57 protein-coding genes and 1 riboswitch (2 of these 58 running past the window's edge) are annotated in these 57,671 nt (G+C 48.7%); of the genes, 37 read left to right on the forward strand and 20 right to left on the reverse strand.

The features are described 5' to 3' along the window. The 15 genes from miaB to B9Y59_RS05745 all read left to right on the forward strand — a co-directional run. On the forward strand, positions 1–450 hold the final stretch of the coding sequence (miaB, locus tag B9Y59_RS05675) for a tRNA (N6-isopentenyl adenosine(37)-C2)-methylthiotransferase MiaB (RefSeq protein WP_242967263.1). The gene continues 942 nt to the left of window position 1, outside the view; the window shows 450 of its 1,392 coding nt (coding positions 943–1,392); its start codon lies off the left edge, out of view; its stop codon occupies positions 448–450. A 73-nt stretch (positions 451–523) separates the two neighbouring features. Next, complete coding sequence (locus tag B9Y59_RS05680; protein WP_054323077.1) at positions 524–928, forward strand: YlbF/YmcA family competence regulator; 405 nt, start codon at positions 524–526, stop codon at positions 926–928. Positions 929–1,032: 104 nt separating this feature from the next. Continuing rightward, positions 1,033–3,642: a DNA mismatch repair protein MutS gene (gene mutS / locus B9Y59_RS05685; RefSeq protein WP_085532298.1), complete on the forward strand. Its 2,610-nt coding sequence runs from the start codon at positions 1,033–1,035 to the stop codon at positions 3,640–3,642. An 18-nt stretch (positions 3,643–3,660) separates the two neighbouring features. After that, complete coding sequence (gene mutL, locus B9Y59_RS05690) at positions 3,661–5,637, forward strand: DNA mismatch repair endonuclease MutL (RefSeq protein ID WP_085532301.1); 1,977 nt, start codon at positions 3,661–3,663, stop codon at positions 5,635–5,637. A 32-nt stretch (positions 5,638–5,669) separates the two neighbouring features. Next, positions 5,670–6,635 carry a tRNA (adenosine(37)-N6)-dimethylallyltransferase MiaA gene (miaA, locus tag B9Y59_RS05695; protein WP_085532303.1) on the forward strand — a complete coding sequence of 322 codons (966 nt, stop codon included), beginning with the start codon at positions 5,670–5,672 and terminating at the stop codon, positions 6,633–6,635. Positions 6,636–6,662: 27 nt separating this feature from the next. Then, positions 6,663–8,051 carry a biotin/lipoyl attachment domain-containing protein gene (locus B9Y59_RS05700; RefSeq protein ID WP_054323073.1) on the forward strand — a complete coding sequence of 463 codons (1,389 nt, stop codon included), beginning with the start codon at positions 6,663–6,665 and terminating at the stop codon, positions 8,049–8,051. Beyond that, positions 8,032–8,772, forward strand: a complete 741-nt coding sequence (locus B9Y59_RS05705) for a YggS family pyridoxal phosphate-dependent enzyme (protein ID WP_054323072.1) — start codon at positions 8,032–8,034, stop codon at positions 8,770–8,772. Before B9Y59_RS05700 ends, B9Y59_RS05705 begins: the two co-directional genes overlap by 20 nt. A gap of 97 nt (positions 8,773–8,869) precedes the next feature. Then, on the forward strand, positions 8,870–9,349 hold the full coding sequence (locus B9Y59_RS05710) for a cell division protein SepF (RefSeq protein WP_054323071.1): 480 nt from the start codon (positions 8,870–8,872) through the stop codon (positions 9,347–9,349). Continuing rightward, on the forward strand, positions 9,349–10,107 hold the full coding sequence (locus B9Y59_RS05715; protein ID WP_085532305.1) for a YlmH/Sll1252 family protein: 759 nt from the start codon (positions 9,349–9,351) through the stop codon (positions 10,105–10,107). The genes B9Y59_RS05710 and B9Y59_RS05715 overlap by 1 nt, the downstream gene beginning before the upstream one ends. Positions 10,108–10,123: 16 nt before the next feature. Further along, on the forward strand, positions 10,124–10,825 hold the full coding sequence (locus B9Y59_RS05720; protein ID WP_082402065.1) for a DivIVA domain-containing protein: 702 nt from the start codon (positions 10,124–10,126) through the stop codon (positions 10,823–10,825). A 21-nt stretch (positions 10,826–10,846) separates the two neighbouring features. Beyond that, on the forward strand, positions 10,847–13,636 hold the full coding sequence (gene ileS / locus B9Y59_RS05725) for an isoleucine--tRNA ligase (protein ID WP_085532307.1): 2,790 nt from the start codon (positions 10,847–10,849) through the stop codon (positions 13,634–13,636). Positions 13,637–13,764: 128 nt separating this feature from the next. Beyond that, the gene (gene lspA, locus B9Y59_RS05730) at positions 13,765–14,241 is read left to right on the forward strand and encodes a signal peptidase II (RefSeq protein WP_054323174.1); all 477 of its coding nucleotides are present in this window, start codon (positions 13,765–13,767) and stop codon (positions 14,239–14,241) included. After that, positions 14,234–15,196: an RluA family pseudouridine synthase gene (locus B9Y59_RS05735; RefSeq protein ID WP_411655705.1), complete on the forward strand. Its 963-nt coding sequence runs from the start codon at positions 14,234–14,236 to the stop codon at positions 15,194–15,196. Before lspA ends, B9Y59_RS05735 begins: the two co-directional genes overlap by 8 nt. Continuing rightward, positions 15,193–16,002 (forward strand): Cof-type HAD-IIB family hydrolase, encoded by an 810-nt coding sequence (locus B9Y59_RS05740; RefSeq protein ID WP_085532309.1) that lies wholly within the window; start codon positions 15,193–15,195, stop codon positions 16,000–16,002. Before B9Y59_RS05735 ends, B9Y59_RS05740 begins: the two co-directional genes overlap by 4 nt. Before the next feature lie 22 nt (positions 16,003–16,024). After that, on the forward strand, positions 16,025–16,402 hold the full coding sequence (locus tag B9Y59_RS05745) for a ComEA family DNA-binding protein (protein WP_085532311.1): 378 nt from the start codon (positions 16,025–16,027) through the stop codon (positions 16,400–16,402). Between the two features lie 217 nt (positions 16,403–16,619). On the opposite strand, the gene B9Y59_RS05750 is transcribed toward B9Y59_RS05745, so the two are convergent. Together B9Y59_RS05750 and B9Y59_RS05755 are read right to left on the reverse strand one after the other, a co-directional pair. Beyond that, positions 16,620–18,290 (reverse strand): recombinase family protein, encoded by a 1,671-nt coding sequence (locus B9Y59_RS05750; protein WP_002569219.1) that lies wholly within the window; start codon positions 18,288–18,290, stop codon positions 16,620–16,622. Then, positions 18,291–18,488, reverse strand: coding sequence for a hypothetical protein (locus B9Y59_RS05755; protein ID WP_085532313.1), 198 nt, complete (start codon positions 18,486–18,488; stop codon positions 18,291–18,293). It lies immediately after the preceding gene. Between B9Y59_RS05755 and B9Y59_RS16580 the strand changes: the two genes are divergently transcribed. Then, entirely contained in the window at positions 18,462–18,701 is a 240-nt protein-coding gene (locus B9Y59_RS16580; protein WP_081645077.1) for a tweety protein, read from the forward strand. The two genes, B9Y59_RS05755 and B9Y59_RS16580, sit on opposite strands and share 27 nt — an antisense overlap. A 28-nt stretch (positions 18,702–18,729) precedes the next feature. On the opposite strand, the gene B9Y59_RS05765 is transcribed toward B9Y59_RS16580, so the two are convergent. The 7 genes from B9Y59_RS05765 to B9Y59_RS05800 form a co-directional block, all read right to left on the reverse strand. Further along, positions 18,730–20,067 (reverse strand): virulence-associated E family protein, encoded by a 1,338-nt coding sequence (locus B9Y59_RS05765; protein WP_085532315.1) that lies wholly within the window; start codon positions 20,065–20,067, stop codon positions 18,730–18,732. Continuing rightward, complete coding sequence (locus B9Y59_RS05770) at positions 20,036–20,680, reverse strand: CHC2 zinc finger domain-containing protein (RefSeq protein WP_085532317.1); 645 nt, start codon at positions 20,678–20,680, stop codon at positions 20,036–20,038. Before B9Y59_RS05770 ends, B9Y59_RS05765 begins: the two co-directional genes overlap by 32 nt. 65 nt (positions 20,681–20,745) lie before the next feature. Then, a complete protein-coding gene (gene mobQ / locus B9Y59_RS05775; RefSeq protein ID WP_085532319.1) occupies positions 20,746–22,326 on the reverse strand; it encodes a MobQ family relaxase in 1,581 nt (526 codons plus the stop codon). A 182-nt stretch (positions 22,327–22,508) separates the two neighbouring features. Continuing rightward, positions 22,509–23,009, reverse strand: a complete 501-nt coding sequence (locus B9Y59_RS05780; protein ID WP_085532321.1) for a hypothetical protein — start codon at positions 23,007–23,009, stop codon at positions 22,509–22,511. A gap of 377 nt (positions 23,010–23,386) precedes the next feature. Next, positions 23,387–23,683, reverse strand: coding sequence for a DUF3847 domain-containing protein (locus B9Y59_RS05790; protein ID WP_085532325.1), 297 nt, complete (start codon positions 23,681–23,683; stop codon positions 23,387–23,389). Continuing rightward, complete coding sequence (locus tag B9Y59_RS05795) at positions 23,676–24,017, reverse strand: DeoR family transcriptional regulator (protein ID WP_085532326.1); 342 nt, start codon at positions 24,015–24,017, stop codon at positions 23,676–23,678. Before B9Y59_RS05795 ends, B9Y59_RS05790 begins: the two co-directional genes overlap by 8 nt. Further along, the gene (locus B9Y59_RS05800) at positions 24,014–24,202 is read right to left on the reverse strand and encodes a hypothetical protein (RefSeq protein WP_002304353.1); all 189 of its coding nucleotides are present in this window, start codon (positions 24,200–24,202) and stop codon (positions 24,014–24,016) included. The genes B9Y59_RS05795 and B9Y59_RS05800 overlap by 4 nt, the downstream gene beginning before the upstream one ends. Before the next feature lie 483 nt (positions 24,203–24,685). Between B9Y59_RS05800 and B9Y59_RS05810 the strand changes: the two genes are divergently transcribed. Next, complete coding sequence (locus B9Y59_RS05810) at positions 24,686–25,492, forward strand: helix-turn-helix domain-containing protein (RefSeq protein ID WP_085532328.1); 807 nt, start codon at positions 24,686–24,688, stop codon at positions 25,490–25,492. 360 nt (positions 25,493–25,852) lie between these two features. Here B9Y59_RS05810 and B9Y59_RS05815 read toward each other — a convergent pair whose 3' ends face one another. From B9Y59_RS05815 to B9Y59_RS05830, 4 genes are all read right to left on the reverse strand, one after another. Beyond that, entirely contained in the window at positions 25,853–27,028 is a 1,176-nt protein-coding gene (locus B9Y59_RS05815; RefSeq protein WP_230322190.1) for an IS91 family transposase, read from the reverse strand. Positions 27,029–27,030: 2 nt separating this feature from the next. Then, positions 27,031–27,873 carry a tyrosine-type recombinase/integrase gene (locus tag B9Y59_RS05820; RefSeq protein WP_015514772.1) on the reverse strand — a complete coding sequence of 281 codons (843 nt, stop codon included), beginning with the start codon at positions 27,871–27,873 and terminating at the stop codon, positions 27,031–27,033. A gap of 288 nt (positions 27,874–28,161) precedes the next feature. Continuing rightward, positions 28,162–28,779: a helix-turn-helix domain-containing protein gene (locus tag B9Y59_RS05825; protein ID WP_035393372.1), complete on the reverse strand. Its 618-nt coding sequence runs from the start codon at positions 28,777–28,779 to the stop codon at positions 28,162–28,164. 22 nt (positions 28,780–28,801) lie between these two features. Further along, the gene (locus B9Y59_RS05830; protein WP_015541261.1) at positions 28,802–29,458 is read right to left on the reverse strand and encodes a phosphatase PAP2 family protein; all 657 of its coding nucleotides are present in this window, start codon (positions 29,456–29,458) and stop codon (positions 28,802–28,804) included. A gap of 425 nt (positions 29,459–29,883) precedes the next feature. Here B9Y59_RS05830 and B9Y59_RS05835 point away from each other — a divergent pair, with 425 nt between their 5' ends. Further along, positions 29,884–30,774 carry a tyrosine-type recombinase/integrase gene (locus tag B9Y59_RS05835; protein WP_085532329.1) on the forward strand — a complete coding sequence of 297 codons (891 nt, stop codon included), beginning with the start codon at positions 29,884–29,886 and terminating at the stop codon, positions 30,772–30,774. Then, positions 30,764–31,921, forward strand: a complete 1,158-nt coding sequence (locus B9Y59_RS05840; protein ID WP_085534529.1) for an IS91 family transposase — start codon at positions 30,764–30,766, stop codon at positions 31,919–31,921. The genes B9Y59_RS05835 and B9Y59_RS05840 overlap by 11 nt, the downstream gene beginning before the upstream one ends. A 324-nt stretch (positions 31,922–32,245) precedes the next feature. Here B9Y59_RS05840 and B9Y59_RS05845 read toward each other — a convergent pair whose 3' ends face one another. The 6 genes from B9Y59_RS05845 to B9Y59_RS05870 form a co-directional block, all read right to left on the reverse strand. After that, positions 32,246–32,623 carry a TnpV protein gene (locus B9Y59_RS05845; RefSeq protein WP_002595212.1) on the reverse strand — a complete coding sequence of 126 codons (378 nt, stop codon included), beginning with the start codon at positions 32,621–32,623 and terminating at the stop codon, positions 32,246–32,248. Further along, on the reverse strand, positions 32,583–32,945 hold the full coding sequence (locus B9Y59_RS05850) for a helix-turn-helix domain-containing protein (protein WP_307862865.1): 363 nt from the start codon (positions 32,943–32,945) through the stop codon (positions 32,583–32,585). Before B9Y59_RS05850 ends, B9Y59_RS05845 begins: the two co-directional genes overlap by 41 nt. A 208-nt stretch (positions 32,946–33,153) precedes the next feature. Then, positions 33,154–33,402, reverse strand: a complete 249-nt coding sequence (locus B9Y59_RS05855; RefSeq protein ID WP_054323066.1) for a hypothetical protein — start codon at positions 33,400–33,402, stop codon at positions 33,154–33,156. Positions 33,403–33,422: 20 nt separating this feature from the next. Then, positions 33,423–34,499, reverse strand: a complete 1,077-nt coding sequence (locus tag B9Y59_RS05860; protein ID WP_085534531.1) for a 6-phosphofructokinase — start codon at positions 34,497–34,499, stop codon at positions 33,423–33,425. A 169-nt stretch (positions 34,500–34,668) separates the two neighbouring features. Next, the gene (locus B9Y59_RS05865) at positions 34,669–36,795 is read right to left on the reverse strand and encodes an RNA degradosome polyphosphate kinase (protein ID WP_242967264.1); all 2,127 of its coding nucleotides are present in this window, start codon (positions 36,793–36,795) and stop codon (positions 34,669–34,671) included. A 56-nt stretch (positions 36,796–36,851) separates the two neighbouring features. Continuing rightward, the gene (locus tag B9Y59_RS05870) at positions 36,852–38,405 is read right to left on the reverse strand and encodes a Ppx/GppA phosphatase family protein (protein ID WP_085532331.1); all 1,554 of its coding nucleotides are present in this window, start codon (positions 38,403–38,405) and stop codon (positions 36,852–36,854) included. Positions 38,406–38,705: 300 nt separating this feature from the next. On the opposite strand from B9Y59_RS05870, the gene B9Y59_RS05875 reads away from it, so the two are divergent. The 5 genes from B9Y59_RS05875 to B9Y59_RS05895 all read left to right on the forward strand — a co-directional run bounded on the left by B9Y59_RS05875 (position 38,706) and on the right by B9Y59_RS05895 (position 45,319). Further along, entirely contained in the window at positions 38,706–40,103 is a 1,398-nt protein-coding gene (locus tag B9Y59_RS05875; RefSeq protein WP_054323065.1) for a Sapep family Mn(2+)-dependent dipeptidase, read from the forward strand. A gap of 20 nt (positions 40,104–40,123) precedes the next feature. Further along, entirely contained in the window at positions 40,124–40,798 is a 675-nt protein-coding gene (locus tag B9Y59_RS05880; RefSeq protein WP_054323064.1) for an HD domain-containing protein, read from the forward strand. A gap of 155 nt (positions 40,799–40,953) precedes the next feature. Beyond that, entirely contained in the window at positions 40,954–43,293 is a 2,340-nt protein-coding gene (locus B9Y59_RS05885; protein WP_085532332.1) for an ATP-dependent DNA helicase, read from the forward strand. Positions 43,294–43,394: 101 nt separating this feature from the next. Beyond that, positions 43,395–44,879: a DUF1846 domain-containing protein gene (locus B9Y59_RS05890; RefSeq protein WP_085532334.1), complete on the forward strand. Its 1,485-nt coding sequence runs from the start codon at positions 43,395–43,397 to the stop codon at positions 44,877–44,879. Positions 44,880–44,899: 20 nt separating this feature from the next. Then, entirely contained in the window at positions 44,900–45,319 is a 420-nt protein-coding gene (locus B9Y59_RS05895) for a DUF3842 family protein (RefSeq protein ID WP_085532336.1), read from the forward strand. 287 nt (positions 45,320–45,606) lie between these two features. Here B9Y59_RS05895 and B9Y59_RS05900 read toward each other — a convergent pair whose 3' ends face one another. Beyond that, complete coding sequence (locus B9Y59_RS05900; protein WP_054323061.1) at positions 45,607–46,248, reverse strand: type I phosphoribosyltransferase; 642 nt, start codon at positions 46,246–46,248, stop codon at positions 45,607–45,609. 282 nt (positions 46,249–46,530) lie between these two features. Here B9Y59_RS05900 and B9Y59_RS05905 point away from each other — a divergent pair, with 282 nt between their 5' ends. The 13 genes from B9Y59_RS05905 to cbiB all read left to right on the forward strand — a co-directional run. Next, positions 46,531–47,373, forward strand: coding sequence for a mechanosensitive ion channel family protein (locus B9Y59_RS05905; protein WP_158088955.1), 843 nt, complete (start codon positions 46,531–46,533; stop codon positions 47,371–47,373). Continuing rightward, a riboswitch (cobalamin riboswitch) is annotated at positions 47,374–47,559 on the forward strand. Between the two features lie 139 nt (positions 47,560–47,698). After that, the gene (gene cbiD, locus B9Y59_RS05910; protein ID WP_085532339.1) at positions 47,699–48,841 is read left to right on the forward strand and encodes a cobalt-precorrin-5B (C(1))-methyltransferase CbiD; all 1,143 of its coding nucleotides are present in this window, start codon (positions 47,699–47,701) and stop codon (positions 48,839–48,841) included. Beyond that, positions 48,838–49,617 carry a precorrin-4 C(11)-methyltransferase gene (gene cobM, locus B9Y59_RS05915; protein WP_085532341.1) on the forward strand — a complete coding sequence of 260 codons (780 nt, stop codon included), beginning with the start codon at positions 48,838–48,840 and terminating at the stop codon, positions 49,615–49,617. Before cbiD ends, cobM begins: the two co-directional genes overlap by 4 nt. Beyond that, complete coding sequence (locus tag B9Y59_RS05920) at positions 49,607–50,632, forward strand: cobalt-precorrin 5A hydrolase (protein WP_158088956.1); 1,026 nt, start codon at positions 49,607–49,609, stop codon at positions 50,630–50,632. Before cobM ends, B9Y59_RS05920 begins: the two co-directional genes overlap by 11 nt. A gap of 34 nt (positions 50,633–50,666) precedes the next feature. Continuing rightward, the gene (gene cobJ / locus B9Y59_RS05925; RefSeq protein WP_085532345.1) at positions 50,667–51,395 is read left to right on the forward strand and encodes a precorrin-3B C(17)-methyltransferase; all 729 of its coding nucleotides are present in this window, start codon (positions 50,667–50,669) and stop codon (positions 51,393–51,395) included. Between the two features lie 12 nt (positions 51,396–51,407). Beyond that, positions 51,408–52,172: a precorrin-6A reductase gene (cobK, locus tag B9Y59_RS05930; protein WP_085532347.1), complete on the forward strand. Its 765-nt coding sequence runs from the start codon at positions 51,408–51,410 to the stop codon at positions 52,170–52,172. A gap of 12 nt (positions 52,173–52,184) precedes the next feature. Next, positions 52,185–53,390 (forward strand): precorrin-6Y C5,15-methyltransferase (decarboxylating) subunit CbiT, encoded by a 1,206-nt coding sequence (cbiT, locus tag B9Y59_RS05935; RefSeq protein WP_085532349.1) that lies wholly within the window; start codon positions 52,185–52,187, stop codon positions 53,388–53,390. After that, positions 53,387–54,757 (forward strand): cobyrinic acid a,c-diamide synthase CobB, encoded by a 1,371-nt coding sequence (locus B9Y59_RS05940; protein ID WP_085532351.1) that lies wholly within the window; start codon positions 53,387–53,389, stop codon positions 54,755–54,757. The genes cbiT and B9Y59_RS05940 overlap by 4 nt, the downstream gene beginning before the upstream one ends. Before the next feature lie 5 nt (positions 54,758–54,762). Beyond that, the gene (cobT, locus tag B9Y59_RS05945) at positions 54,763–55,821 is read left to right on the forward strand and encodes a nicotinate-nucleotide--dimethylbenzimidazole phosphoribosyltransferase (RefSeq protein ID WP_085532353.1); all 1,059 of its coding nucleotides are present in this window, start codon (positions 54,763–54,765) and stop codon (positions 55,819–55,821) included. 13 nt (positions 55,822–55,834) lie between these two features. Then, entirely contained in the window at positions 55,835–56,368 is a 534-nt protein-coding gene (locus B9Y59_RS05950) for a bifunctional adenosylcobinamide kinase/adenosylcobinamide-phosphate guanylyltransferase (RefSeq protein ID WP_085532355.1), read from the forward strand. After that, positions 56,359–57,126, forward strand: a complete 768-nt coding sequence (locus B9Y59_RS05955; RefSeq protein WP_085532357.1) for an adenosylcobinamide-GDP ribazoletransferase — start codon at positions 56,359–56,361, stop codon at positions 57,124–57,126. Before B9Y59_RS05950 ends, B9Y59_RS05955 begins: the two co-directional genes overlap by 10 nt. Before the next feature lie 15 nt (positions 57,127–57,141). Then, positions 57,142–57,525 carry a bifunctional adenosylcobinamide kinase/adenosylcobinamide-phosphate guanylyltransferase gene (locus B9Y59_RS05960; protein ID WP_085532359.1) on the forward strand — a complete coding sequence of 128 codons (384 nt, stop codon included), beginning with the start codon at positions 57,142–57,144 and terminating at the stop codon, positions 57,523–57,525. After that, positions 57,522–57,671, forward strand: partial view of an adenosylcobinamide-phosphate synthase CbiB gene (gene cbiB, locus B9Y59_RS05965; protein ID WP_085532361.1) — the beginning only. The gene runs 834 nt beyond the window's last position; only the first 150 of its 984 coding nucleotides appear in the window; its start codon is at positions 57,522–57,524; its stop codon lies beyond the right edge, outside the window. Before B9Y59_RS05960 ends, cbiB begins: the two co-directional genes overlap by 4 nt.

Here is a 57,671-nt window from a genome sequence, read left to right on the forward strand (position 1 = left end):
GCCTATGCAAAGAAACAGATCCCAGATCTATCGCTAACCTCCGATATTATTGTCGGGTTCCCCGGGGAAACCTATGCAGAGTTCCAAGACACGGTGGATCTGATTCGGCAGGTGGAGTTTACCTCTCTTTATACGTTCATCTATTCTCCTCGCGTCGGGACACGCGCTGCAAAAATGGACGATCCTATTCCTGCTGAGGAAAAAACCAGATGGTTTCAAGAACTCTGCGCGGAACAGGAACGGATTGCGGCAAGCCGTTGCGCGGCCACGGTGGGAACTATACAGCGGGTTTTGGTAGAAGAACAAAATGAAAAGACAGGGCTGTTGACCGGCAGGACGGACGGCAATGTTGTAGTGGACTTTCCCGGGACCCCGTCGCTGATCGGGTCGTTTGCCGATGTTCGGGTAACTGCTGCACGCAATTGGATTTTGCGAGGGGAACTTGTATAGAGGGTTCGATCGGTTTTGAAACCGTTTTAGATAGAAATGAATGATTGATATTTAGAAACAGGAGAGATTTAACATGGATATGATTGAGCTAGCAAGAGAAATCGGCCGTCAGTTGCAGAAGGATGAGCGTTATTTGAATATGCGCGCGGTGAGCGCCCAGTGCGATAAAGATGAAGAGTTGCAGGAACTGATTGGGGAGTTTAACCTCAAGCGTATTGCGATCAGCAATGAGACACAGAGCGACACGCGCGATGATGAGAAATTACGGCGCTTGAATGGCGAGATGCGCCATATTTATGCGCGCATTATGCAAAATGAGAATATGACCGCTTACAATCGCGCCAAGGAGGAGATGGATCATCTTTTGCAGCGTATCAGTGCGATTATTAGCCAGAGTGCGGATGGAGAAGATCCAAACACAGCGGATTATGTGGAGTCCTGCGGTGGGAATTGTTCTGCTTGCGGTGGATGCCACTGATCCTGCCGGCGACAGAAGGACTTGAATTGAACCAAGAGACAAAGCTCCCGCCGGGTGAACCCCGGCGGGGATTGTTTCTTTTGTGAAGGAGGAAGGGCGCAAGCATGGCGAATTTATCCCCCATGATGCAGCAGTATTTTCAAATAAAAGAGCAATACCCCGACACGCTTCTGTTTTTCCGTCTGGGCGATTTTTATGAGATGTTCTTCGACGACGCAAAGCTTGCGTCCCGGGAACTGGAGTTGACACTCACCGGGCGCGATTGCGGGCAGGAAGAGCGCGCTCCCATGTGCGGCGTTCCATTCCACAGTGCGGAGACTTATATTGCGCGCCTGGTTGCCAAGGGGTATAAGGTGGCCATCTGTGAGCAGATGGAGGACCCTGCACTTGCAAAAGGGCTTGTTAAACGCGATATTGTGCGTGTCATTACGCCCGGTACCGTACTGGAGAGCAGTATGCTGGACGAGACGCGCAACAATTTTATTTGCTCGCTTTGTGCAGAAGGGGCGCAGGCGGGAGTTTGTTTTGCGGATATTTCTACCGGAGAGTTACATGCCACCACGCTGGCGGGCGAGGATTTGGAGGAACAACTCTTCAATGAACTTTCCCGCTATTCGCCGCGTGAGATTTTGGTGAATCCAGACACACTGGAATACAAGGCGCTTCCGGCTTTTATCAAGGAACGGCTGTCTGCCAGCTTAGAGTTGCTGGATGTGTCGGAATATGGGAAGGAAATATGTGAACCGCTTGTTTTGGAGCAATTCCAAAAGGAGACGTTGGATGCGTTAGGATTGGAGCAAAATCCGCTGGTAGTACGGGCAATCGGCGCTCTACTGCGTTATTTGAAGCGAACGCAACGAACAGGCTTGGAACGCATGACAGAGGTAGAACTCTACAGCGGCGCCCAATTCATGCGTTTGGATCTCAATGCCCGGCGGAATTTGGAACTGCTCGAAACCATGCGAAACAAGGAAAAGCGAGGGTCTTTGCTTTGGGTATTGGACAAAACCCGTACGGCAATGGGGAAGCGTCTGATTCGTTCCTGGATTGAGCAGCCGCTTCTCAGCCCCGCGCAGATCAGCCGCCGCTTAAATGCAGTAGAGGAGCTTTCTGGGGATGCAATTCTGCGGGATAACCTTTCAGAGCAGCTTACCGGTATTTATGATTTGGAACGCTTGATGTCCCGTATTGTGTACGGCTCTGCCAACGGGCGGGAATTGCGCTCGCTTGCCGCGACTGCGGCCAAGCTTCCGGGATTGAAACATCTCTTGATGGATAGAACGTCTGCGATGCTGGTGGGAGTCCAGCAGGATCTGGACCCATTGGGCGACGTATTGGATCTGATTGATCGCGCAATTGTCGAGGAACCGCCATTTACGATTCGAGAGGGTGGGATCATAAAGCCAGGGTATAGTGCAGAGTTGGATGAACTCAAAGGGGATATGAGCGACGGGAAGGGAATTATCGCTCAGATTGAAGCGAAGGAACGCGACCGCACAGGTATCCCAAAGCTGAAAGTGGGTTATAACCGTGTGTTTGGCTATTATATCGAGATCACCAATGCATATAAGGATCAGGCCCCTCCGGAGTACATACGCAAGCAGACTTTGACCAATTGTGAGCGCTATATTACGCCGGAACTCAAGGAGTTGGAAGGGCGGATTCTTGGCGCGCATGACCGCTCGGTTCAGCTGGAGCACCAGCTTTTTGATGAGGTCCGTAAAACGGTTGCCGCTCAATTGAACCGTATTCAAAAGACGGCACGGGCAGTTGCGCGTTTGGATGTTTTGCTCTCTTTTGCACAGGTGTCTGTGAACAATGGATATACACGTCCGGTAGTGGACCTCAATGGAAAGATTCTGCTAAAGGAAAGCCGTCACCCGGTGGTGGAGGCGTTGCTGGATGCGCCTTTTGTGCCGAATGATGTCCTGTTGGATAAAGGGGAAAACCGTGTAGCGATTATTACAGGCCCAAACATGGCGGGTAAATCGACCTATATGCGCCAGATTGCGCTGATTGTAGTAATGGCGCAGATTGGTTGTTTTGTTCCGGCCTCCTATGCAGAAGTTGGCATTGTAGATAGCATTTTTACGCGTGTGGGGGCATCGGACGATCTGGCTTCTGGGCAATCTACTTTCATGGTCGAAATGACCGAGGTGGCGGATATTGTAAAAAATGCGACCGACAGGAGTCTGTTGATTTTGGATGAGATCGGCCGGGGAACTTCTACCTACGATGGGATGAGCATTGCGCGCGCAGTTTTGGAGTATGCTGCGGACAAAAAGACACTGGGGGCAAAAACCCTCTTTGCCACACATTACCACGAGTTGACCGAATTGGAATCGCTGATTGAGGGAGTCAAAAACTACAACATCGCGGTTAAAAAGCGCGGGGACGACATCACATTTTTGCGCCGAATCGTGCGCGGCGGAGCGGATGACAGCTTTGGAATTGAGGTGGCAAAGTTGGCAGGCGTTCCGGAGAAGGTGGTCGCACGCGCGAAACAGATTTTAGCGGAGCTGGAACAGGGACAGCAGGTTTCTATGCCAAAGGCGCGTGGGAAAAAGCGCCAGGAAGAGGCAGAAGCGCAGTTAGCCCTGATTCCACCAAATGAAACAGAAGTGATGGGGCGTTTGCGGCAGTTGGATGTCAATACGTTGACGCCAATTGAGTGCATGAACACCTTGTTTGAACTTTGTAGGCTTGCGAAATAGAGATAAAGGAGGTGCCGCATGGGCAAAATTAATGTATTGGACAAGCACGTGGCAGAGCTGATCGCTGCTGGCGAGGTAGTGGAGCGTCCCAGTTCTGTGATTAAGGAACTTGTAGAAAATGCAGTGGATGCTGGCGCCACCATTTTGACAGTGGAAATCAAAAACGGCGGCACCACTTTTATGCGTGTCACCGACAACGGCAGTGGAATCGTGCGGGAGGATGTGCCGGTCGCTTTCCTGCGCCATGCGACCAGTAAAGTAAAGGTTCAGGACGATTTGGAAAATATCGCTACGCTTGGTTTTCGGGGGGAAGCATTGGCGTCCATCGCGGCGGTGGCGCGGGTGGAATTGCTCACCCGCACCGCGGATGAGTTAGCCGGAACACGATATGTGATCTCGGGTGGAGAAGAAGAGCGTTGTGAAGATGCAGGGTGTGCACAGGGAACCACTTTTGTGGTGCGCGATCTCTTTTACAACACGCCCGCCCGCATGAAATTTCTAAAAAAAGATGTAACGGAGGCCAATGCGGTTGCAGCCGTAATGGATCGCCTTGCACTTTCGCATCCGGAGGTTTCTGTGCGCTTTATACGGGATGGGAAAGAGACGCTGCATACGCCGGGAGACGGCAAACTGAAGTCTGCCATCTATGCGGTATTCGGCAAAGAATTTACAGCTGGACTGATGCCTGTAGAGTATGACTATAATGGGATAGAGGTATCTGGATTTGTCAGTAAGCCTGCCAATGCTCGCCCCAATCGGAGCATGCAGCACTTTTTTCTGAATGGCCGCTATGTGAAGAGCAGGACGGCGATGGTAGCTTTGGAGGAGGCTTTTAAGGGGTCCCTCATGGTGGGGAAGGTGCCGGCGTGCGTTTTGCATTTGCGCATGGCCTATGGGTCCGTGGATGTCAATGTGCATCCAGCGAAGATCGAGGTGCGTTTTTTGAACGAGCGTCCCATTTTTGATGCAGTGTATCACGGCGTTAAAACCGCATTAAATCAATGGGATAGCCCAAATGTGATGAAACTAGAACGTCCAGCACCTGCTCCCTTCCCGAAAACAAGTACCGCAGAGCAGCTTCCTCTGCGGATGGTTGAGCCGGTGGCTCAAACGTCTACACCGCTGGAGCCGCTTGTGCGAGAGGCGGTCCATACGCCTAAACCGGCGGTTCCTGCCCCGAAGATCCAACCTGCGGAACCGCTTCCAGGGCTTTCGGTAAACGACAGTGGCGTTCCTTCAGGGTTGACACGTACTTTTGGCGCAGACATGCGTTTTGTGGATGTTGCAGGACCGGAAGACGAAGAAACTACTGCTCTGAATACGCCTTCGCAGGAAAAAGGGGAGGCGTTAGAGGAGGAAAAAACGCAGGAACCTGTACAGCCGGTGGTTCCGGCTGAGGAGCCTACTTCTAAGCAAAAGGTAGAACCCCTTCCTGCACGGCTGGTGGGAGAGGCTTTCGGAACATACATCCTTTTGGAACGCGGGGATGAATTGATTTTGATTGATAAGCATGCGGCACATGAACGGATGCTGTATGAGGAATTAAAGGCAAATCGGGGGACTGTCGCCCATCAGATGTTATTGCAGCCTGTAACCGTCACTCTGGAAAAAAATGAATACGCCGCGGTTCTGAATGCATTGGGACTCTATGAGCAGGCAGGATTTGAGCTGGAGGATTTTGGAGCAGGTACCATATTGGTGCGCAGCGCCCCCTTGATTCTGGGGGGTGAAGGGGTGGCCGATGCCGTGATGGAGATGGCCGGCTACCTTGCGAATAGTAAAAATGACCTCACGACTGAGCGGCTCGACTGGCTTTATCACAATGTCGCCTGCCGGGCGGCTGTCAAAGCGGGGGATGAGAGCCGGCCGGAAGAATTGCTCGCCTTGGCGGACCGGTTGGAGCAAAATCCCCAGATTCGCTACTGCCCGCATGGACGCCCAGTTTCGATTGTACTCAAAAAACGCGATTTGGAAAAGCAATTCGGCCGGGTTTGACAAATTCTTTACCAGATGGAGTTATAATAGAAATGATCTCGAAAGCAGAAAAAGTGGATGCACAGATACCTGTGGCTGCTGTGGTGGGGCCTACGGCATCTGGAAAAAGTGGACTGGCAGTGGAGCTGTCCCTTCGATGTGAAGGGGAAGTCGTATCGGCGGACTCTATGCAGATTTATATGGGAATGTCGATCGGAACAGCCAAGCCGACGGTGGACGAGATGCGTGGAGTACCGCATCATCTGATTGACTTTGTGGCCCCCCAGGCGTCGTTCAGTGTGGCGGATTATGTGAAACTGGCGGCACAGTGTGTAGCAGATATTCATGCGCGCGGAAAGCTTCCCATACTGGCTGGAGGAACCGGGTTGTATGTCCGTTCTTTCCTACAAAACTTGCAATTCACAGAGGAAGACCGCGACGACGCCCTGCGCGCCTCTCTCAAAAAGCGTGCGGAAGAGGAAGGGACGCAGGCCTTGATGGACGAGCTACGGCGGATAGATCCGGAATCGGCAGCGCGCCTCCATCCGAATAATCTGGGAAGGGTGATTCGGGCACTCGAGATCTATTATACAACAGGTTCGACCATGACTCAGCAGATCGAGCGATCCCGCACGAAACCATCTCCTTATCATGTCTGTATGATCGGTTTGGACTTTCTCGACCGGGAAAATCTCTATGCGAGGATCAATGCGCGGGTTGATAAAATGATGGCAGATGGTTTGGAGGAGGAGGCCCGTCAGGTACTGGGGCAACGTGCTTCTACGGCACGACAAGCGATCGGCTATAAGGAGTGGGCGCCCTATTTTCAGGGGGAGATTTCCCGGGAGGAGGTTGCGGAGAACATCAAACGAGAGACACGCCGCTACGCCAAACGGCAGTTGACCTGGTTTCGCCGGGAGGAGAATATTCATTGGTTACACGTAGATGCATATCCCGACAGCTTGGCGCTCGTTTCGGCGGCACAGTCGATTTTGGACATATGGCGGTGTAAAGACTGACCGCCAGCGCTACAAAGGGGGATGTGAATGAACAATTCCATATTGAAGCGGCTGCTCTCTATTTTTATTGCGCTACTGCTGTTTTTCTATATCGGTTATCAGATCTACAGTGCCAATTACAGCACCGTGCGGACGGAAACTGCGCTGAGCAAAACAGAAGCGGATACCATCGAGACCACCGGAATTGCCATTCGGAAAGAAAGCCTGATTGAACAGCCGGCAAATGGCGTTTTGACATACGCTGTTGAAGACGGCGGCCATATTCACAAAGGCGGCACTGTCGCAGTCACCTATGCCAACGAAGCAGATGCCACAGCGCAGAGGCAGTTGCAGGAATTGGACAGCGAGATTGCAAGGCTGCAAAAGTTGAATACGCCCGGCGATACATATGCGGCGAATCCCGATTCTCTGAACAAGCAGATCAATCAGGAGTTGACGGACTTGCTCATTGCTTCCCGAAAGGAAGGGTTGAGCGACCTTTCGGAGTACCGAGAGGAATTCCTCTATCTGTTGAATGAAAAACAGATCGTTACAGAAAAGGTTACGGATTTCAATGCGCGGATCAGTACGCTCCAAGCGGAACGGCAGTCCATCGCTTCTACCCATGGTTCACAAACAGGGACGATTGCATCCCCGGACTCCGGGTACTTCATCAGCTATGTGGATGGGTATGAAGGCGTATTCGATTACGATCAGGTTGAGGACATCACACCGGATCAGATTCGTGAGATGGCTGCTATGCAGGTGACACCCTCGGCTTCGATTGGAAAGGTATGTGCAGACTTTAACTGGTATTTTGTCTGTATTGTAGATGCAGACACCGCGCTGAAATTTCAGGAGAAGGCAAATCAGACTCGGTATGAAGCCCGTTGTGTCACATTGACGTTCCCTTTTGCTTCGGCGGCTCCTCTGCCAGCAGAGGTCGTTAAGATCAATCAAAAGGATAAGGAATCCGAGGCCGCTGTGGTGATGCGCTGTAACAATATGAATGCATCTCTGGCCCGCCTACGCAATGAGACGGTGCAGATTGAAATTGAAGAGTACAGTGGCATCCGAGTCAGTCAAAAATCCGTGCATTTTGAAACAATTACCAAGGAGACGTATGATAAAGATGGCAATGTCAATGGAACCGTAACCAAGGAGGTCAAGGGCGTTTATGTGATGCACGGCAGCGAAATTCAGTTCTGTCAGATATTCCCCTTGTATAGCACCAATAGCTATGTGATCTGTGAAGCGCTGACAGAGGAAGAAGAAAAGACGCGGTCCTACGATCCTTTTGTGCAGGATGAAGCGGAAGGAGAAGAGGCGCAACAGGAGGATCCCATGGAGGGACTCTTTACGGATCGAACCGTGCAACTTTATGATGAAGTGGTTGTAGAAGGGACGGATTTGTACGATGGAAAAGTGGTCGAGTGATGAGCTGGCACAGCGTTGCCGCGCTCTGGAAGAGAACATGAAACGGATTCAGGCCGAAATCGCAGAAGCGGCCATCCGCTCGGGGCGCAGGCCAGAGGATATTACGCTCTTGGCCGCAACAAAGACGGTCCCGGTTGAGGTCATCAATTATGGAATTGAACGGGGCTTGGACCATATTGGAGAAAATCGTGTGCAGGAATTGTGCGATAAGTATGATGCTTTGGAGCGTGAAAAGACCGATGTGCAATTTATTGGGCATTTACAGACCAATAAAGTGAAATATTTGATCGGAAAGGTCAGCATGATTCAATCGGTAGATAGCATGAAATTGGCACAGGAGATTTCCCGGCTGAGTATACGGGGAAATCAGACGATGAATATTCTGATAGAGGTCAATATCGGGCGAGAGGAAAATAAGTCGGGGGTTTTGCCAGAGCATTTGGAGACGCTCATAAAAGAAATTTCCACTTTACCGGCCCTTCGAGTGCGCGGTTTGATGGCGATTCCGCCGGCAGATGCCGATTCTGTGGCGACACAGCACTATTTTTCAAAGATGTTCGAATATTTTATTGACACGAAACACAAAAAATTAGATAATGTTTCTATGGATGTTTTGTCCATGGGGATGTCTGCGGATTATGCACAGGCAATCCTGGCTGGCGCAAATATGGTGCGCGTTGGTTCAGCGCTCTTTGGCGCCCGGAATTATAACATCCGTTGAGAGGAAAAGCTCCTTTGGAGCGGCAAAAGGGTCTGCGCCGCAGGTTTGACCCGCTGATCTGTAAGGAGAGCAGAAGAATTTTAGGAGGCTTTGTATTATGGCAGGACTGGTACAGAAATTTAAAAATATGTGGAATCCGCCAGATGACGAGTACGATTATGACTACGATTACGACGAGACGGCACAGGAAGAGGAGAAACCCTTGGAGCACGAGACAATTTCAGAGCCGCGCGATAGTATTCGCCGTGCGCCTTCCAGTTCTACCGGGAATAAAGTGGTAAATATACATGCAACCGCCCAGTTGCAAGTGGTGCTGTTTAAGCCCGAACATTATGGGGAAGAGGTACGCGCCATTGCAGATGAGCTTTTGAAGCGCCATACGGTGGTGCTCAATCTGGAGAATACGGAAAAGAATATCTCTCGCCGTATCTTGGATTTCCTCAGTGGCGTGGCTTATGCTCAGAATGGAAAGATTAAGCCTGTGGCGACGCGTACCTTTATTATTACACCCTATAATGTCGATTTGACCGGCGACGACGTATTGGATGAGCTGGAAAACAACGGCGTATATTTCTAATGGACAAGCGTACAGGAATGGATGATGCCGTTTTAGAGGCCAAACTCCGGGACGCTGTGCGAATCGCAGAGCGCGGCCGAGCGCATTTTGTCGGTTTTCTGGATGAACGTCAGGCGGGTGTGGCGCAGAGTTTCATGCGCCACACCGGCTTTTCCAATTTTTTGCTCTGGGGTGGATATCCAGAGGCAGAACGTGTCTTGTTTGGCGCCTTTCCGGATTATCAGGAAGCGTGCCCAGAGGATTTTCCGTTGGAAACTTTTACGGTTTCCTACCGGATGTGTGATTCTTTGACCCATCGTGATTTTTTGGGAGCGCTGCTTTCCAAGGGGGTCGTGCGTGAGACGCTGGGGGACATCTTGGTGGAGCCTGGCCGTGCAGTTTTGTTCTCTCGTGCGGAGGTTGCCGAGTTCCTTTTACAACAGACCGATAAGATCGGCCGTGTGGGGGTTACGCTGTCACGAGGCGCGCAAGAACCACTGCCTGTGCCGCATACGTTTGCGCCATTTTCCGGTGTAGTGGCCTCTGCCCGGCTGGACTGTATTGTTGCGTTGGCCGCAGGTGTCAGCAGGGAAAAGGCGGCGGGGCTGGTTTCGGCTGGAGTGGTAATGCTCAATCACGAGGTAGTCACTTCGGTTTCCACACAGGTTACGGAAGAGGCAAAGTTGTCGATCCGGGGAAAAGGGCGGTATATTTTGGACCGAATCGGCCCCGTGACCAAAAAAGGACGGCTCAGCATTGCCGGCAGAAAATATATTTGATTGGGAGGCTTCCTATATGCTTACGCTCAACGACATCATCAATGTCAGTTTTCGAAAGTCACGGTTCTCCGGGTATAATACTGAGGACGTGGACAACTTCATCGACCAAGTAAAGGAGTCCTACGACGAACTGTTGAAGAAAAATATTGAACTCAAGGAAGAGATGGAGAAGCAGAATGCGGAGAAAGAGCAGCTTCTCAAGAAGTTAGAGGTTTTGGCAGGGAAGATCGAGGATTACCGGCAGGAAGAGGATGAAATAAAAAATGCCCTTGTGAGTGCGCAGAAGTTGGGGGATGCTTCCATCCGAGAAGCGCGCCATAAGGCGGAGATTATTGTGAAGGATGCTACCCTCAAAGCTGGCCATATCGCCAGTACGGCGGAAGAGAGTATTCAAGAGCAAAAGCGCGAGTTGGAGCGCTTGAAAAAAGAAGTTTCGGACTTCCGTGCACAGCTTTTGGAGACCTATAAAAAGCATTTAACCTTGATTGACGCAATTCCGACCTATAAGCCACAGCCGGAACAGGAAATTAAGCCGCAGCCGGTCAAGCAGACAGAGGAGCCGCCGGTGGCAGAAGAACCCACCATGGAGCTTCCAGCGGATTTTCATGTGACTATTGCGAATTTTGACGATGATCCGGACATCTCGCCGCAAGAATCCTTTTCACACGGCGACGATGGCCTGAATATACCGACGGATGTGTTTACGCCGGGCAAATAAAACCAAGGAGAGTAGAGACCAATGGATTATAAAAGCACGCTGAACCTTCCCAAGACCGACTTCCCGATGCAAGCTAGCTTGCCGAAACGGGAGCCGGAAATGCTGAAGACTTGGGAAGAAAAGCATATCTATGAAAAGGTGTTGGAGAAAAACGAGGGAAAACCGCTTTTTGTACTGCATGACGGCCCTCCTTATGCCAACGGCGACATTCATCTGGGGACTGCTTTAAATAAAACGCTCAAAGATATTATTGTCCGTTATCGCAATATGGCAGGTTACAAGGCGCCGTATGTGCCCGGTTGGGATACACATGGTCTGCCTACGGAACTCAAGGCGCGCAAAAAGGCGGGCGTTGAGAACTCCACGACCATTTCCGACGTAGAGCTACGGAAGCTCTGCCGCGAATTTGCCCTCGGGTATCTGGACGACCAGCGCAATGAATTTAAACGCTTGGGCGGCATCGGGGATTGGGCAAATCCATACATTACCCTGACACACGATTTTGAGGCGGAACAGATCAAGATCTTCGCAGAGATGGCGACACAGGGATATATCTATAAGGGGTTAAAGCCGGTCTACTGGTGCCCGGAATGTGAGACTGCCTTGGCAGAGGCTGAGATTGAATACGCCGAAGATCCCTGCAATTCGATTTATGTGAAATTCCGTGTGACGGATGACAAGGGGTTGTTTACAGAAAAAGGAGCAGATCTTTCCAAGACCTATTTTGTGATCTGGACCACGACCACTTGGACATTGCCCGGCAATGTGGCGATTTGCTTGGGACCGGAATTTGAGTATTCTCTGGTCAAATGGGAAGAGGAATACTATGTGATGGCTTCTGCGTTAATGGAAGGCGCGATGAAAGAAGCTGAAAAAACAGATTATGAAGTGATTGCTACGTTTAAGGGCAGCGATCTTGAATATATGAAGGCGCAACATCCATTTTTGGACCGCACCTCTTTGGTCATCTTAGGAGATCATGTCACTCTGGAAAGCGGTACCGGCTGTGTCCATACTGCGCCTGGACATGGCGTAGAAGACTTTGAAGTCTGCCGCGACCATTACCCGGAGCTGCCCGTTGTTGTCCCAGTGGACAGCCATGGAAAACTCACCGAAGAGGCGGGTCAGTTTGCCGGCTTGACCACCGAGGCGGCCAACAAGGTGATCGCCAAGCACTTGCAGGAAACTGGCGCAATGTTTGCGATGCAGCACATCATTCACCAATATCCGCATTGCTGGCGCTGCAAAAATCCGGTTTTGTTCCGGGCTACCGAGCAGTGGTTCTGTTCGGTGGATTCCTTTAAGAAACAGGCGGTTGAAGCCATCAATGAGGTGGAATGGATTCCAGGATGGGGAAAAGACCGCATCACATCCATGGTAATGGATCGCAAGGATTGGTGTATTTCCCGTCAGCGCCGGTGGGGTGTGCCGATTCCGATCTTCTATTGTAAGGAATGTGGCGAGCCGCTGATTGACAAGGACGTTATGCTGCATATTTCAGAGATCTTCCGGGACAAGGGTTCGGATGCATGGTATGCCATGGAAGAAAAGGACCTCCTGCCAGCGGGCGTGAAATGTCAGAAATGTGGCTGTACGGACTTCAAAAAAGAGCATGACATTATGGACGTCTGGTTTGACTCCGGCTCCACACATGCGGCTGTTTTGCAGCAGCGTCCGGAGCTCAAGTGGCCGGCGGACCTTTATTTGGAGGGGGCGGACCAGTACCGCGGTTGGTTCCAATCCTCTTTGTTGACCAGCGTGGCAACGCGCGGGACTGCACCGTATAAAGCGGTTGTCACCCACGGCTGGGTGGTGGACGGCGAAGGCCGTAAGATGAGTAAATCTTTGGGAAATGGTATTCTTCCGCAGGAAATCATCGACCAGTATGGCGCGGATATTCTGCGCCTGTGGGTGGCGTCTTCGGATTATCATGCGGACATTCGCATTTCCAAGGAAATCCTTAAACAACTTTCGGACGCTTATCGGAAGATTCGGAACACAGCGCGCTTTATCCTGGGCAATCTTTCGGACTTTGACCCGGACAAGGATCAGGTACAGTTGGAACAGTTGCAGCCGCTCGATCGTTGGGCCTTGACAAAGCTGGATGCGTTGTCTGCAAAGTGTAAAGAAGCGTATGATACGTATGAATTCCACAATGCTTACCACGCAATTCATAATTTCTGCGTAGTAGACATGTCGAACTTCTATCTGGATGTATTGAAAAACCGTCTCTATGTGGAAAAGCCGGACAGTCAGAGCCGCAGAGCCGCACAGACTGCAATGTATATCATTTTAGATGGTATGACGCGCCTGATTTCGCCCATTTTGGCATACACTTCGGATGAGATTTGGCAGGCTATGCCGCATGACAGCAAAGCAGATCGAGAATGTGTGCTGTTCAATGAGATGCCCCAGGCAACTGGTGTGGATGTGGACAATGCGTTCACCGCTCGTTGGGATCGTATCCATCAGCTGCGCGACGATGTAAAAAAAGCGCTGGAGTTGGCGCGCAAGAATAAAGTGATCGGCGCCTCCCTGGATGCAAAGGTTCAGCTGTTCTGTGAAGGCGAGTTGTATGATTTTGTAAAGTCGGTTGAGGATGAGTTGGCCGAGGTCTTTATTGTCTCTCAGATTGAGGTATCAAACAGCGGCAAGGGCGAATTTACGGGTGAAGAAGTTCCGGAACTTTCGGTCACAGTCAGCCACGCAGAGGGCGAAAAATGTGCCCGTTGTTGGAGTTTCAGCCACACGGTGGGGAGCGATCCTGCACATCCGGATGTGTGTGAACACTGTGCAGAGGCTTTGCGCTGATTCGCTGCGGCGATGTATGGAAGACCCGATACATGGGAGAATACAAGTATGGTTGGAAAGGGCGGGCGGAAGTTCGCCCTTTTTTCATCCGATCCGAAACCGCGCGAAGGCGCAAAGGAGGATTTACATTGGCAATTCTTTCTCTAGCCCTGGCGGTCGTGGCTGCTTTGGTGGATCAATTGATTAAGCGTTTAGTTGTGGTACAATTGAAGCCGGTGGGGAGTATGACTGCCATTCCAGGCCTTTTAGATTTTACTTATTTAGAGAATCGTGGTGCAGCATTTGGAATGTTGCAGGATCAGCGTTGGTTTTTTATTGTTACCACAGGTTTCATTACGATTCTATTGATTGCAGGTTTGTTTGTCTATAAAAAGCACAGTGCCTGCTCGATTGCAGCTTCTATCTTGATTATTGGCGGCGGTATTGGGAACCTGATCGACCGTATCTTTTTGGGCTATGTAGTCGATTATATTCATGTGTCATTTTTCCCGCCGATCTTTAATTTTGCAGATTGTTGTGTGACGGTGGGGACCGTTCTTTTGATGATACACATCCTGTTCTTCCTGGAACGGAAGAATGAAAAGCGGTTGGATAGCCATGAATAATCTGGAAATGCGCATGGGGGAGCCGCTTTGCGTTGTAGCGGAGTCTGAGGATGAAGGACTGCGTCTGGACAAATTCCTCTCCATTCGAATGGAGGAACTCACACGTTCAGCAGCGGAACGCCTCGCTGAGCAGGGAAAGGTTTCCTGTGAGGGAAAAATCTTGGGTAAAAAATACCGTCTGCATCGGGGTGATAAAATCGAAGTGATTTTGCCGGAACCGGTCGGATTGGATGTCTTACCGGAAGCGATCCCCTTGGATATTCGATATGAGGATGCCGATCTCTTGGTGGTCAATAAGCCGAAGGGAATGGTGGTACATCCGGCGGCTGGCCATGCAAATGGAACATTGGTCAATGCATTGCTGGCGCATTGTGGAGATTCCCTCTCTGGAATCAATGGGGTGATTCGCCCGGGGATCGTCCATCGCATTGACAAGGATACCAGTGGGTTATTGATCGTCGCCAAGAATGACTTCGCGCATCAACATTTGGCAGAACAGATTAAAGAGCATCACTTTACACGTGTGTATGAAGCGGTAGTCCATGGTAACCTCAAAGAGGATACCGGCACCGTGGATGCACCGATCGGCCGTCATCCCACGGATCGCAAGCGTATGGCGGTTACAGAAAAGAATGCTCGCAATGCCGTGACGCACTTTGAAGTTTTAGCGCGGTATAAGGGATTTACACATGTGCGGCTGAAATTGGAGACAGGGCGTACACATCAGATTCGTGTACACATGGCATACATTGGACATCCGGTGGCGGGTGACCCGGTGTACGGGCCCAAAAAGCCGGTTCCCAATCTTGACGGCCAATGCCTGCATGCGCGGGTCGTCGGCTTTATTCATCCGCGTACGGGAAACTATTTGGAAATCACAAGTGAACTGCCGCCCTATTTTATGACACTATTGGAAAAGTTAAGAAAACAGACCGCAGGGAGTGATGGGACTTGAACTTGCAGGGGATTCTACTGGTCAGTGATCTGGATGGGACCTTAATCGGGGAAAACTTTGTAGTTCCCCAGCGCAATTTGGATGCCATTGCGCGTTTCCAGGAAGCGGGCGGGAGTTTTGCCATTGCCACAGGGCGTTCGATACGATCTGGTGCACGTTATGCAGCGCTTACCCATCCCAAAGGCCCTTGTATTTGTCTCAATGGGACGATTTTGTATGATTATCTTCAGGAGAGAATGCTCTGGAATTGTTCTTTGGAGCAGACGAGCGCCGCGGGATATATCCAGACACTGTACGACCAGTTTCCGACTGCGGGAATTGAATACTTTTGTCAGGAAACCATCCACATATTGCGCCGCAATGCCTACGTGACGGAACACCTCAACCATGAGCATGTTTCTTGGCAGGATGGGCCGCCGATTGATCCAACGCAGCCATGGTATAAAGCACTCTTTGCAGACGATGCGGATAAAAAAGATGCCATGGAAGCTTTTACCCACACATTTTTACATCCAGGGGTGCGGTTTGTGTCCTCCTCTGAGAATTATTTAGAGATGTTGCCAGAGCAGGCAAGCAAAGGGAAGGCACTGATGAGAGCGGCTGAATTCGCTGGTTTTTGTATGCAAAATGTCTATGCCATCGGTGATTACTACAACGATGTGGAATTGTTGGACGCTGCTGGTGTGGCGGTTGTGCCGGAAAACGCGCCGGACGACCTAAAGGAACGGGCGGATTTGGTAGTGGGGCACTGCTATCACGGGGCAGTTGCGGATTTGATTGAGGAGATTGAGCGGCAATACGGTTGAATCGGGAAGAGGTGACCCAGAAGTGGAAGAGGAAAAGCGGCAGACACGGGTTTTGATTGCCATAGCGTTGGTGTTTTGTGCGCTTTTGATCGGATACAATGCGTTTTATGTTCCGGATGCTTCTTTAGAAAGCTTTGTAGAAACCGACCGGCTTTCAGGGAATGGCGAGTATTCCATGGAAGCGGAGGAATCTTCTGAGAAAATCCATTTGAATACCGCTTCCCTGGAGGATTTGGATACGTTACAAGGTATTGGGCCAGCTCTGGCACAGCGAATCATCGATTATCGGGAAGAATATGGCGGCTTTTCCCGTGTCGAGGAACTAAAGGAAGTGAAAGGAATCGGAGAGGTTCTTTTTGAGCAGATTCGAGACAGTGTGACAGTGGAGCCGGCTGAATAAAAAGAGGGTGCCCCCCAAACTACGAATCTTTGGATTCATAGGCAAGGGGCATCCTCTTTTTGTTTGAAAAAATATCTGGGTTTCTAAAAAAACGAGGGTATCCTTAGGCCGTGAAATGTTTCATACCCAATTAGGTGTAAAACTCTGCTCGATGGCGGGCGGCGGTGTACAAAAAATCTATATGGTGTTTTTAAGAGAACCGTCCCGGCGGGACAGGTCAGGCAGTGACCTGTTCCACCTCCGGGATGGGTTTGAGATTAAAATGAATTTCGATAGAAATGTGTCTTGTTTTATCTTCGTCAATGCGCTCATGCACGACGATTTCTTTGATTAAGCGGTTGAGGGTGGCTGCGTCCAGCTCTGTGATGTTGGCGTATTCCTGAATGGCTTCCACCCATTGTTTTGCGTCATTGGCAAGCTGGACTTCATCGGACAGCCGCTTTCTGCCCTCGGACACTTTTGTTTTAAGCTCCGTCTGCTCGGTCTGTGTCTTTTCCAGCATGGTGTTGAAATTCTGCTCACTGATACGCCCTGCAATCATATCCTCATAAAGCCGCATTACCATTTTGTCCAGAACCTCAATCCGTTCCTCGTCCCTTGTGAGGGAGCGTTCCATTGCTTCCCGCTGTTCCCGCTGCTCGGCTTCACAGGTATTGGTCAGGCGGTCGGCAACCGCTTCCCCGTCCATCAGGGCAGCTCTGGCACATTCCCGGATTTTCCGCAGCACATGGCTGTAAAGGGTGTCATAGTCAATCCGGTGCTGGGTGCAGTGGTTCTTTCCAAAGGCATTGTAGGTCTTGCAGGAATAAATCTGCTGGGGATGTTTTGCGTTTGTGTAGCGTATCGTCAGCGACTTCCCACACTCGCCGCATTTTATCAGTCCGGCAAACAGGCTGATTTCATTGGTCTGCCCCGGACGCTGGCGGGATTTCAGCTTGTTCTGCACAATGTCAAAGCTCATGCGATCAATCAGCGGTTCATGCTGTCCCTCCACTACAATCCAGTCCTCCGGCTTCTTTTCCCCAATCGTGCCGATTTTGAAACGGTAGTCTTTTTTCTGGGAAGCAATCGCCCCGGTGTAAACGGGATTCATCAAAAGGTCTTTGATAACGGAGAAGTCCCACATATACCGTCCGTTTTCCGGGTCTTTCTTTTCCCATTTGGTTCGGGTATTGCGAAGCCCCCGTTCCCGGTTCCACCATGTGGGGCAGGGGATTTTTTCTTCCTCCAGCCGTCTGCGGATATAGTTCGGACCATGACCGTTTAGGGCATATCCGAAAATCAGCCGCACAATCGGGGCGGTTTCCTCGTCAATGAGCAGATGGTTTTTGTCCTCCGGGTCTTTCCGATACCCAAACGGGGCAAGACACCCGGTAAACTGTCCTTTCTGCGCTTTCAGAAGATAAGAGGAATGGACTTTCTTGGAAATATCCTTGCTGTACATCTCGTTCAGGATATTCTTGAACGGGGCAATATCGTTGTTATCACGCAGGGTGTCGATACCGTCATTCATGGCGATATAGCGGACACCGTTTCTTGGGAAAAAGTCCTCAATCAAATGCCCGGTTTGCAGATAGTTACGCCCCAGTCGGCTGAGGTCTTTCGTGATGACAAGGTTGATTTGCCTGCGCTCAATGGCTCTCAACATTCTCTGTAAATCAGGACGCTCCATATTAAGACCTGTGAAACCATCGTCCTGATAGACTGCCACAACCTCCCATCCCTGCTTTTCGCAGTATTTTTCCAGCATATCACGCTGGTTTGCGATACTGGCACTTTCGCCTTGCAGGTCATCGTCCTTTGACAGCCTGCAATAGACCGCCGCACGATAGCCCCCGGCAAGTGCCGAACCGATTGTTCTGTATTCCATTTCGTTCATCATAGCCATTTACCCACACAATCCAGACGGTATCTGGCTCTTTTGAACCTCATCATCATTATAGCTCATATCTTTCTTTTTAGCAAGATATTCTTTCGTATTTGTCTTTCCGTATTTCTGGGAAATCAGGCTGACGAACACATCGGTTGCATCCAGCTCCCCGTCAAATACAGTGGTCACATGAATCTCTGTTTTGTTTTTTGCCATAGGCAGTTATCCTCCATACATGAAAATAGCCAGACAGAGGGTGTCGGCAACGAAGTCCGGCAACGGGCTTCAAAAGACCTTGCAAACAATCTCAATCTGGCACTACTTACTATTTATACTTTTCTTTTATTTTTCTGTTGTTTTGGTTGTTATAAGGGAGAAAAGCCCGGAAATAAGGGATTTTCCCCGGCAACCGGCTCGGCAACGGGATAGCAACAGGAGGTGCAACGGGCTGTCATTCTCAGAATGGAAGCTCCATCTGTTCTGTGACCTCCACAAAACCGTCCACCGTTTTTTCAGACGGGTTGCCGGAGTCCGTTGCCGGGTTTTCACGCTCCCAGCCCTTTTGTCTGCCATATTCTGAAAACATTCTTGGGTTCGGGAAGTACCGCCAGCGGTCAATGCATTGGTTCATAATCTCGTTGATTTCCCGGATTTCCCATTGCTTCGGCTCGTCAAAGGCATGGTTCAAGGCTTCCTTGTAGAGCTGCTTGGAGCAGACCATGCTCCCGGTGTACTTATCAAGATACGCCTGTATCATCCCGGCTTTGGTGTCCTCCGGCATAAAATCCCGCTGGTGTTCTTTGAGATACCGCTGCATGGCGGGGCTGAAAGCCAGCTTGAACCTGCCGCTTCGGTAAATCTCCATAGCTTCTGCCCACATTTGCTCGATATAGGCTCTGGAAGCAGCTTCATCCTCCAAAATGTGAACCTCGGCTTGTTCCGGGTACACCATGACGGGGATAAAGCGGCGGTTGCCGGAACGATCAAGGGGCAGGAAGTCAAGAGCATTGGAAGTGCCGCCAAACACGCACTGGCGGGGGCGGTCTGCCGGGTGGGTTTCATAGGGTATCTTGTAGACCTCCTTCTGCCGGCTTAAAAATGACTTGATTTCTTCGATGCTCTTGGCGTTTGCGGTTGCCATCATTTCCGACATTTCGATAATCCAGTGACCTTGCAGCTTGCGGTACACATTGTCATCGTCCAGCTTCCGCAAATCATCGGAGAACCACTCGTCCCGGACTGCCAGCAGACGGAAGAAGGTGGACTTGCCAGCCCCCTGACCGCCTACCAGACAGAGCATGATTTCAAATTTGCACCCTGGCTGAAAGGCTCGTGAGATTGCACCCAACAGGAACAGCTTCAATGCTTCATAGGTGTAATCATCTGCGTCAGCCCCCAGAAAGTGCCGCAGGCAGAAACGGATTCGCTCTGTCCCATCCCACACAAGAGTATTGAGATAGTCCCGGATGGGATGGTACTTGTTTTCATTCGCCACAATCCCGATGGCATTATCAATCTTTTTCTCATTGGTAAGCCCATAGGTTTCTTCCAGATAAAGAAGCAGATACTTCATGTCCGTATCGCTCAGGGCGGTGCTTTCTCTGTGGAAGCCAATGGGCTTTATGATGTCCTTGCGGTCGGTCAGGATGTTGTATGCGATAGCCCCGGAAAGCAGAGGGTCACGCTGGAATACGGTCAGGCAGTTCCGTATGCTCTGACGGACACCGCCTTTCTCGGTAGTTTCCAGCCCCGCCTTGATTTCCTCAACGCTCTGTGGCGGCTGCATGGCGTTCATGGTGTTTTTTAGTTCTTGCTGCGTCTGCGGCTGCAAACTCTGCCATTCGTTGTTCAAGCTGTATCACATCCTTTCCGTAGTCCGTAATCAAAGCCGCTTTTTCCTCTGTCTCCCCGAACAGCAGCACATCCAGCAGATATTCCACTTGGGCTTGCTTCTGTAAGGCTTCCACAAACCGGGGATGAAAGGCTTCCTCCGGGGAGTGCGGGACATAATCCTTTCTCCATGCCCTAAGCAGGTGGAGATAATCGGCAAGGATACGGGAGCAGCGGTTCTTTGCTTCCTGAAACTGTTCCTCCGGGGATTTCTGCCGGGGCTTGGGCTTTTTTACCTTTCCCGGCGGTTTCCAGTCCTCATAGGAAATTCCAAAGTCCTGTGCCAGTTGTACGGCGGCTTCTTTCTTTCCCAGCCCATACAGAGCGGCGGCAAAATCAATCACATCCCCATCCGTACCGCAGCCGAAGCAGTGGTAACGCCGATCCAGCTTCATGCTTGGGGTTTTATCGTTATGGAACGGGCAACAAGCCATCCCGTTCCGACCTACATGGATTCCATAATGCTCCGCAGCCTGTCTTGTTGTGACGGACTGCTTCACAGCTTCAAATACATTCAAATCTATCCCTCCTTGAAAATAAGAAAAGCACCTGACATTCTCTGATTGAAAATGGCAAGTGCCTGTTAAAGTTCCATATCCTGTTGTCTGTGTTTCGCCTGTGCCGGGGCGGTTCTTTGTGCTTTTTTCTCGTCTGCCTTATCCTGCAAGACTTCCTTGATGGGCTGCTTCTTGGGCGGCTCTTTGCTTTCCTCTGTGCCGGGTGTGGCTTTCCGTACCCAGTAGCGGATGTCCCGCAGCTTCTTCAAATCCTCCTGTACCTCGGTCAGCGGTACTTTCAGTTCTGCGATTTCGCTGAGAAGCGTTTCCTGCTCCTCTTGCAGCTCCTTTTGGGTACTGTCCTTATCGTCCGGGTGCTTGGCAAGGTAGGCGGCGGCTTTCTCATACCGGGCAACCTCCGGGTGTTCCTGTTTGAATTTCTCCTTTGTTTTCTTAAAAAATATCTTCTGGTACTTCTCATAGACAGCCTTACATTCTTTGCAGTCTGTCCGGCTGGCAAGAATCCCGTCAATCACTTTGCTGCGGGCTTCCTTTGGCTTCATCTGATTGCGGTAATCGGCGGCTGATTTCCCGGACGCTTCCAGAAACGCTTCTAAGTCCTCCACAGTGGAAAGTCCCTTTTGCCGGAGATAGGACAATGCTTCGCTGACTGCCTTTAAGTCCTGTGAAGTCCCCCGGTTCTGTCCAGCCCTTGTCCAGTCCCTCCGTTCTTCTTTTCGTATCTCCATATACTTCATCAGCAGATTGGGAAGAAGTGTCGCTTTCTCCGCCGTTTTTTGTGCAAGTAGCTCTTTCCGTTTTTCTCCCAGTTCGGTAATCCAGCCTTTGAGGTTTTGAATGAGCTGCCGAATGGACTGCATCAGGCGGTTGGCGGCTTTGATTTCCCGGTTCAGGTTGCCGATATTCGTCTGGATACCACGCTTTTCCATCTGCTGGACAGCAGCCCCCTCATGGACAGTGGGGACTATATCAAGCCCCTGTCTGGCATAGGAACGCAAGTCCACACGCTCCGGGCGGTCATTGGCTTCCAGATAGCGGTTCTGGATGACCTCCCATTCATGCCGCCAGATTTCACAATACTTCTGGTCGTTCCAATCAACCGTATCCTCCTTGTGGCTTTTCCACCTGCCGGACGGAAGTTTTATCCGTTCTCCGCTTTCATCAAGGTCATAAACCTTGCGGCTCTTGGGAAGCCATTTCCCATGTTCGTCCATTGCCCTCATAGTGAGCAGGACATGGGCGTGGGGATTGTGTCCCGGCGGATGGGGGTCATGGATGGCAAAATCAGCAATCATGCCTTTGGAAACAAACTGCTGCTGGCAAAACTCCCGAACAAGGACAGCATATTGGTCAGGCGGTATCTCTCTGGGGATGGTAAGCACCCACCGCCTTGCAAGCTGGGAGTTCCATTGTTTTTCCACAGCTTCGGCGGCGTTCCATAGGGTATTGCGGTCTGCATACTCCGGCGGGGCATTTGCCGGGAGCAGGATTTCATTGTGGACGATACCACGCTTTTCCGGGTAGTGCTTCACTTGCTGGTCGTATTCACAGAACAGCTTTTCGCCACTCTGGTAAGCAGCGGCGGCAACCGCAGACTGTCGCTGGCTGCGCTGCACAATCGTGATTTCGTTGTGTGGACAGGGCATTTCGTGTCCCTCCTTTCGGTAATTGGTGGATGGGGTGGTGTTTTACCACCTCATTTTGGGCAGAAAAAAAGCAGGAGACCTTTTTCAGATTTCCTGCTCGGTGTGCCGCTGTATGGGCGGCGGGTATTTAGTTGTAAAAGTTCGGGGCAAGTTGCCCCGATGTGAAGCTGACAAACTGGAATTTATTTTGGCAAATCATCTTCCGCTTTAAAATTCACATTACTGTCATCGATCGAGATTGTGATCGTGTAGTTATAGATTGTACCATCTTCTGTTTCCAGCCTAAATGTTACCGCACCACCTCCGAGATACTGAAAATCAGGTTCGTCAGACATTCTTGCATATGTGCCATACTGTTGAAAGTATCCGTCTGCATCAAAGAACGCAACATTGCTTGTTTGCTCCTTATCGTTCCGGAAGAGTACTGCACCAACACGGTCACTAGCATGATCTGGAATTAAAACACAGTCTATGTATTCCCAATCTGTTTCTTGCACAAGAGAGAACATCGACACAATATCTTGTTCAGACCAGATTTTTCCTCCATTCAGATTACTGATATCTGTATTCTGAACCGGATTGCTGGCAGAATCTGATGTTTCTGGCATGGCGTCTTTGCTGCTGCAGGCGGACATTCCTAATACACAAACCGTCATGAAAATAAAAAGCAATGCTCTCTTCATATGAACACCTCCTCAAATCCCGATTGTTCTAATCTTTTTTACGCCCACCTTCTTGCCCTTCGGACAAGAAGTATCCCTCGCTCAAAGAGCTCGGTCAATTTCGATTTGTTGTCATCTTCATTATACTTCATTGGCTATCGAAAAGATAGCATATTTTATGAAACTTGTCGGCTGGGAACAGCTTGCAACGCAAGGTGTCCCCAGATGGCAAGTCCACAAAAGGGTAGCTGACGGCAGCCAGCGCAGGGGAAGCGTAGCGTCCCCTGTTTGATTTGGAGCAGACCATGACTGCGGAAAATCACAGCCCTCCGGCGAGGAGCCTTCGGAGAACGCAATGCACCAACCTCTGGGTGGTGTATAATTGCGCCCTTAGTAAACTAAGGGGGTTCCGGCTTCTCCCGTTCCAGCAGTTTTTTCAATAGTTCCTGCGTGTCCTGCCTGTGAAAAATGAGTTTCAACAACAGCATGACATCATCATCTGTCAGGCGTTCCGGCTCTTGCAGAAAACTTTCCAGCATACCGCCACGAGTACAGAGCCGGTGCGTCCGTTCCTTTCGGGTAAGCTGCTTTAACTGGTGCTGCAATGCCTTTTCATCATTGATGGCTTTCCGCAGTTTCTTTTCGCTTTTCTCCAACTCCCGATTGAGTTTTTCCAGCTTTGAGGTATCAGGCAAGGGCAGCGTCCTCCTTTCCCGGTATCAGCACATAAATCCTGTTTGGTTCTCCAACGCCCTGACGCACCCGCATGATAAGTCCGGCGTTTTCCAGTTCATTCAAAGAACGCTTGACCGTCATAGCGCTGCGGGACAGGACTGCGGCAATGGCTGTGACAGGGAAGCAGACAAACAGGATTCCGTTCTCGTCCTCCTGCCCATTGGAGAGCATAGCGTCCAACATCCGGCAGTACATGACCTTTGCGGTGCTGCTGACTGGAAACCCTGTCAACGCTCTTGGAAAAGCCATACAGGGCGGCAATGGTGTGTCTATCGTCATAAATTCAAAATTCATTCGGTGTGTTCCTCCTTTTTCTTTGCTCGTTTGGATAAATAACGGGGGCAGTCAATCACAACCGCCCGGAAGCTCTGCTTGCACCCATGCTGGCATTTCCGGCATAATTCGTTGTAAGTGACACGCCCCCGGTCATTGAGGTAAAAAGAAAGCTCATGCTTCCTCTTTTTGCTCATTCTCGGCATATTGCGCTTCCTCCCGTTTTCGTGTATGGTTTCGGGGCGATTTTCGGCAAAATTACAGCCATAGAGCCGCCTAAAATCTCCCGAAGTATCAGCGATAGGGTAGACTATCCCCCTATCAGATTGTCGTGTTTCGGTATCATTTCGGTGTCAGTTCGCCAGTTCTCCCCGGTGTCGTTCCTCCCCTGAATCTCACAGCGGCGTATCGCTCCCTTTGGTATGCTCGTTTTGGTAAGGGTTCCTCCATATCCCTGCCAAAAGTCATGGCACTACATCGCCGGGGAAGCATATCCCACACAGGCTGGTCATTCGATTGGAATAATCCATCGATGAACTACCTGTATCATAGAACATTTTTGTGCCCTATGCCGTATGTCCACAAAGTAGGAATTAGGGGTAAAAATCAGAAATTTCCACGATTGCGGAATTGATATGGTATAATCAATTCAACGGTTATAAATGTTGTCAGAAGGGGGAACTGCTTCAATGAACGGAGCTACTACAATACAGGAACGGCTAAAAGATTTACGATTAAACAAAGGATTAAAACTGGAAGAACTGGCAGAGCAAACGGGTATTTCAAAATCGGCTCTTGGCAGTTATGAAAAAGATGACTATAAGGAAATCAATCATGGCAACCTTATCCTGCTGGCAGATTTTTATGGGGTGTCCCTCGATTATCTCTTTTGCCGGACAGAGAACCGGGCGGAGATCAACACGTCATTAAGGGAGCTGCATTTGAGTGATGAGATGGTAGCACTTCTGAAAAGCGGTCGGATTAACAACCGTCTGCTGTGCGAACTTGCTACACATAAGGATTTTATCAAGTTTCTTGCGGACATTGAGATTTATGTGGATGGGATTGCCACCATGCAGATTCAGAACCTCAACGCCCTTGTCGATACCGTCCGGCATGAAATCATTGAACGGTATCGCCCCGGCGAAGATGACCCGCATTTGAAAGTGCTACAAGCCGCCCATATCAGCGATGATGAATATTTCAGCCACATGGTTCTGGATGACCTCAACCTCATTATCCGGGATATTCGGGAAGCCCATAAAAAGGACAGTGAGAGTGCACCCCAGACCACTGTTGCCAATGAACTGAAAGAAAATCTGGAAGCGGTCGAAAATTTCAAGGGCAGCCGGGATGAAAAGCTGGTTGTCCTTTACTGCAAGCAGCTTGGTATCAACTACAAAAATCTGTCAGACGAAGAATTTCGCTGGCTCATTCGTATTCTCAAAAAGTCAAAGAAAATGGGAACGCCTATCAGCCAGAGGAAAAAACGGTAAAGAAAAACCGCTGTTGCATGGTTTGTTGGCTTCCATGTAGCAGCGGTTTTTGCTGGGATTATTCAGTTGAATTTTTAGAACGACAAACTGTTAAGGAAACAATCGGAGTTGGTGTAAACGAAAAAGCAGCCTTGAGTTCTGATAAAAACTGCCCTTTCGTTTACATCAATTTCGATTTTACCTTGGTGAACAAAGTCGCGTCCCTTTAGCCGATAGCTATGGGGATTCAATCGTTGCTCTTTTCCTTAAGTTTATCATACTGGGTGTTTTGGTAAAAGTTTTTTTATTCAAGAAATCAATTTCAGGCATGACAAACAAACCTCCTATGCGGAAGCCATTTATTCTATGCAATTGTAGATTTTAACATCTCATATGTGCATGAAAAGAAGAACTGTATTTATCTTTGCGGGGTGATACCATATTCCCTCCGCAAGAAGAACATTTGCATACATCAATGTGATACAAAACCTTTATCATTTCTACTGCATTTAGATTTTTTAATGTAGAAATGTATTTCTTGCATCCAAGCAGGTTTCTGCAGAGAGTTATCTTTTTTCTCTTGTTTCTACATGATAGCAGACCATAGTGCCGGATTCTGACAAATCGTTTGGGTGGAACATGCATCATGAATCGACGGATGAATTCTTCTCCTGAAATTGTTTTCTCTTTCCAGTGGCCTTCGTTTTTATAGTCTTTTACTGCATATGTAACTGTCGTATCCGTCATGGATTTGATTCGATGATTACTGATTGCTATCCTGTGGGTATATTTTCCAAGATAATTGATAACCGACTGTGCACCATTGAAAGTTTCTTTACAGTAAGTGACCCAGTTCTTTTCATAACACTTATCAAGAAGTTCTTTAAAACGATAGCTGTTCTGATATTTCTCTGCTGTACCATGAAATTTAAGCTTAGAATCATTCCACAGGCTTTTTAACTCATCCAGATATTTTCCACGGAACACTTTTGAGATGACACCATATGGGAGAAAAAAATTTCCACCTGTGTCTTTCCATTTATTTTCATCATCAAGCCCACCTCCAAGAACAATGGTATGAATATGAGGATGATAATTCATTGCAGAGCCCCAGGTATGAAGAATGCAGATATACCCTATATCAGCTCCCAGATACTTTGCATCTTTTGACAATTCATTCAATGTGGCTGAAGCAGCATGATACAGTGCATCATATAACAGCTTCTGGTTGCTGTAAATAATGGAATTCAATTCCTCAGGAACTGTGAATACTACATGATAATAGGGTGCATCCAATACGTTCTCTTTTTGTGCATCAATCCATTTCTCTTTCGGAAACTCCTGGCACATGGGACAGCATCTGCTTCTGCAGGAGTTGTTGTGAACACTGATACATCCGCAGTCCTCACAAACACTGATGTTTACACCAAAAACTCCTGTTTTACAGTTTCTGATGTGATAAGCCGTTTTTCTGTGATGAGCAGGAGGGTTACTCCTCTTTTCATAGGAAGGATAGAACCGTTCAAATACATCCTGTATCGTACATGATTTATCCATAATCATTCACCACCCATCTCATCAAATGGGCTTTTAATACCAAGCAGAGTTTTATTGCTTACATGCAGATAAATCTCTGTTGATTTTGGATCACGATGTCCCAAAAGAGCCTGAATATATTTTATATCGCAGCCTGACTCAAACAGATGACTTGCAAAACTATGACGCAAACAATGTGTGGAGACGTGTTTTTGAATGCCTGCTCTTTCGGCGCTTTCACGAAAAAATTGAATGACACTATCTTTTGTAAGATAATCCCCTGTCCATGAACTTGGGAACAGAATCCCTCTTGGCCTGCCACATTGAAACCAGTATTCTGTCAATATTTCAAGCGTCCGGTCTGCAAGCAAAGTATAACGGTCAGATCGGCTTTTTCCATCGCGGATGTGTATGGTTTTGTTCGTGCGTGAAATATCATCATAATGAAGGTGTGTGACTTCTGAAACACGAAGTCCACCTGAATACATAGTAGCGATCATAGCTTTATGCTTCAGATTTGGTGTAGCATCAAGAATAGCTGATATTTCTGCTTTTGTAAGCACCGCTGGTAACTTTCTGTCCCTTTTCATACGAGGTATGTCATCATCATCCCAATTCATCTTCAATACTTTTTTGTAAAAGAAGCGGATTCCTGAATGGTAGTGATTGTATGTTTCTGGTGAAATCCCGGAAAGTTTCTTTTCAGTTAGGAATGTATCAACATCGTCAGTTGTTAATGCATCTATATCCTTGGCTGTGTGGTTCAAAAAATGAGCAACACTGGTACAGTATGCATGAATTGTGGAATCCTTGAGATTCCGTTTATTCGCAGCAGATCTAATCTGATTAAAAATTTCTTCGTACATAATAAAATCCTCCATGTAAAGTAAATCGTAAATGTATAAACACTGCTTACATGGAGGAGCATTAGCATAATAAAACTGCTTGCCAGAAAGGCAGCTCAATGGTATTCTTATCATAGGCAGTGGGGATGTCGATCCTGTTTGATTGTTGGTTGTGGTGACTTAACAATACTACTTGTAGGACTTGGTTTCCACTGCTTTTTATTAAAGTGTAAAGAAAAACTGCGCCATAGCCTTGGCAGGCCATCGCGCAGCGATTTTGTTCAACTTGAATTTGTATGGCTCAACTCCTTATCGACCGGCCATAGCTCGTTTATAAAGTAGACCTCCTTTTATAAGTAACAACAGAAAAGCCACTGTTACTGCATATGGTTCTCTCGCAATCGCCAGATACAAAACAGTAATAATACTAAGCCCTACAGACAAAAAAGTAATCACCTTTTTTCCCTTTTCAAATTTGAAATTGACCATTAAAATATTCACAATTCCAATAATCGTTAATGCGATAAAAAGACCCCAGTATGTCATACGAATCCAAATTTCATTATCTACATACTCAATAAGACTTACTGAATAGATATATCCATCAACCGGTTTGGAATACAATGGAAGAAAAATAAGCATCAAAGAGAGCAAATCGGTAAATCCAAATAACAAGTCACATAGACCATTGAGATTTGACTTGTTTTCTTTTTCAGCAATCAAAACCAACTGATCTCCGGATAACAGCTCATCAATGGACACAGAGAAATATCTGGATATTTCCTTTAATGAATCTATGCTCGGATATCCTCTTCCGGATTCCCATTTTGAAATTGCAGTTCTTGAAACAAATAATGCCTCGGCTAGTTCTTCTTGTGTCAAACCTCGGCTCTTTCTTAATTCCTGAAGCTTTTCATGGAATTCCACCTCCTTCACCTCCTTTTTTATTTCACTTTTTTATTGTTAGCATAACTACTGCCTTATAAACAGTAAATAATCCGGCACTTAACAATACACCACCCACAATATCCGTAAACCAATGTACTCCGGAAATCAATCTGCCGATAACCATGAATGCAGAAAAAGCGATTGCTAGAATCGTTATGATTCTTTTCAATGTAGAACATGACATTCTTCGCTGGATCTGTTCAACCAAAGTCGGCATCACGCACAATACCAGTAGAGTCGTTGAAGAAGGATAAGAAGCCTCCATAATTCCATTGATTAAAATTGGTCTGTAATTGATTGGGATGATCTCAAAAATGAAGTATGCCAGTATCACTATAACATAATAAACTCCCAGGATAATGATATCGGGATCCACTTTGAAGAGACTTCTTCTCTTTATTAACTGAACCAGTCCAATACCTGCAAAAATCAGGCATACAACTAAAGGAATCAGACCCATCCAATCGGTAATCGTATAAATTGTCATATTAACATTTGTTAAACGATGAAACCAGCAATTGAATGTTGCAAATCCAATATTCGTTGCATTCTGCCCCAGTGGCTGCACGTCTACCATCTGGATCAAAGCTGTCCATATTGCAAACGCTATAATAAATATACCTCCTAAAAATAAAACTTGTTTTCCATTCTTTTTCATCATTATACGTCCTTTCTATATTGGTTTGTCTTTTCGACGATTTCACCTTATCAAAAAGCGTAAAATGACGCAAGAATCGCTCTTTCACATGTATGACACGATTCGTATCATCCCCACAAATGCGTGATTTTCTGTATATTTTCCTGAATACCTATTCCTACAAATTTCGATTGAACTAAATCGCTGCGCGATGGCCTGTGAAGGCTGTGGCGCAGTTTTCTCTTTAATAAAAAAGGCAGTAGATAATGAGTCCTAAAAGTAGTATTGTTAAATCACCACAAAATAACAATCGAACAGGATCACCATTAACACTGCCATGAATAGAATAACACCAGAATCTCTTTTTTACAAGAGGGTATCTTTGTTACGTGGACCTCCATGATGGCAGTGACTCATTAACGTTACTATTCTCATGGAGGTTTATTATGTACGAAAAATATTTTAACAAGCTCAGAGAGGAATGCCTGATTCGTAACAGGTCCTCCCGGACTGCAGATACCTATATCAACAACATACATCACTTTATGAAGTGGACAGGCTATAAATCGATGGAAGATTTATCTCTTCAGGATGCCAGATCATTTATACTGGAAAAACGTAATTCTGGTCTTTCATCTGCAACCTGCAACTTTTATAATTCTTCCATTTGTTTCCTATACAAACATGTCTTACACATCCCATGGGATCAGGACATTGTTCCAAGAATGCGATTGGATGTAAAACTTCCGAAAGTGCTCTCTCTTGAAGAAATTGAAAAGTTAATCGATTCTGCAACCGAAATTCGTAACAAAGCAATCATTGCCCTGCTTTATTCATCTGGAATGCGTGTAGGAGAACTTGTTTCTCTTAGACCTGAAGATATCTATATGAGCACTATGCAGGTATATATTTCCAAAGGGAAGAATCATCGTGACAGATGGACAATTCTTTCAGAAAGAGCCCTTGATTTACTAAAGGAATACTGGAGAAGTTATCCGGTAAAAAGAGAGTACCTTTTTGTTTCTTTAGATGCTCCGCATGAGCCACTAAAAGTGAGTGGTGTTGAAATCATGCTCAGGGCAGTTGGAAAAACAGCGAGCATTAAAGCACATCCGCATACGCTTCGACATTCCTTTGCAAGTCACATGATTGAGCAAGGTGTCCCAATCAACTATGTACAAGCAATGCTTGGACACCGCTGTCTGGAATCAACACAGGTATACATTCACATATCCAATAAAACTGTTATGGGAATAAAGAGTCCGCTTGATCATCCTGTCAAGAAAAAACGGGGGCGTAAAGCTAAGAGAAACGCAGGTGATGCAAATGAATCATGATATCACCATTCAGGATATATTCCATCGATTTCTTCCGCAATACTGTGAGACACACAACTTTTCTCCTCAACAGCAACTAACGGCACTGTGTATCTCCAAATGCCATACTCTTGAAATGGGAGCCAATTTAAGCGAATGCGAAAGCTGTCACAAGAAATATATTCATTATAATTCCTGCAAGAACCGTCACTGCCCCATGTGTCAAGGAATGGAGGTCGATGAATGGATTGACAAACAGCAGGAAAATGTACTGGATGTTCCATACTTTCATACAGTCTTTACAGTTCCAGAAGAATTATATTCCCTGATTTATTCAAATCAGAAACTCCTTTATGATGCTTTGTACCATGCAGCACATCAAACAATGACAGAGCTGTCTGCGGATCCGAAACATCTTGGAGCAAGGATTGGATATATCTGTGTACTTCATACTTGGGGCTCCAGAATGAATTATCATCCTCATCTCCACACCATTGTTCTCGGCGGTGGACTTGATGCTGCAAACAAGTGGAAGGATAAAGGAAAGAAGTTTTTCTTTCCGGTTAAGGTCATGTCTGCCGTCTTCAGAAAGTATTATCTTCGTGAACTGAAACAACTCTGGGAAGATAAAAAACTTGAGTATCATGGAACAGCTGCACATTTAAAAAATCGTTATGAATTCAAAGCTTTACTGAATTCCCTCTACGAAAAGAACTGGGTTGTATATACGAAAGAGGCATTCAATGGAGCTAATTCTGTGATCCGGTACCTTGGCCGTTACACTCATCGTATCGCTATCAGCAATCGTAGAATCGTCAGTATGACAGATGAGACTGTTACCTATCTTGTAAAGGATTACAAAAATGGTGGTAAATATATCGAGCAAACCATCAAAGGAACAGAGTTTCTGCGAATGTTTCTGATGCATGTACTCCCTAAAGGTTTTGTCCGAATTCGCCACTATGGCCTGCTTTCCTGTAGGAACAAGAAAGAAAAGATGACTCACTGCCGGAAGCTTCTCAACGGCATTCAATATATTTCAAAACTCCGCGGCAAAACCTGTGCGGAGAAGCTGATGCTCCTTTACAAAAAGGATATCTGTAAGTGTGAAGCCTGTGGAGGAAATCTTCTTTCGCTGTCGCTTCGAGGACACTACATGTTGACTTGAGCGAAGGAATTTGAATACTGAAAAACAGCCGTCTGAATGAAGGCTTATTAAGTGCACCCTTCATTCGATAAGACAGGTTACTACTTTTGAATATATGATGGAATCAGTTTCCAATGTATAGAATCTTTGGTAAAATCAAGAAGAAGGAAATCGATTGAAACTCCATACTGTATCGGCTGAAGTGACGCGATTTTGTTCAATCGGTAAAAATCGGTGTGCAGTCCAGAGAAAAGGGCAGCTATCAAAAGATGGTAAGCTGTGTTTTTCTCTGTCCTGACGCCGATTGTTCACGTATCAATTTGTCATAATCATTCTATCATACCGTTATGAATAAATCATCTCATGCAAAACAATTTCTTCTGCCCGGTTGTGGATATTATTGCACCGCTGCACCCATTCCATTTGACGGGTACGCTTCAAGTCCTCGGTCACGCCCTCGGCAGCTTTCATCTGCTCCATGATAGTGTCTAACCGTTCCTGTGCCTGTTCGTTCAGGTCTGCAAGATATGTCCACAATTCTCCGGTCAGTATCAATGTGTTCAATCTGGCTGGGTGGACTTCTCTTAAATATTCCCGGTGCATCCGTCCATACTTTCCGATGGGGCGGCGTTCTTCCGACAGTTTCAAGTCCGGGATGTAGTAATCTCCGACAAGGATATAATCAATTCCGTTTTCCGTTATTCTTGGTTTCAATTCGCTCATGTTCCTTACCTCCTGTGGAAGCAGGCTCGTCTGGTACTAACTCAATCACATCGGTAATCTCACAATTCAGCGTTTCACAGATACGGGCTAATGTGTCCATGCTGATGTGCTTTCCCTCTTTGCTCATGTTGGCAATCATATTCGTTGTCATACCAGCGGCAAGCCTTAAATCTTCTTTTCTCATATCACGCTCTAACAGTGTGTGCCAGAGTGGTTTATAGCTGATGTGCATATTGTTTTCCTGCCTTTCTACCCATACCACCGGGGCGGCTGCCCCGGCAGGAACTTTTCTCTTATTATAACACCAATCTTGTGTAATCACAATTTATTCTTGTATCCTGCCGCTGATACCGTCTGGATTGTGCTTTTCCTTTCTTTTTGTTCCCTTTAATTAGCCATAAACTGGCTTAAGGATACCCTCATTTCCGTTGTAGTTCTTTTGGCTATACTTTTCAAGTTTATTGAAAGAATTCGCAACTTACAAATTTTTGTATGGGATGCGATTCTCATGCTTAGAAAAATTTTAGACTTTAAAAGGGGATACAGTCGCTATCGTCGGTGCAATATTCATCGTCCAGCTCCTTTTCGTGCCTTTCAATATATAAAGCAGACGCTTTTTTTATAGTAGGTAAGGATTTCTGTACGGTATCCATGCAGCGGACCCATTTCCAAATCACCCAACCGCTTACCGCAGTGAGTAGAACCCCTAATGCAGCAGCTGTCATTCCGATTGCACCGAGAATCTTTAAAAACTTATGGTGTTTTTCCAAATCAAACAAGATGAAAACCTCCTCTGCGATCAGTCGCCAAAGCAGATGCCAATATCCCGTCCGGTCTGGATGACGTCGCAGTCCTTTGGAACGGTTTTGAGCTTGCCAGCGACCTCCGACAGCGGCACGGGGACAATCTGTCCATTTTGCAATGCGACCATGTTGCCATACTGCTTTTGTACAATCAGCTTTGCCGCTGCAGCGCCGAAACGTGTGGAAAGTACACGGTCATAGGGGCATGGACTGCCGCCGCGCTGAAAATGTCCGGGTACTGTTACACGGATTTCTTGCCCGGTCTTATCGCCAATCTCTTTTGCCAGACGGTAAGAAATCGAGGGGTATGCCATATTTGCGCGTACAGCTTTGAATTCCTTCTTGCTGAGTTTGGCTTCCTCCTTGGACATAACCCCTTCCGCTACAGCAAGAATGGAAAAACGCTTGCCAGATTCATTCCGCTGCCGGATGGTTTTGACCACACTGTCGATGTCGTACGGAATTTCTGGAAGGAGGATGACGTCGGCGCCGCCGGCGATTCCTGCATATAGGGTGAGCCAGCCGACTTTATGACCCATAATCTCCACAATGAATACACGCCCGTGTGAAGTAGCGGTGGTATGGATGCAGTCCAATACGTTTGCGGCAATATTCATGGCGCTGTAAAAGCCAAAGGTCATGTCGGTTCCCCAGACATCGTTGTCGATGGTTTTTGGAAGCGTCACAACATTCAGACCCTCTTCGCTGAGCAGATTGGCAGTCTTATGCGTGCCGTTGCCACCCAAAATGACCAAACAATCCAACTTCATTTTTTTATAGTTGTCTTTCATATTTTTGACCTTATCGCCGCTGTTCTCGTCAATGACGCGCATCAGCTTAAATGGCTGGCGGGAAGTGCCTAAAATTGTGCCGCCGAGCGTCAGGATGCCGGAGAAATTCTCCGGTTTCATGCGCTTGTAATTGCCTTCGATCAAGCCGCGGTAACCGTCGTTAATGCCATAGATTTCCACATTATCGCCAAACTCTTCATACAGCGCTTTTGCAACGCCGCGGATGGAGGCGTTGAGGCCCTGACAGTCTCCGCCGCTCGTCAAAATACCAATTCTTTTCATGAAAGCCACATCCTTTTTTACATCATTTTTTATTACGCCGAAATTCCGAAGGAAAAATGTCTTGCTGACATTGCAAATCCCAAGAGGAATAGCAGAGTACAAAGATTTTTCCATACCCTCCACAGAAAGAGGGATGCATTTTGTCTCCCGTTCAAGGGCAAAGGCTATCTTATTCTGCCGTACTGCGAATGGGCTTATACGGCTTGGAAGCGTCCGGCACCTGCAAGGCCTTCACAGCCTTTTGTGCCATGGCAGAGAATTCTACTTGACAATTGTGGGACGTCTTTCCACGTCGATCAATATGTTCGTAGGTGGTATCGGAACGAAGCATTCGCGCGTTGAGGTTGTCGTTCCACATGGTCTCCAAAATGTCAAAGGCACGTTCTTTTAAATCCTCATCCTCAATGGGGAACACTAGCTCGACACGACGGTCTAAATTGCGGGGCATCCAGTCGGCGCTGCCCATATAAATTTTAGGATTCCCGGCATTTTCGAATTTAAAAATACGGCTGTGCTCTAAGAGCTGCCCCACGATGCTAATCACTGTAATGTTTTCGCTGATGCCCGGAAGCCCTGGCACCAAGCAACAAATCCCGCGCACAATTAGACGAATCGGGACATTGGCCTGGGAAGCCTGATAGAGCAATTCAATCATTTCCGGGTCCACCAGGGAGTTGACCTTGGCAGTAATCCCACAGGGAAGGCCAGCCAAAGAGTTGTCGATCTCTTTTTGAATCATCCGCACGAAGAATTCCCGCAAACCGTGGGGAGCAACTGCAAATTTGTTGTATTCCGGCGGAAGGGAATACCCGGTCAACACATTAAACAGGGAAGAGGCATCCCGCCCGAATGGTTCTTTGCAAGTGAAAACGCCGATGTCCGTGTAGATTTTAGCGGTTGAATCATTATAGTTTCCGGTAGCCATGTGGAGATACCGCCGGATTCCATCTTCGTCTCGGCGTACCACCAGAAGAATTTTGCAGTGTGTCTTTAAACCTGCCAAACCGTAGATGACATGGCAACCGGCTTCTTCCAATTTTTTCGCCCAAAGAATGTTGTTCTCCTCGTCAAAACGCGCTTTGAGCTCAACCAGGACGGTGACCTGTTTGCCATTTTCTGCGGCCCGGATCAATGCGGCAACAATCGGAGAGTGTCCGCTTACGCGGTAAAGCGTCTGTTTGATTGCCAACACATTTTCGTCTTCGGCCGCCTGCCGGACAAAATCCACTACACATTCAAAGCTTTCATAGGGATGATGCACCATGCGGTCCTTGTCACGAATGGCCTCAAACATGTCATCATAACCCCAGAATGCTGCCGGCGGATAGACCGGTTTAATCGGTTTGAAGCAAAGCTGCTCGCATCCCGGAAGGTTAGCAAATTTTGAAAGGAAGGTCAAATCCAACGGACCGGGGACTTCGTAGATTTCACTCTTTTGGATTTCCAACATTTCGATTAAGAATTCTTTGGTTTCCTTGTCACAGCGCTGGAGCAGCTCCAGGCGCACAGGCTTGCCGCGCTTGCGCCGCTTGATTGACTTTTTAATTTCGCTGAGAAGATCTTCCGCCTCCTCGTCGATCTCCAAATCGGAGTTACGGGTAATGCGGAAAGGACAGCTTGCTTGGATTTCGTTGAGTTCAAACAACGATTCCAGCTTATAGGTAATCACATCTTCGAGAAGAACGAACATGCGCCCTTCCGCGCAGGGGATTTCCAAGAAGCGAGAAAGGATGCTTGGAACCTGTACCACTGCAAAATAGGATTCCTCCGATTTTTTGCTTTTTAAGCGGACTGCCAAATTCAGGCTTTTATTTGCCAGGAAGGGAAAGGGACGGCTGCGGTCCACAGCCAGTGGCGTAAGCACAGGAAATAGGACTTTGTCAAAATAATCGGAGATGAAGGCGGTCTGTTTTTCGTTCATCTCGTCCGGCGTTACGAAGAGGATGCCATTCTTCTTGAGTGCAGGGACAATGGACCGATGCAGGCAGGAATACTGCCGCTCGGAGAAACCATAGATTTTTGTATTCAGTTGTGGCAACAGTTTTGCAGGCGTCAGCCCGGAAAAATCGGGCTTGTTATAGCCGGATTCCACCTGCTCTTTCACACCGGCCACACGCACCATGAAAAATTCGTCCAGATTGGAAGCAGTGATCGAGAGAAAGCGGATTCGCTCCATAACTGGATTTTCCTTTTCAAAGGCCTCTTCCAGGACACGGGCATTGAAATCCATCCAGCTCAATTCCCGATTGATAAAGGGAAGCCGCTGCTTATCCATTTTTTCATTTTTTTCGTTCATAAAACCACGCAGCCTTTTTTATAGTATTCACCCCTGCGTAACCAGGGGAAGATCGCTCAGATCATCGTGGACTTGATGGTCAATTCCGGCTTGATACCGAATACTTCCTTGAAGAAGGGGGCCGTCTGCTCAAATGCCCATTTTTCAAGATAGAGGTTTTCGTTGCTTTCTCCTGTAATCAACAGGCGGTCCTTATCCAGGCGCACTTTAATATCGTCGAGTTTTTGTTTCTGCGATTTGTCCAATGCATTTGCCAAGCGGAAAATCGCCACCAACTTGGAAATGACCAGCCTCGTAGATTCCCGAAGCCGAATGAACTCGAGTCCGTCATAATTGGGTACATCGTATTCGTTGTACCGTGCGATATATGCGATGATGCGCATTTCTTCGGCGGTCATTCCATAGAGATCGATATTCTTTAAGAGGTCGAAGGAACTGGAGAGATGTTCTTTCGCGTTGACATAGTGACCGCAGTCGTGCATAATGGCGGCGAGCTCTAAAAGCAACCGCTTGCGCCGGTCCAGACCGTGCGTTCCTTTCATCTTGTCAAAAATCTTACATGCAAATTTACAGATGTTCTCTGTGTGACGTTCGTTGACATTGTAAATGCGGGCCATCGCCCTGGCACAGGAGAGAGCGTTGATGCGCACATGCTCTGCGTATTCATTTGCACTCTTGGGAATCAGCATTTGTTTCATGAGGGCAAACCAGAGGTCTACCTTTGGTGCAATGATATAATCCGCTTTGACAAACTGCATCAACCGGACATAGATAGCCAACGCCGAATAGAGCAGCTCGGCAACCTCTTCCTCAATGCCGAACCGGTCGCTGATTTTCTCCTTGGAAAGGGAACGGACCTCCTTGAACAGGTTTTTGATCTGTTTTGCTTTGATGATATACCGGCCATTTTCGGGTTCAATTCCGCAGATTTTGGCGATCAATTCGATCTCATTGCCGGTGAGCACCAAGCTTTCGAACCCCCCCTCCGGTTGGGGGAGGCGGATGCGTCCGATGATAGAATCCAGATATTCTTCAACTACGACGTAAAATGAGTCGGTTTCCTCCTGGATGCTTCCGAGCATGTCGTGAAGCTTTAACGCCCCCATAGGGACGTTCTGCGAAAAGACCATGTTCTGGCCGTCGAAGACGGACAGCCCAATGGTGCCCGCACCGATGTAAGAGATCAGCGCATTGCCAATCTTTTGCGGAGCCATCGTTCGCAGGCTGGCGAGAATTTCCGAATAGATCAGTGTCTTTTCCTGACCATCCTCTAAAATCTCAACCGTCATATCGTTTTGAATCTTCAGTTGATCCAAAACGTAGGCACTGTTTTTCGCCTCTCGCAGGGCTGTAGTAGCGACCACTTTATATTGATCTGTACCGTATTCTGCCATGATTTCGCTGTATCCCTGCAAAATACTGGAAAGCTCACGCAAGCTTTCAAAACTGATTTTTCCTCCGGTAAAGACTTCATGGCCCAGACAGAGGGGATACTGCAGGCGGTCAAGGCTGATGATCTCTCCTTTTCGGAGCTGGCAAATCCGCATTTTCAACAGATTGGAACCAATGTCGATCACAGCGGCAATTTTTCCGCCCTTCTTTTTGTTCATTTGTACACCACCTACTCATAGTTTCAAACATAGGAATATGCCATTCCGATGGAGAAGGATTGAACAGGAATGACGCCGTGGTATGCATAGAAGTTTCCGGCGTCTTGCTATGGTAATATGAAAAACTTATCGGTAATTTATAGTTAATTATACCAAATATTTGTCTGTTCAGCAATATAGGATTCCAAGTTTCTTCGCAAAGATCGGCCTCTTTAACAAGATTTTTAAAGAAATGCGGGATAGAAAATCCATTTTCTCCTGATTTTGGGAATGCTTTATGGTATAATGGATGCAAATGGAATGAAAGGAGCGAGTAATTTGCATTTTGGAAATAAGATTTTAAAATATCAAGATGAGATTTTTGCTGATTTGGCCCGTTTGATTGCGGTTCCTTCCGTGCGTGGGGAAGCGGAACCTGGAAAGCCTTTTGGAACTGCGCCGGCGCAGGCACTTCAGTGCATTTTAGAGATTGCGGAGAAATTGGGATTTCCGACTCGGAATGTCGGAAACTATGCTGGCCACGCAGAGTACGGAGAGGGCGAGGAGATCGCGGCAGTACTCTCCCATGTGGATGTAGTTCCGGCGGGCGATGGATGGGATACCGATCCCTTTACAATGACTAAGATCGGCAATCAGTACTTTGGCCGCGGTGTGGCGGATGATAAAGGGGCTGCTGTAGTATCCCTGTACTGCTTGAAGGTTTTACAGGATGAACAGGTAGTGACAAAGCGCCGTATCCGTACGATCTTTGGCGCCGGCGAGGAGACCGGGAGCGACGATCTGGAGCGCTATTTTGAGAAGGAACCTATGCCGGTGATGGGATTTACGCCGGATTCAGAATATGGAGTTTGTAACCGGGAAAAGGGCATTTTGCGCATGAATTTTTCTGCACCGAACGACTCGACGGTGTTAAAGAGTTTTACTGCCGGAACGGTGGTCAATGCGGTACCGGCCGGTGCATGTGCGGAAGTAGCGTGTACACGGGACGACCGGGAACGTTTGCGCGCTGCAATCGGGATTGTAGAGGGACGTTTTACAATGGAAGAGACGGATGAAGGGGCGCGTATTACTTCGGCAGGGACTGCTTCTCATGCGATGCAGCCACAAGAAGGGTTTAATGCCGCTACCCATTTGCTGGCATTGCTCTTTGAAGTGTTTACGCAGGAACAATTGGGCACTCTTCCGGCCTTCTTACAGAAACATATTGGGGTCGAATTGGATGGCTCGTCCATGGGGATTCAACAGCAGGATGCAGAATCCGGTCCCTTGACGCTGAATCTAGGGCTTGTGCATGCGGATGCGTCTTTGTGTACGGCTGCAATCGATATTCGTTATCCCGTGACAACGGATGGCGCTGCTCTGATTGAGACCATTCAAAAAACGGCACGCGCTGAGGATGTGTTCTCAGAAGAAGGCGGGCATATGAAACCGCTGTTTCTTCCGGAGGACCGTCCGTTTATTGCACTTTTACAAAATGCATATAAAGCATTTATGGGCGAACCTGCACCGCTTTATTCCACAGGCGGCGGGACCTATGCACGCGAACTTGGAGGGAAAGGCGTCGCCTTCGGCCCCTTTTTCCCGGATGAGCCGGACCGCCGGCTCCACAATACGAATGAAAACATTGACATCGACCGGTTTATGTTGCATGCACAGATCTGTTTAGAAGCAATGTACCACATGGCGGTGGATGACTGAAGGCCAAAGGGAGGCTTTTGATGGAACCCTATCGGATAGTAACCTTTGAAGAAATTTGGAAAAGTGAAGAAGTCAACGCTTATATCCAAAATGGAAACCAGAATCTCGGTGTCATTGGCTTTACAGAGCATGGTTTGGCCCATGCAAAGCGCAGTTCCGATGTAGCGAGGCAAATCTTGCAAAGCCTTGGTTACGATGACCGAACCTGTGAATTGGCGGCGATTGCCGGTTATATGCACGACATCGGCAATGTGGTCAATCGTTCCGATCACGCACAGAGCGGCGCCTTGATGGCGTTTACTATTTTAAACAAAATGCAGATGCATCCAGCGGAGATCGCCTTGGTAGTGGCTGCAATCGGCAATCACGATGAGGGGACGGCCTCCGCGGTGAATCCTATTGCGGCAGCGCTGATTCTCTCAGATAAAAGCGATGTACGGCGTTCGCGTGTACGTGACAAAGAGACCGTAGCTGCGGACATACATGACCGCGTCAATTATGCGGTAGAGAGATCTGAACTTGAAATCCATCTGGAAAATCGTACGGTGGTATTGAATATTGTCATTGATACAACCATCTGCCCCGTGATGGAGTACTTCGAAATTTTCCTGACACGTATGGTGCTCTGCCGAAAAGCGGCACAATTCTTGGATCTACAGTTTGAACTGATGATTAACGATACACGCTTGCTATAAAGAACGCATTCTTGTTAAATTCTGGAGAGGGTGTCCCAAAACTACGAATTTTTCGATTCATAGGAAAGGGGCGTCCTCTTTCTGTCTGGAAAAATATTTGAGTTTCTAAAAAACGGGGGTATCCTTGTTGCGCGGGAGGAAGGAGGGAAGAAACAATGCCCTATGAAATCCGCATATCGGTCAAGAAATTGGCGGAGTTTTTGTTGCAGAGCGGAAGCCTGGATAACCGCTTTGGTGGAGTTGACCGCGCCAGCGAAGGGGCTCGCATCCATCGCCGCTTGCAAAAAGAGGGTGGAGAGTCCTATCAGGCAGAGGTCTTTTTGTCCCAGCAGATGGAACGCAATGACTTTCTTTACCGGGTGGAAGGACGTGCGGATGGGGTTATTACAAGTGCTGGAGGGGTGACCATAGATGAGATTAAAACAACGGCGGCGCCGTTCTCCATGCTCACCGAGGACTTTAACCATGCCCATTGGGGCCAAGCCATGTGCTATGCTCATTTTTATTGCAAGCAGCAAGGGATAACACAAATTTCGGTTCAACTTACCTACTTTCAGGTGGATACAGAAGAAATTCGCCGGTTCCGGCGGCTATATACCGCTGAAGAGTTGGAAACGTTTTACCTACATTTGTTGGATCAATATGAGAAATGGGCGGTGATTCAGAGGGATTGGGGACGGATACGCGATGCAACCATTCGTGCAATGCCGTTCCCTTTTGCTGAATACCGCTCTGGCCAACGAAAGCTGGCGGCTGCGGTTTATCGCACCATTGTGGCAAAGGGACGGCTTTTTTGTCAAGCTCCCACAGGGATTGGCAAAACGATTTCAACATTATTTCCAGCGGTGAAAGCGATGGGGGAGGGAAAAGCCGAGCGTATCTTTTATCTGACAGCGAAGACTGTCACTCGGAAAGCGGCCGAAGATGCGTTCTGCCAAATGCGTGAAAAGGGCCTGCATCTCAAAACCATCACCTTGACGGCAAAGGATTCCATTTGCTTTTTGGAAGAGCGAAATTGCAATCCGGACGCATGCCCCTACGCGGCTGGATACTATGATCGCATCAAACAAGCATTGTACGAATTGGTCCATGATGTCGAAGCGGTGTCCAGACAAGCAGTAGAGGACTGCGCAAAAAAATACTGCGTCTGTCCCTTTGAGCTCTCCTTGGATGCGGCTCTTTGGTGCGACGCGATTGTCGGCGATTACAACTATCTGTTTGATCCGGTGGTATATCTAAAACGTTTCTTTGGAGAATCCCCTGGGGAATACGTTTTTTTAGTGGATGAAGCACATAACCTGGTGGACCGTGCACGTGCAATGTATTCTGCAACTCTGTATAAAACGGCAGTTTTACAAGGAAGAAAGACGATCGGTAAAGAACAGCGCAGGCTGTACCGAGCACTCAGTTCGGTAAATGCAGAGATACTCGCTTTAAGAAAGACTTGTGGAGAACAATCAACTTATACGCAGACGGAATTGCCTCAGGAGCTTTTGCATGCCCTAAATGGATTTGTTGGTTGTTGGGAGGAGTGGGCGGAGGAACACCGTTCGGTCCGGATAGACCCGCAACTTTTGCAACTTTATTTTGATATACGGTTTTTTCTACGGATTGCAGATCTCTATGATGACCATTTTGTCACCTATGTGACTGTAAACCGACGGGAAGTGGTTGTCAAACTTCTCTGCTTAGATCCATCCCTTTTGTTGGACAAAGCGATGCAACGTGGGCGTTCGTCCATCCTGTTCTCTGCGACGCTTTCCCCTTTGGACTATTTTACTGCCGTCTTGGGCGGCAACGAGGCGACAAAAAAGTATGCGCTACCCTCACCTTTTGATTCCGCCAATCTAGGCCTTTTTGTTGCAGATTGGGTCAGTACCAAGTACCGGGATCGGGAGCGAAGTCTACGACCTGTAGCAGAATTATTAAAGGCCCTGTTGCATGGGAAAAGGGGAAATTATTTGGCCTATTTTCCCTCCTATTCCTATATGAATGAGGTTTACCGCGTTTTTCGGGAGCTTTATCCGCAGGTAGACACCTTGCTCCAGACTTCTGGAATGACTGAGGAGGCAAGGGGAGAATTCTTGGAGCAGTTTGATGTGGCCCGCCCGCAAACTTTGCTGGGGTTCTGTGTATTGGGCGGAATTTATGCGGAAGGAATAGACCTGCGCGGAGAGCGGTTGATTGGTACGGCAATTGTCGGGGTGGGGTTGCCCCAAGTAAACGCAGAGCAAGAAATCTTGCGCACTTACTATGACCGGATAAATGGTGCAGGATTTCCCTTTGCCTATCAATATCCGGGGATGAATAAAGTCCTACAGGCAGCCGGCCGTGTCATCCGCAGTGAACAGGACCGCGGGATAGTTCTGCTGATCGACAGCCGTTTTTCAACTGCATCCTACCGCGAACTGTTCCCACTGCACTGGCAACACGCCCGTACGGTCCGATCGGTAAAAGAATTGGAACAGGTTGTAACCACATTCTGGCAGAGTTAAAATTTGAGAATCTTCCTACAGAAAGTTGCAATCTCTCCCTGCTTTTACTATAATATTACTGTTATTGTGGTTTTAAAGGGAAATGATGAAAGAGGTAGAACATGAAAGCAGTAGGGTTTGACAACGACAAGTATTTGCAGACACAATCGCAGCACATTTCGGAGCGCATTTCTATGTTTGATAACAAGCTGTACCTGGAAATGGGAGGGAAATTGTTTGATGACTTTCACGCTTCGCGTGTACTTCCTGGTTTTCAGCCGGACAGTAAGATGAAAATGCTTTTGCATCTTTCCGATCAGGTGGAAATCATTATTGTCATCAATGCAGCAGATATTGAAAAAAGCAAAATGCGTGGAGACATCGGAATCACTTATGATGCAGATGTACTGCGCCTCATCGATGCATTTCGGGATATTGGCTTGTATGTGGGCAGCGTGGTGATCGCGCAATACGCGGGGCAGGCTGTGGCAGATGCATTTAAAAACCACCTGGAAAAGCTGGGAGTAAAGGTGTATTTGCATTATCCGATTGAAGGGTATCCTTCAAATATCGCTTACATAGTCAGCGATGAAGGCTTTGGAAAAAATGAGTATGTGGAAACCACACGTCCGCTGGTGGTTGTGACTGCGCCGGGGCCGGGCAGCGGTAAAATGGCCACCTGCCTTTCTCAGCTTTACCATGAATATAAACATGGAATCAAAGCTGGATATGCAAAGTTCGAGACATTTCCCATTTGGAATCTTCCGCTGAAACATCCGGTGAATTTGGCGTACGAGGCGGCAACAGCAGATCTCAATGATGTCAACATGATCGATCCATTCCATTTGGAGGCATACGGTCAGACAACGGTCAATTATAACCGAGATGTGGAAGTGTTTCCGGTTTTAAATGCGATCTTAGAAAAGATTGCCGGGAGCAGCCCTTACAAGTCGCCGACGGATATGGGCGTCAATATGGTTGGGAATTGCATCATTGACGATGAAGTTTGTCGGGAAGCATCCAAGCAGGAGATCATCCGCCGTTACTATCACGCTATGTGCGATCAGAGGCAAGGCCGTCTCTCTGAGGATGTGGTTTACAAACTGGAACTTGTAATGAATCAGGCGGGGGTCACTGTGGAGGATCGTCGGGTAGTGCGCCCTGCGTTGGAGCGTGCGGAACAAACCGGCATGCCTGCTGCGGCAATCGAACTGGAGAATGGGGAGATTATCACGGGAAAGACCTCCTCCCTGTTGGGCGCTTCTGCCGCAGTTTTGTTGAATGCGCTTAAACACCTAGGGGGGCTCAGCCACGCGATGCCGCTAATTTCTCCCATTGTGATTGAGCCTATCCAGAATTTAAAAACGAGACATTTGGGTAACCAAAATCCTCGCCTTCATACGGATGAAATCTTAGTTGCGCTTTCCATCTGTGCGGCTACGAATCCGGCCGCGGAGTTGGCTCTCCGTCAGTTGCCGAAGCTGCGTGGATGTGAGGCGCATTCGTCGGTCATCCTTTCCCAGGTCGATGAGACAACATTCCGGAAACTCGGTGTAAATCTGACCTGTGAGCCAAAATATCAAACCAAAAAGCTCTATCATAAATAATCACAGAGAAGAGGAAGGTTATGCAGATTGTTGTGATTGATGGACAGGGCGGTGGAATCGGGAAGAACCTGGTAGAGCGCCTTCGTGCAGAGTTGCCGGAGACACAGATTGTTGCAGTTGGTGCGAACTCTATTGCAACCTCTGCTATGCTTAAGGCGGGGGCGAATGTCGGCGCTACAGGGGAAAATGCGGTGCAGTACAATGTACGTACAGCCGATGTGGTTGCGGGACCCATTGGCATTCTGGTAGCGAATGCGATGTGGGGAGAGATCACCCCGGCAATGGCGGCGGCGGTTTCAGCTAGCCCAGCGCAGAAGGTGCTGATTCCTGTGGAACAATGTCGGGTGCATGTGGCAGGAGTCGTTGAAAAGGCATTATCCCGATACATTGAAGATGCAGTAGCGGTGATTCGTTCTTATCAGTCAACCCCCGCCGGTTAATCCCAGAGGCTGAAGAAGCCCTATAGGGGCCTACTACCGCATCGCAAGACGCACAGAACTCGATTTCGATTGCATCACAGTTGTAAACAGGCAATCATCGTTTTAACGGAACCTCCGATCATCGAAAGATTGTTGTTAGCAGTTTGCTTCTCTTGATACGAAAGCTTTTTATGTGGCGCTTCCCACTCGTGCTGCCGGAGAGCTTAACGAATAAAAACCCGCTGGCATGCCAGCGGGTTTTCTTACATATTGAATTCATTCCCATGAACATCGACCCATTGAATCCGTTAAATCTTGGAATAACCGTAGCTGTTGACAATGGCGTCGATCTTGCGCTTTTGTTGACAGTCCGGACAATCTTTAAACGAGTATGTCTGATAGTTCGGCACATCCTCAGGCGTAAAAATCGTGTCAATGTGTACGCCACCCATCTCGGTGATCGCGCTAAAGATAGCGGAAATGCCAACGACATTGCCCCCGTAATATTTGATACACTCCAAAGAGCGATTGATGGTTTTGCCGGTAGTTGCCGATGCCACCAAAAGCAGGATGTTCTTCTGCCAGATCATCTGCTGAATATTGTCGCGGAAGATCATCTGTCCGTTGGTATTGAACTCCGGAGTGATGATGCTGATGTCGCTTTTGTCATTCATGGACATAATGCCGGATTTAGAGAGGTAATGTGCCAGGAAAGCGGCGATGACCTCGCAACCATCCATACAGACAATGGTATCGATCATGGTATTATTCTCATATTTCATCGCCATAGTTGCTGCAGCCTCATAGGCCATTGCGTGGCGGTGTTTAATGCTGGTCATATCGATATAATAGTTGATGTGCGAGTGATTTGTGGCAAAATGCCCTGGGATTACTTTAATCGAGATCTTACTATTTTTGGGGGATTTGATTTTAATCGCTCTGCTTTCCATAATTGCCTCCATTCTCCATTGCTGGAATCAATTTCAAGCCGCAGCCATCCGAAAGCCGGCCAATGCAGGCTGTTCATTTGCGTTGTTTGGATGTGTTACAAATACGAATTGCTGTGGATTTATCTATACTATACCATTTATTTATAAAAAACGCAATATATTTGAAAAATATATACAGAACATACAAATTTCCGTAACAATTTTTCCGCAACGCCTTGTATCGATCCTGATTTTTCGTTATATTAGTAAACAATGGATGAAATGCTATCTTGGAGGTGCACAGTGGAACTTTCGTTTGAATTATTGTGGGAAAAATTCCTTGTTTGGCTTGAAGGAATATTGCCAAATGTCGTTGGCGCGATACTGATCTTTGTAGTTGGATGGTGGCTGAGCAATGTGATCATCCGCCTGATGAAGCGCGCAATGCTGCGCGTTCGAACAGAGGTTGGTATTATCACGTTTATTTGTTCTTTGGCAAATGCGGCGATAAAAATCATCATCAGTATCACCGCCTTGGCGCAACTGGGAGTGGAAGTCGGGTCCATCATAGCTGCCATCGGTGCGGCAGGTGTGACCGTAGGACTTGCACTTAAAGAAAATATGGCGAACGTTGCCAGCGGTGCGCAGATCATTTTTACAAAGCCTTTTACGGTTGGAGATTATTTACTACTGGACAATGTAGAGGGCGTTGTGGAACGGATTGAAATCATGTTTACCACCCTTCGGACCTTTGATAATAAAGAAATTGTCATTCCAAATTCCAAAGTTACGGTCAGTACCATTACAAATTATACGGCGATGAAAACGCGCCGCCTGGATTTGCACTACTCGATTAGTTATAACGATGACCTTGCAAAAGTAAAGGCGGTCCTGGGAGAACTGGTCGAAAAAAATCCGCTGGTAGAAAAGGCTCCGGAACCATTGGTCGCTGTAGAAGAACATAAAGATAGCTGTATTCAGATGCTGGTGCGCGTATGGTGCAAGACCGATGATTACTGGCCACTGTATTATCAGATGCAGGAGGAAGTTAAGCTTGCTTTTGACCGTGCCGGTATTCATATTCCATTTCCGCAGATGGATGTGCATGTAGACCGGCCGGTTGACAAACTACAGAAATCTGTTTAAAATAAAGCACAGGATATAGGTGCTCCTTTGCGTAAAGGGGGCTGAAAAAGGGAAGCGGGTGTGATTCCCGCGCAAGTCCGTTGCTGTGAATACCGAGCACATTCCAAAATACCACTGGGAAACTGGGAAGGGGGAGTGTTGCGCAGACGTATGAGCCAGAATACCTGCCTATCGTCCTTCATGCGACTCCACGGTACTGGAGCGCGCGTGGCTGAAGGAACCCGAGGCGGGCGCAGAAGCTTCTTCTGGGCCTGTTATTCCGCCATTCACGCCATTCGGTAATGCGAGTTACTGAATGGCGTTTTTTATATCGCGGGAGGCTTTTATGAAGCTGGAAGAATACGTTTACCAGGATCAAAAACGCTTGCGGTGTGGGTATACCACGGGCAGTTGCGCAGCGGCAGCGGCAAAGGCTGCCGCACAAATGATTCTTACAAACAAATGGGTAAACGAAGTGGAGCTCTGTACGCCAAAAGGGATTCGGCTCTTATTGCCCATATGCCGTACACAGCGTTCGGAGGCATCCGTCTCCTGTGCAGTTCAAAAAGACAGCGGCGACGATCCCGATGTGACCGACGGCATTTTGGTGTTTGCAGAGGTTTCCCAGTTAGCAGAGGGGATTGTTATTGAAGGTGGGGAAGGTATTGGCCGTGTGACGCGGCCGGGCCTTGCCTGTGCCGTTGGAGAGGCTGCCATCAATCCTGGACCGCGCAACATGATCGCCAGTAGCTTACAGGAAGTCAGTATGGCATATGGCTATAGTGGCGGCTGGCATGTGATCCTGTCGGTTCCAGAGGGTAAACCCATTGCAGAGAGGACGTTTAATCCAAGATTGGGAATTGTGGGAGGAATCTCTATATTGGGGACCACAGGGATTGTGGAACCGATGAGCGAGCGCGCTTTGATCGAAACAATCCGCACAGAGTTGTGCCAGCTTCGTGCTTCCGGGGTACAGGTCGTTGTAGCTGTTCCGGGAAATTATGGAGAAACGTTTCTCCGAGAGCGCATGCAGCTTTCCTGCCGTACGGTGATCTGTAGCAATTATATCGGAGAGCTGTTGGATATGGCCGTGGAATTCCAATTTGAAGGCCTTTTGTTGGTTGGACATGCGGGAAAACTGGTTAAATTGGCTGGAGGCGTGATGAATACCCACTCACGCTATGCAGATGCCCGGATGGAGATCCTGACTGCACATGCGGCTCTTTGCGGCGCTTCCCGCAATTTGGCGAACCGTCTGATGGAGTGTGTCACAACGGATGAGGCATTTGATTTATTAAAGGATGCCTCCCTGTTACAGTCTGTCATGGACGGTTTGATGGAGAAAATTCAATTTCACATGAATGCCCGGGTCCATCGAAAGCTGATGGTTGGGGCGGTGTTATTTTCCAATGTATATGGTCTGTTAGGACGGACTACCGATGCGTCCATACTGTTGGGACGTTTGAAAGGAGAGAAGAGGGTCGAATGATTCATATCGTAGGGGCAGGGTCCGGTGCGGTGGATTTGATTACTGTGCGCGGCGCCCGCCTTTTGGGAGAAGCGGATACCGTCGTTTATGCTGGTTCTCTGGTCAATCCGAATATTCTCACGACCTACACAAAGCCGGACTGTGAGATTTATGACAGTGCTCGTATGACCTTGGAAGAGGTATTGCAGGTGCTCATCACTGCAGAGCGCGCAGGAAAAAACGTCGTACGGCTGCATACCGGTGATCCTTGTTTGTACGGTGCTATACGGGAACAGATGGATGCTTTGGATTCCGCTGGGGTGTCCTATGAAGTAGTGCCGGGGGTTAGCTCATTTTGTGGTGCAGCAGCAGCTTTGCAGGCAGAGTATACGCTTCCTGGGGTATCGCAGTCCGTTGTGATTACACGCATGGCGGGGAGAACTCCGGTTCCGGAGAAGGAGTCCATCTCCAGCTTTGCTTCACATGGAGCGACAATGGTTGTATTTCTCAGCACCTCCTATCTGGAAGCCCTGCGCACTCAGCTTTTGGAAGGTGGATATTCTGAGGAAACCCCTGCAGCAATTGTCTATAAAGCAACATGGCCGGATGAGAAGGTGGTTCACGGGACAGTGGGGATACTTCCGGAGATGGCTGCAAAAAATGGAATCACAAAGACAGCTTTGATTCTAATTGGCAACTTCCTCGGAAAGGCTTATGAACGCTCAAAGCTGTACGCACCGGATTTTTCCCACGGATACCGTACTGCCCAAAAGAAGGGTCCTTCCAATGCGGATTGAATGTGTGGCTTTTACTTCCAATGGCGTTCAATTGGGGCTCCGCTTGATTTCCTTTTTGCAGCAAGAAGGAAATTTATGCCGTCTCAGTGCACCTTTAAAATATGTGAAGAAAGATGTCGATCCGTTGGATTCCCTTGCCGAGTGGACCGCATCCGCTTTTGAAAAAGCGGATGCGCTCATCTTTATTGGGGCCTGTGGTATAGCGGTCCGAAGTATCGCTCCCTATTTAAAGAGCAAGTTTCACGATCCGGCAGTTGTTGCGATCGATGATTGCAACCGGTTTGCTGTGCCGTTGGTATCCGGCCATATAGGAGGAGCCAATTCCCTGGCAGAAAAAATTGCTTTTGCCGTCGGAGCGCAAGCTGTGGTAACAACCGCGACTGACCGGAATGGTGTATTTGCGGTGGATACATGGGCGGCCAAGCAGGATTTTTGCGTAATGCGCCCGGAAGCGGCGAAAGCTGTTTCAGCGGCGATTCTCAACGGAGATCCAGTTGGGTTTTATTGCGATTTTCCCTTAGAAGGAGAATTGCCCGCAGGAGTGGTAAAAAAGAGCAAAGGAGCTGTGGGAATTCGTATCGCACTCTCCTATGAAGCAAATTTTGAACAGACCTGTTGGCTGCTACCGCGAATCCTTACCCTGGGAATTGGATGTAAAAGAGGGACTTCGAGAGAGACTATTGAAAAGGCGGTCCGTTATTCTGTGCAAGGTAAATCCCTTTACATGGAAAGTGTACGAAATGTTGCTTCGATCGACAAAAAAGGGGATGAAATCGGGATTTTTGAGTACTGTAAAGCAAATAGACTTTTCAGCCGTTTCTTTACGGCAGAACAACTTTTGCAGGTCAAAGGAGCCTTCACAAGCTCGGCGTTCGTACAGAATACAGTCGGCGTCGGCAATGTATGCGAACGAGCAGCCGTGCTGGCCAGCGGAGGAACTCTGTTGGTGCGAAAGACTGCATTCTCCGGGGTAACAGTCGCGGTGGCAGCGGCCCCACTGGTCGTTCGGTTTTGAAGAAATAGAGAGGACACAGAAAGAGGGGACAGATATGAAGCTCTATATTGTTGGAATCGGACCGGGGGAAGCGGCGCAGATGACGCAACGGGCGCAAACGGCCTTGGATTGCAGTGAGGTAATTGTGGGATATACGGCTTATGTCGATTTGGTTCGGCCCTTTTTTCCGGATAAAACGTTCTTAACCACTTCAATGCGTGGGGAAGTGGAGCGCTGCGAGATGGCGGTAAAATATGCGCTTGAAGGCCGGACGGTTGCTCTAATTTGTAGCGGAGATGCGGGCGTTTATGGGATGGCCAGCCCTGCGCTCGAGGCTGCACAGAGGTTTCCTCAGCTGGACATCGAGGTAGTGCCGGGCGTGACCGCTGCATGCAGTGGGGCAGCGCTTCTGGGCGCCCCTCTTTCCCACGACTTTGCGGTCGTGAGTCTGAGCGATCTTTTAACCCCTTGGGCTTCGATCGAAAAGCGATTGGCCTGTGCAGCGGAAGCGGACTTTGTGCTCTGCCTATATAATCCTTCCAGTAAAAAGCGTGCAGACTATCTCTGCAGGGCCTGTGCGATTGTCCGGCAATTCCGTCCGGCAGAGACGCCCGTGGGAGTGGTCCGTTCGATTGGCCGCGAAGGGGAATCCTGGACCGTGATGACGTTGGAGGAACTCCGGGATTATCAGGCGGATATGTTCACCACAGTATTTATTGGAAACTCCCAGACGCGTGTTATCAATGGACGTCTAGTGACGCCGCGTGGATATATACACCAGTAAGGAGGCAAAGTGATGGCGCAGATTTTGCTGTTTGCAGGAACGAGCGAGGGCAGACAGCTGGCCGAACGTCTTTCTGCGTGTGGCGTTTCCCTTTTTGTCAGTGTGGCAACCGCGTATGGAGAATTGCTTTTAAACCATGCACATGCCTCGGTTCTCCAGGGCCGGATGGATCGAGAGGAGATGGTTTCGTTTTTACGTATGCATCCCGTCGATTGTGTCGTGGATGCAACGCACCCGTATGCTGTTTTGGCTACAGAAAACATTCTCGCCGCTTGCCAGGAGACCGGTACGGATTATTTTCGTCTACTGCGGGAGGAAGCCACACCAAAATGGCAGGGGGACTGCTTCTATGTTGCAACCGCACAAGAGGCGGCCGAGGCGCTCGCGGAATTGCCGGGGAATGTTTTACTGACTACGGGGTCAAAAGAGCTTTCTGCGTTTGTGAATGTTCCGCATTATCAAGACCGGCTGTTTGTGCGGATGCTTCCAACAGAGGAGGCAATCTGCAAGGGAAATTCGCTCGGTTTTGCGCCGGGGCATTTGATCTGCATGCAGGGACCGTTTTCCGAGGAACTGAACCTTGCTTTGTTTCACCAATTTCAGATTCAGATCTTAGTGACAAAGGAATCTGGTAAAGCGGGCGGTTTTTGGGAAAAGCTCCGTGCAGCACAGAAGGCGGACGTGCGTACCGTGGTGATTGGCCGCCCTCCACAAGTGTCCGGCGACTCTTATATGGAACTTTGGAAAAAGTTGTGCGTAAGATTTCATTTGTCTTAGGGAGGGACTGACATGGCAAAGACAATCTGGCTGGTGGGCATCGGAATGGGAAACCGGGACACCTTGACCATCGGCGCCTGGAACGTTCTAAAAAGCTGTGATTGTCTGATTGGCGCGCAGCGTATGTTGGATGCCTTTCCAGATCTCACCTGTGAAAAGTGGGCGGCAACCGTTCCGGAAAAAATAGCTGCTTTTGTAGAGGCTCATCCGGAGTTTCTATGTGTAGGCGTGGTACTCTCCGGGGATGTCGGCTTTTATAGCGGCGCCAAGAAACTGCGCAGCCTTTTTCAGCACGTGGAAGTGCGGGAGTGCTGTGGTATCAGCACGGTGGCGTATCTTTGCGCCAAGTTGCATATCCCTTGGGAAGATGCGTGTCTAGTGAGCGCGCATGGACAGGCGTGTAACTTGCCGGGAGAAGTGAGGACCCATGAAAAGGTCTTTGCGTTGACCGGGATGGTTTCCGTTCAAGATCTATGTAAAGAACTCCGCAGAGAAGGCTTGGGGCATGTAACCGTCTCGGTGGGAGAGTATTTATCTTACCCCGATGAGCGGATCTCCACCGGGTCTGCCCTCGAATTTGCAAATCGGTCGTTTGCACCTCTAAGTGCACTTTTGATTCAAAATCCTGCACCATTGTGTCCGGGCGGTTTCGGATTGCCCGATGATTGTTTTATTCGGGGAAATACGCCGATGACAAAATCGGAAGTACGATGTGTTTCGCTTTCTCGCTTGGGGCTGAATCGGGGGAGTACCGCTTGGGACGTCGGGGCAGGAACCGGGTCGGTATCCGTGGAGATGGCGTTGCAAGCGCCCTGTGGGGCGGTTTATGCGGTGGAGCGTGACGAAGATGCTTGCCGGTTAATCGAACAGAATCGCGAAAAATTTGGCCTATCCAATATGCGGATTGTCCGCGGCACAGCGCCAGGGGTGCTACAAGATCTGCCTGCACCGGACAGTGTGTTCCTTGGCGGCAGCGGTGGAATGGTAGAGGAGATTCTACAATTGGCCCTGCAAAAGAATCCATATGTGCGGGTAGTAATCAATGCAATTACGTTGGAAACGGTTGCAGCGGCGACACAGGCCCTGAACACACTCGGTTTTGTGGATGTCATGATTTCACAGATAGCGGTTTCCCGAGCAAAGCGCGCAGGAAAGGTTCATATGATGTTGGGGCAAAACCCAGTCTACATTCTCAGCGGACAGGGGGCGGGGATATGACGGTTTCTTTGCCGCGGGTTCTGCTGGCTGCACCATCCAGCGGTGCGGGAAAAACGACGGTGGCTTGCGCGATTTTGCGTGCGCTGCACCGGCGTGGGAGGAAGCTTTCCGCTTTTAAATGTGGCCCGGATTATATTGATCCGATGTTTCATCGAGAGGTCCTTGGGATACCATCCTACAATCTGGACCTTTTTTTGTTGGGACAAAGAACGGTCCGCCGGCTATTGATGGAAGACGCACAGGGGGCGGATTTGGCCCTGATGGAAGGGGTCATGGGATACTACGATGGAATTGGTCTTACGGAACGGGCCGGAAGTTACGATTTGGCCTGTGCAACTCACTCGCCGGCTGTCTTGGTGTTGGATGGGCGTGGAGCAGCACAATCGTTGCTGGCCCAGATCAAGGGATTTCTTACATATCGCTCAGATAGCCGGATAGCCGGAGTTCTTTGGAATCGTTTATCTCCCAGCCAGTATCCCGCGCTTCATGAACGGGTGGAACAGGAATTTGGAATTCGATCCCTTGGGTATTTGCCGAAACTAGAGGCGGTTTCCTTAGAAAGCCGCCATTTGGGTTTGATAACAGCAGAAGAAGTACTCCAACTTCAGACAAAGCTGGACCTTTTGGCTGACCAGGCGGAATGTACGATTGATTTGGATGGTATTCAGTCTCTTGCAGAACGGGCCGAACCGCTACAAGAGGAGCCTTATACGCCGCCTGATAGGGGGGATTTCTGCCGTCCGCGCATTGCAGTGGCGCGTGATCGTGCCTTTTGTTTTTATTATGCAGATTCCTTGCGTTTGTTGGAGCATCTGGGGGCAGAACTTTGTTATTTCAGTCCACTGGTGGATTCCATGCTCCCCGCAGGGTGTAACGGTGTCCTGTTGGGCGGCGGTTATCCAGAACTCTATGGCGAGGACCTGGAGAAGAACCATTCGATAAGAGAAAATTTGTATACCTCCATACAGAAGGGAATGCCCTGTATTGCAGAATGTGGGGGCTTTCTCTACCTGCATCGGACCTTGGAGGATTCCTATGGAACCCCTCGCCGGATGGTGGGGACCATTTTGGCGGATGGGATACGGACCGAGAAGTTACAGCGGTTCGGTTACGCGACGTTGACCGCGCAAAGGGATAATCTTCTTTGTCGGGCCGGAGAGAAGCTTCCTGTCCATGAATTCCACTATTGGACCAGTACGGACAATGGGGATGGCTGCTTGGCGGAGAAGCCTTCCACAGGAAAGACCTGGCCTTGTATCCATGTATCGGAATCCCTGTTTGCGGGGTTCCCCCATTTCCATTTTGCATCGAATCCACGTTGGGCGCAGCATTTTCTGGAGAAGTGCGCGCAATTTGAGGGGGTATAAAACGGATGACCTTGGAAGAAACCATTTGCCAAATCCATCCCGCAGACCGGGCAACGGAGGAACGTGCCTGGCAACGGTGGGATTGTATTGCCAAACCGTTGCGCGGATTGGGCTTGCTGGAAGAGGCGATTGCACGGATTGCGGGGATGACCCGTACGGTAGAGGTGGATCTCAGCCGCCGTGCATTGGTTGTATTCTGTGCAGACAACGGTGTTGTAGAGGAGGGGGTCACACAGACGGGGCAGGAGGTGACCGCAGTTGTGACGGAAAACCTCTCCAAAGGGGATACCAGTGTTTGTAAGATGGCGAGGGTCGCTCATGCAGAGGTTTTCCCCGTGGATATTGGTGTTGCGAGGGAAGTTTCAGGAGAACGAATCATCCGGCGAAAAATTGCCTATGGAACGAAGAATATGACAAAAGGTCCGGCAATGACTAAGGAAGAAGCGGTACGGGCCTTGGAGGTTGGTATCGAACTGGCGCAGAATTTGAAACAACAGGGTTATCGAATCCTTGCGACAGGGGAGATGGGAATCGGCAACACAACTACCAGCAGTGCTGTGGCCTCGGTCCTGCTTGGTTTGCCCCCGGAAAAGGTTGCCGGTCGTGGCGCGGGCCTTTCATCAGCCGGTTTGGAGCGCAAACGAGAGGCCATTCGCCGCGCCATCGCGAGGAATTCGCCGGACCCAATGGATGCCCTCGATGTTTTGCAAAAGGTAGGCGGGCTGGATCTGGCCGGGATGGCCGGAACATTTTTGGGGGCAGCCGCAGTGCAAATGCCCGTGCTGATCGATGGCTTTATTTCAGCCTCTGCGGCTTTACTCGCTGCTCGCATCTGTCCAGCAGCAAGGGAGTACATGGTGGCCAGTCACGTGTCCGGGGAACCGGCTGCCCATTGGATTCTTCAGGAGTTGGAGCTGAAACCCTTTTTGACGGCGGACATGACCTTAGGGGAGGGAACCGGCGCAGTGGCGGCGTTACCACTTCTGGATATGGCCTGTGCGGTTTACGGCAGCATGCGGACATTTGAACAAATTTCCATAGAACCCTACCGGCCGCTGCACTGAGGAGGGGGATTCGGTGGTTACTTTGATTATCGGAGGAGCGGCGAGCGGAAAGTCTGCCTATGCGGAGGAATTGGCGATGCAGTCCCCCGGAGTTCCGCGCCTCTATGTCGCAACTATGTTGGCGCAGGACGCGGAAAGCCGGGCGCGAGTGAAACGGCATCGCGCCCTTCGCAGGGGCAAGGGATTTTTTACAGTGGAATGCCCTCTAGCGTTGGAAAAGCTGGTTGTTCCAACGGGGGCGGCTGTGCTGTTGGAATGTCTTTCAAACCTTTTGGCAAATGAGTGCTATTGCCCAGAGGGAGCAGGGGAACATGCCGAGGCCTCTATCCTACGGGGGATGGACCGGCTTTTTACGACCGCGGCGGACGTCATTGTAGTCTCGAATGCGATTTTTTCCGATGGAATCCAATATGATTCTTCCACGCAGGGCTACCTCGCGCAATTGGGCTGCCTAAATGAGGCGTTAGCCAACAGGGCAGATCGTGTGGTCGAAGTCGTCTGTGGGATTCCAATTGTGCAGAAAGGGAGGGGCGCTTCATGCGTTTAATACATTCTTGCCTGATTGCTTTTTCCATGTATTCGCGCATTCCTATGCCAAGAACCGAATGGAAAAAAGAGGATATGCGTTATGTGATGTGTTTCTTCCCTCTGGTTGGCTTGGTGATCGGTCTAGTGCTTTGTGGATGGGGCTGGCTGGCAGGCTATCTGCGAATTGGGGCTGGCCTTTTTGCCGGCGGAATGACCGTTCTCCCCGTCTTGTTGACGGGGGGAATCCATTTGGACGGATTTTGTGATACTTTGGATGCATTGGGGTCCCGTCAATCGATGGAACGCAAATTGGAGATTTTGAAGGATTCCAATTGCGGCGCTTTTGCAGTGATCGGTTGTTGCCTTTTTTTCCTTATCACCTTTTGTTTGTGGACGGAATGGAAACCGGATAGAACGACCCTGTGCCTGTTGGCGTTAGGTTTTGTATGGTCCAGGGCATTGAGCGGCCTTTCCGTTGTACAATTCCCTTGTGCCAAAACCAGTGGATTGTTGGCGATGTTTTCCAATGCGGCGGCAAAACAGCGGACTGCATGGATTTTGATGGGATACCTGGTTCTGTTCGGGGGGCTGATGCTTCTGCTTCAACCCGTTGTGGGAGGTGCGGTCCTTGGAACGTCTCTGGGAATGTTTGGCTTCTATTACCATGTTTCCCGCAAGGAATTCGGAGGAATAACCGGGGATTTGGCGGGATGGTTTTTGCAACTATGCGAGCTAGTCGAGCTGGCAGCGGTAGTACTTGTACAAAAATGGATTTGAAAGGATGCGAACGGCATGCGATTAATCATTGGCGGAGCTCATCAGGGGAAACTGCGGTGGATTTTACAGCAGACCGGTTATACAGAATCCGATGTAGCTGTTTCCTTGGATGAGGCGCGCCATCTTCCCATCCTCAATTCCTTACATCAGCTTGTCCGGGATCTACTGGAAAAAGGAATCTCCCCGCAGGCAGAGATCGAGGCTCTTTTGCGCGACCATTCGGAATTGATTGTCCTCTGTGATGAGATCGGGTGCGGAGTAGTTCCAATGGATGCTTTTGAGCGGTCTTGGCGGGAAGAGACAGGGCGAATTTGCTGCTGGCTGGCGGAACGCGCCGTACGTGTGGACCGCGTCTTTTGCGGAACTGCTACCTGTATCAAGCGGGAGGTGGAGACATGACTGAGGTGTTGTTTTTGTTGCCTCTGCCTTTGGGGTTCCTGTTGGATCTCTGTTTTGGAGATCCACATTGGATGCCGCATCCTGTACGTGCGATTGGGTGGCTCATAACCCATTTGGAAAAGTTTCTACGGACGGTCTTTCCCAAA

The organism is Anaeromassilibacillus sp. Marseille-P3371 (assembly GCF_900169665.1).
Lineage (GTDB): Bacteria > Bacillota > Clostridia > Oscillospirales > Acutalibacteraceae > Anaeromassilibacillus.

Bases quoted from the DNA above. Each gene is read 5' to 3' on its own strand.
- B9Y59_RS05680 (WP_054323077.1), top strand. From the start codon at position 524: ATGGATATGATTGAGCTAGCAAGAGAAATCGGCCGTCAGTTGCAGAAG.
- mutS (WP_085532298.1), top strand. From the start codon at position 1,033: ATGGCGAATTTATCCCCCATGATGCAGCAGTATTTTCAAATAAAAGAG.
- mutL (WP_085532301.1), top strand. From the start codon at position 3,661: ATGGGCAAAATTAATGTATTGGACAAGCACGTGGCAGAGCTGATCGCT.
- miaA (WP_085532303.1), top strand. From the start codon at position 5,670: ATGATCTCGAAAGCAGAAAAAGTGGATGCACAGATACCTGTGGCTGCT.
- B9Y59_RS05700 (WP_054323073.1), top strand. From the start codon at position 6,663: ATGAACAATTCCATATTGAAGCGGCTGCTCTCTATTTTTATTGCGCTA.
- B9Y59_RS05705 (WP_054323072.1), top strand. From the start codon at position 8,032: ATGGAAAAGTGGTCGAGTGATGAGCTGGCACAGCGTTGCCGCGCTCTG.
- B9Y59_RS05710 (WP_054323071.1), top strand. From the start codon at position 8,870: ATGGCAGGACTGGTACAGAAATTTAAAAATATGTGGAATCCGCCAGAT.
- B9Y59_RS05715 (WP_085532305.1), top strand. From the start codon at position 9,349: ATGGACAAGCGTACAGGAATGGATGATGCCGTTTTAGAGGCCAAACTC.
- B9Y59_RS05720 (WP_082402065.1), top strand. From the start codon at position 10,124: ATGCTTACGCTCAACGACATCATCAATGTCAGTTTTCGAAAGTCACGG.
- ileS (WP_085532307.1), top strand. From the start codon at position 10,847: ATGGATTATAAAAGCACGCTGAACCTTCCCAAGACCGACTTCCCGATG.
- B9Y59_RS05735 (WP_411655705.1), top strand. From the start codon at position 14,234: ATGAATAATCTGGAAATGCGCATGGGGGAGCCGCTTTGCGTTGTAGCG.
- B9Y59_RS05750 (WP_002569219.1), bottom strand. From the start codon at position 18,290: ATGGCTATGATGAACGAAATGGAATACAGAACAATCGGTTCGGCACTT.
- B9Y59_RS16580 (WP_081645077.1), top strand. From the start codon at position 18,462: ATGAATCTCTGTTTTGTTTTTTGCCATAGGCAGTTATCCTCCATACAT.
- B9Y59_RS05755 (WP_085532313.1), bottom strand. From the start codon at position 18,488: ATGGCAAAAAACAAAACAGAGATTCATGTGACCACTGTATTTGACGGG.
- B9Y59_RS05765 (WP_085532315.1), bottom strand. From the start codon at position 20,067: ATGAACGCCATGCAGCCGCCACAGAGCGTTGAGGAAATCAAGGCGGGG.
- mobQ (WP_085532319.1), bottom strand. From the start codon at position 22,326: ATGCCCTGTCCACACAACGAAATCACGATTGTGCAGCGCAGCCAGCGA.
- B9Y59_RS05780 (WP_085532321.1), bottom strand. From the start codon at position 23,009: ATGAAGAGAGCATTGCTTTTTATTTTCATGACGGTTTGTGTATTAGGA.
- B9Y59_RS05795 (WP_085532326.1), bottom strand. From the start codon at position 24,017: ATGAATTTTGAATTTATGACGATAGACACACCATTGCCGCCCTGTATG.
- B9Y59_RS05800 (WP_002304353.1), bottom strand. From the start codon at position 24,202: ATGCCGAGAATGAGCAAAAAGAGGAAGCATGAGCTTTCTTTTTACCTC.
- B9Y59_RS05810 (WP_085532328.1), top strand. From the start codon at position 24,686: ATGAACGGAGCTACTACAATACAGGAACGGCTAAAAGATTTACGATTA.
- B9Y59_RS05815 (WP_230322190.1), bottom strand. From the start codon at position 27,028: ATGGATAAATCATGTACGATACAGGATGTATTTGAACGGTTCTATCCT.
- B9Y59_RS05820 (WP_015514772.1), bottom strand. From the start codon at position 27,873: ATGTACGAAGAAATTTTTAATCAGATTAGATCTGCTGCGAATAAACGG.
- B9Y59_RS05830 (WP_015541261.1), bottom strand. From the start codon at position 29,458: ATGAAAAAGAATGGAAAACAAGTTTTATTTTTAGGAGGTATATTTATT.
- B9Y59_RS05835 (WP_085532329.1), top strand. From the start codon at position 29,884: ATGTACGAAAAATATTTTAACAAGCTCAGAGAGGAATGCCTGATTCGT.
- B9Y59_RS05840 (WP_085534529.1), top strand. From the start codon at position 30,764: ATGAATCATGATATCACCATTCAGGATATATTCCATCGATTTCTTCCG.
- B9Y59_RS05845 (WP_002595212.1), bottom strand. From the start codon at position 32,623: ATGAGCGAATTGAAACCAAGAATAACGGAAAACGGAATTGATTATATC.
- B9Y59_RS05860 (WP_085534531.1), bottom strand. From the start codon at position 34,499: ATGAAAAGAATTGGTATTTTGACGAGCGGCGGAGACTGTCAGGGCCTC.
- B9Y59_RS05865 (WP_242967264.1), bottom strand. From the start codon at position 36,795: ATGAACGAAAAAAATGAAAAAATGGATAAGCAGCGGCTTCCCTTTATC.
- B9Y59_RS05870 (WP_085532331.1), bottom strand. From the start codon at position 38,405: ATGAACAAAAAGAAGGGCGGAAAAATTGCCGCTGTGATCGACATTGGT.
- B9Y59_RS05875 (WP_054323065.1), top strand. From the start codon at position 38,706: ATGAAAGGAGCGAGTAATTTGCATTTTGGAAATAAGATTTTAAAATAT.
- B9Y59_RS05880 (WP_054323064.1), top strand. From the start codon at position 40,124: ATGGAACCCTATCGGATAGTAACCTTTGAAGAAATTTGGAAAAGTGAA.
- B9Y59_RS05885 (WP_085532332.1), top strand. From the start codon at position 40,954: ATGCCCTATGAAATCCGCATATCGGTCAAGAAATTGGCGGAGTTTTTG.
- B9Y59_RS05890 (WP_085532334.1), top strand. From the start codon at position 43,395: ATGAAAGCAGTAGGGTTTGACAACGACAAGTATTTGCAGACACAATCG.
- B9Y59_RS05895 (WP_085532336.1), top strand. From the start codon at position 44,900: ATGCAGATTGTTGTGATTGATGGACAGGGCGGTGGAATCGGGAAGAAC.
- B9Y59_RS05900 (WP_054323061.1), bottom strand. From the start codon at position 46,248: ATGGAAAGCAGAGCGATTAAAATCAAATCCCCCAAAAATAGTAAGATC.
- cbiD (WP_085532339.1), top strand. From the start codon at position 47,699: ATGAAGCTGGAAGAATACGTTTACCAGGATCAAAAACGCTTGCGGTGT.
- cobM (WP_085532341.1), top strand. From the start codon at position 48,838: ATGATTCATATCGTAGGGGCAGGGTCCGGTGCGGTGGATTTGATTACT.
- B9Y59_RS05920 (WP_158088956.1), top strand. From the start codon at position 49,607: ATGCGGATTGAATGTGTGGCTTTTACTTCCAATGGCGTTCAATTGGGG.
- cobJ (WP_085532345.1), top strand. From the start codon at position 50,667: ATGAAGCTCTATATTGTTGGAATCGGACCGGGGGAAGCGGCGCAGATG.
- cobK (WP_085532347.1), top strand. From the start codon at position 51,408: ATGGCGCAGATTTTGCTGTTTGCAGGAACGAGCGAGGGCAGACAGCTG.
- cbiT (WP_085532349.1), top strand. From the start codon at position 52,185: ATGGCAAAGACAATCTGGCTGGTGGGCATCGGAATGGGAAACCGGGAC.
- B9Y59_RS05940 (WP_085532351.1), top strand. From the start codon at position 53,387: ATGACGGTTTCTTTGCCGCGGGTTCTGCTGGCTGCACCATCCAGCGGT.
- cobT (WP_085532353.1), top strand. From the start codon at position 54,763: ATGACCTTGGAAGAAACCATTTGCCAAATCCATCCCGCAGACCGGGCA.
- B9Y59_RS05955 (WP_085532357.1), top strand. From the start codon at position 56,359: ATGCGTTTAATACATTCTTGCCTGATTGCTTTTTCCATGTATTCGCGC.
- B9Y59_RS05960 (WP_085532359.1), top strand. From the start codon at position 57,142: ATGCGATTAATCATTGGCGGAGCTCATCAGGGGAAACTGCGGTGGATT.